Below are 57671 nucleotides of genomic sequence, written 5' to 3' on the forward strand. Positions count from 1 at the left end.
AGGTCCGCAGCCGCTGGCTGCTGCACAGTCCGGGCGCGGTGACCCCGGTCCTGCACCCCTGGCTGCGGCGGCTGTTGCTGTGGCGGCTGGCCGGGCGTCCGGACGACTGGGACGCGGTGCACGAGCTGCTGGCCGAGCACTTCAGGTCCGAGGGCCGTCCGGTCCAGGAGATGTACCACCGGCTGGCGGCGGAGCGGATCGACGAGGTGACCGGGTATCTGGTGGAGCGCTTCCCGGCGGTGCCCGCGGCGCAGTGGATCAGCGAGTTCAACACCATCACGGCCGCCCCCAACCGGCTGGGCCAGGCCGGCGGACCGCTGGAGCTGCTGGCCGACCTCGCCCCGGACGAGCCCCCGGAGGCGGTCACCACGGCCTCGGTGATCCGGGAGCTGATCACGGTGCGCTGGGTGTGGAGCGATCCGCTCGCCGACCCCGGGATGCGGCTGAACGACATGATCGCCGACGGCTTCAACCAGCTCTCACGACTGCGGAGGAACGACATCGTGGCCCTGTTCAACGAGGCGGAGCGGTACCGCCACTGGCGCCATCCGCTGACGTCCATGAGCGAGGGGTGAGACCAGTGCCGAGACTGGAATGGCCGCTGCACATCGTGCGCCGGGTGGTGATCGGCGTGATCGTTCTGGCCGTGCTCGCGGTGGCGATCCCGCTCACCGTGAACTGGATCGAGGAGAGGCGGGCCCGGTGCGGTGACGGCGTCGTCAAGATGGGCGACGACCACGAGTGCGTGGGCGTCACCGACGGCTCATACACCTTCGCCGACCATCTGGAGCGCGTGGAGGAGAAGATCAAGGCCGAGAACGACCAGGTGGAGAAGAACGCCGGCAAGGAGGAGTACGTCAGCGTCGCCTATATGACCTCCTTCACGCTGACCCACGACGACAGCAACTCCGAGGAGTCGGTCCGGCACGAGTTGGAGGGGGCGTATCTGGCACAGATCCGGCACAACCGCGGAGACCTCTCCTCCTCCCCCAAGATCAAGCTGCTGATCGCCAATATGGGCAGCAACGCGGCCCACTGGGAACACACCGTCGACGAGCTGATCGACCGGAAGACCTCCGGCGACAAGCTGGTCGCGGTCACCGGGCTCGGCCCCAGCGACACTCAGAATCTGGACGCGCTGAGGAAGCTGTCCAAGAAGGGTCTGGCCCTGGTCGCCAGCACCATGACGGCCACCAACTTCCAGGGCATCAAGGGATTCGTCCGGGTCTCCCCGACCAATGTGGACGAGGCGTACGCCGCAGCCGCCTATCTGAGGAAGGAAAAGGTCAGGACGGCGGTGGTGGTCCAGGACGACGCGGCGGACAACGACTACGCCAAGACGCTGGGTGACGCCTTCACCAAGGTCTTCCAGGACATGAAGGGCCACCGGCTGGTCGCGGACCGGATGCCCTATGACTCCTCGGTGCCCGGCACCTGGAAGAACGAGCTGGCCCTCATGCCGGGGCAGCTGTGCGACCAGAAGCCGCAGGCGGTCTTCTTCGCGGGCCGCGGCAAGCACCTCACCCGGTTCCTGGACGCGATCGCCAACCGGCCCTGCCAGGAGCGGCAGTTCATGGTGATCACCGGTGATGACACCTCCAACCTCACCGCCGAGGACCTCGCCCACGCGGCCGAGAACAAGGTGCGGGTGCTCTACACGGGCCTGGCGCACCCCGATATGTGGAAAGAGGACTCCCACTCCGTCTCCGGTCCCTCGTCCCGCCACTTCCAGCCGGGCGGGTCGCTGGATAAGTGGTTCCCCGACGATCAGCGCCAGGACGGCCAGGCCATCATGGCGCATGACGCGGTGCTCACCGCCGCCCAGGGCATCCAGATGGCGGCGCTGGGCAAGGTGACCGGGGAATCGGTGGCGCGGATGTTCCACCATATGAACGCCCGTCAGCAGGTGCCGGGCGCGAGCGGGTTCATCTCGTTCGAGAACGACGGCAATCCGCGCAACAAGGCCATTCCCATCCTGCGCCTGACCGCCAAGGGGCAGGCGGAACTCGTGGAGGTCTCGGCGCCGCGGGGCGAGCCGGCCAGGAAGCAGTGACCGTCGGGCCGCTCCGGAAGGCGGTGACGGTCAGCCGGCGCCGCCCTTGGGCTCGTCCCCGGTCTTCTCGTCGTCGACGATCTCCGCGTCCACGACGTCCTCCTCGGGCGCGTGGGCCTGGCCCTCTCCGCCGCCGGACGGGCCACTCGATCCGCCGCCGCCGTGGGACGGGCCGGACTGCTGGGCCTGGGCGTAGATCGCGGTGCCGATCTTCTGCCCGATGGTGGCGGTCCGCTCGGTGGCCTCGCGGATCGCGTTGGTGTCCTCGCCCTCGAGCGCCCTCTTCAGATCCGCGACCGCCGCCTCGGCCTCCTGCCGGACGTCCCCGGGCACCTTGTCGGCCTGGTCCCGCAGCAGCCTCTCGGTCTGGTAGACGAGCGACTCGGCCTGGTTGCGGGTCTCGGCGGCCTCGCGGCGCCTGTGGTCCTCCTCCGCGTAACTCTCGGCCTCGCGCATCATGCGGTCGATGTCGTCCTTCGGCAGCGCGGAGCCGCCGGTGACGGTCATCCGCTGCTCCCGGCCGGTGCCGAGATCCTTGGCGGAGACATGCATGATGCCGTTGGCGTCGATGTCGAAGGCCACCTCGATCTGCGGCACCCCGCGCGGCGCGGGCGGCAGCCCGGTCAGCTCGAACATCCCGAGCTTCTTGTTGTACGCGGCCATCTCGCGCTCGCCCTGGAAGACCTGGATCTGCACCGACGGCTGGTTGTCCTCGGCCGTGGTGAAGACCTCCGAGCGCTTGGTCGGGATCGTGGTGTTGCGCTCGATCAGCTTGGTCATGATGCCGCCCTTGGTCTCGATGCCGAGGGACAGCGGGGTGACGTCCAGCAGCAGGACGTCCTTGACCTCGCCCTTGAGGACACCGGCCTGGAGGGAGGCGCCGATGGCGACGACCTCGTCCGGGTTGACGCCCTTGTGCGGCTCCTTGCCGGTCAGCTCCTTGACCAGGCCGGTCACGGCGGGCATCCGGGTGGAGCCGCCGACCAGGATCACATGGTCGATGTCGGAGGTCTTGATCCCGGCGTCCTTGATCGCCTGGTGGAAGGGGGCCTTGCAGCGCTCCAGAAGATCCTCGGTCAGCTGCTGGAACTGCGAGCGGGTGAGCTTCTCGTCCAGGTGCAGCGGGCCCTGGTCGGAGGCGGTGATGTAGGGCAGGTTGATCGTGGTCTCGCTGGCCGCGGAGAGCTCGATCTTGGCCTTCTCGGACGCCTCACGCAGCCTCTGGACCGCCATCTTGTCCCGGGCCAGATCCACGCCGTAGCCGTGTCCGAAGCGGGAGACCAGATGGTCCACGATCCGCTGGTCCCAGTCGTCGCCGCCGAGGTGGGTGTCGCCGTTGGTGGCCTTGACCTCCACCACCCCCTCGCCGATCTCCAGCAGCGAGACGTCGAAGGTGCCGCCGCCGAGGTCGAAGACCAGGATGGTCTGGTCGTTCTCCTTGTCCAGCCCGTACGCCAGAGCGGCGGCCGTCGGCTCGTTGATGATCCGCAGCACCTTCAGCCCGGCGATCTCGCCCGCCTCCTTGGTGGCGGTGCGCTGGGAGTCGTTGAAGTACGCGGGGACGGTGATCACGGCGTCCGTCACATCCTCGCCGAGGTACGCCTCACCGTCGCGCTTGAGCTTCTGGAGCACCCGTGCGGAGATCTCCTGCGCGGTGTAGCGCTTGCCGTCCACGTCGCCGGTGGCCGGGAACCGCCACCGGTCCTCGCCCATGTGGCGCTTGACCGATCGCGCGGTGCGCTCCACGTTCGTCACCGCCTGGCGCTTGGCGACCTCCCCCACCAGCACCTCGCCGTTCTTGGCGAAGGCCACCACCGAGGGGGTGGTCCGGGCGCCCTCGGTGTTGGTGATGACGGTCGGCTCGCCGCCCTCCAGGACCGATACGACCGAGTTCGTGGTACCCAGGTCAATTCCGACTGCGCGAGTCATCTCAGCCCTCCTCCCGGTCTGTCTCCCAGTATCCCAAAAGGGATATTAAGGAGCGGGGCGCGGAGGAGGGCCGGGGCCACGTCAGTCCCGCAGGTGATCGACCTCGCGCATCTTGTTGGTGGCGTCGAGCGCGGCGACCTTGTAGGACTCGGCGAAGGTCGGATAGTTGAACACCGCGTCCACCAGATAGTCGACGGTGCCGCCGCAGCCCATCACGGCCTGGCCGATGTGGATCAGCTCGGTGGCGCCGGTGCCGAAGCAGTGCACCCCGAGCAGCCGCCGGTCCTCCGGGGAGACCAGCAGCTTCAGCATGCCGTGGCCGTCGCCGACGATCTGGCCCCGGGCCAGCTCGCGATAGCGGGCGACCCCGACCTCGAAGGGCACCTTCTCGTCCGTGAGCTGGTCCTCGGTGCGGCCGATGAAGCTGATCTCGGGGATGCTGTAGATCCCGATCGGCTGGAGGTGGTGGATCGGGTTCACCGGCTCCTCACAGGCGTGGTACGCCGCGCTCCGCCCCTGCTCCATGGAGGTCGCGGCCAGGGCCGGGAAGCCGATGACATCGCCGACGGCGTAGATGTGCGGCACGGCGGTGCGGTAGTGCTCGTCCACCGCGATCCGGCCCCGTCGGTCGGCGGTGAGCCCCGCCTTGGCGAGGTCCAGCGCGTCGGTGAGCCCCTGGCGCCCCGCGGAGTACATCACCGCGTCGGCGGGGATCTTCTTACCGCTCTCCAGGATGGCGAGGGCGCCCCGCGGATGGCTCTCGACGGCCGCCACGGTCTCGCCGAAGCGGAAGGTGACGGCCAGGTCGCGCAGCCGGTACTTCAGCGCCTCGACGATCTCGACGTCACAGAAGTCCAGCATCCCCTCGCGCTGCTCGACCACGGTGACCTTGCTGCCCAGGGCGGCGAACATCGAGGCGTACTCGATGCCGATCACCCCGGCGCCCACGATGACCATGGAGCGCGGCACCCGCTCCATGTTGAGGACGCTGTCGGAGTCCATGATCGTCCGCTCGTCGAACTCCACGCTCGCCGGGCGGGCCGGGCGGGTGCCGGTGGCGATCACGATGTGCTGGGCGGTGAGCAGCTGCTCCTGGCCGGTGGCGTCCGTGACGGCCACGGTGTGGTCGTCCACGAACCGCCCGGTGCCGGAGAACATCGCGACCCGGTTGCGGGACAGCTGGTTGCGGACGACGTCCACCTCACGGCCGACCACATGCTGGGTGCGGGCCGTCAGGTCGGCGACGGTGATCTCCTCCTTGAGCCGGTAGCTCTGGCCGTAGAGATCGCGCTGGGTCAGTCCGGTGAGATAGAGCACCGCCTCACGCAGGGTCTTGGACGGAACGGTTCCGGTATGCAGGGAGACCCCGCCCACCATCTCCTTACGGTCGACGACGGCTACCCGGCGACCGAGCTTCGCGGCTGCGATGGCAGCCTTCTGGCCACCAGGCCCGGACCCGATCACAAGCATGTCAAAGTCGGTCACGGGCCGAGTCTGACATCGGATGACGCCCCGCTGGAAGAGTGAATCACCCCTCAACCCGCCCCGGAGCGGGCGGGCTTGGGGCGGACTACTCGGCGTGGGGCCAGAGATGGCCCTGGGCGTCCCGGGCCAGGGAGGTCAGGGACGCCAGCAGAACGAGGCCGACCAGCCCGGTCGGCAGGGCGGGCGCGGCCCGCGCGGCGTTGGCCACCAGCAGCCCGCCGGCCGCGGCGCCCACCACCAGGCCCGCCAGCAGCGCGATGCCGAGCCGGCGCACCGTTCCGCTGCGCACCGCGTCGACCAGCACCCCGGTCAGGGTGCCGGTGAGATACGTGGTGGAGAAGCCGGGCGGCCCGACGGCCCGCACCAGACCACTCTGGCCTCCCATGGCGAGCGCGGCCACCGCCAGCAGCCCGAGCTGCCGGCCACCGGCGGGGTGGCCGTCGGCGGACGCCCACACCGCCCAGAGCCCACCGAGCGCGAGCAGTTCCACCGTGAGCGCGCACCGGGCCCGCAGGGCCGGGCGGGAGCCGCGGACGATCCGGCCGCTGACCAGCGCGCCCACGATGTACCCGCCCATGGCGACCGCGGAGTCCCGGGCGAGCGTCGCGTCCAGGGACGCGGTGGACATGCCGAGCAGGGAGAGATTGGCCGTCATGACGCTGGTGAAGACGCCGCCCAGGGCCAGAAAGCTCATCGCGTCCATCGCCCCGGTCGCCACGGTCAGCGCGACGGCGGCCGCCGCTCCCCCGGAAGCGCACGCCCGGCCGGGGCGTCGTGCTCTCGGTGCGGGGTCGGTGTCGCTCTCTTCGGACATCGGCAACCCTCCGGCCACCTCGGGTGCCCCGGGCGGCCCACCGGAAACAGCGGCCATGGGAGCGCCGGGGCTTCACGACCTGGCCGGGACGCCGGGGCTTCAGGCCGAAGCGGCGGACGCCTGTCGCCGCCGGTGTTTCGCGGCCTTGGCGCTGTTGCCGCACAGCCGCATGGAGCACCACCGGCGCCTTCTGCCCGGTGTGGGGTCGAGGTAGATCATGGTGCACAGCGAGGAGTCGCACGCCCGCAGCGCCGCGCGCCGCTCCGGGTCTCCGAGCACCGCTATGAGGTCGCGGACGACGGCCGACTGGAGCTCCCGCCCGGACAGCGGACGATCGGCGCCGTCCACCTCGACCCCGGTGTCGGTGGCCCTCAGCAGCGGCTGCGGTGGGGCGGGGCGCGCCCGGTCGTTGAGCAGCGCGACGGACGCGGCGGCCGGGGCCCGGCCGTGGACGGCCGCCGCCACCACGTCGTACGCCGCCTCGCGCAGCGTCCGCAACTCGGTGAGGAACTCCTCGGTGACGGCCTCGTCGTGCAGCCGCAGCCCGACGCCGTCGCACCACTCCCGCAGCCGGTCGAGGGTGCCGAGGCGCTCGATCGGGGTGCTGCCGCGCCGCCCGAGGGAGGCGACGAGGTTCAGGGCGAGGCTGCCGGCGTCGAAGCGCAGTGCCCGCAGCCGAGCGGTGACCCGCGGCCGCGGGACCTGCTCCGTCGAGGAATCCATGCGAATATAGTAACCGCCTGAAGGGTTACTAAGAGGCTGAGGACGAGGGGACATCATGCGGATCGCGATCATCGGCGCGGGTGGCGTCGGCGGATACTTCGGCGCGCGGCTCGCCGCCGCGGGGGACGAGGTCACCTTCGTGGCCCGGGGCCGCCATCTCGCGGCGATCCGGGAGAAGGGGCTGACGGTGCGCAGCCCGCTGGGGGACCTGCGGGTGCCGTCCGAGGCGTTCGTGCCGACGGTTTCCGACCTCGAGGCCCCGGATCTGGTCATGGTGGCGGTGAAGCTGTGGGACACCGAGGACGTCGCCCGGCAGCTGGCGCCCCTCGCCGAGAGCGGCGCCGCGGTCGTGTCATTCCAGAACGGAGTCCAGAAGGACACGGAGCTGCGGCGCCATCTGCCCGCGGGGTCGGTTCTCGGCGGGGTCGGCTATATCTCGGCGTTCATCGAGGAGCCGGGGGTGGTGGTGCACAACGGCACTTTGCAGCGGCTGGTGTTCGGGGAGTACGACCGCAAGGAGTCCCCGCGCGCCCGCCACTTCCTCGACCGCTGTCTCGCGGCCGGTGTCGACGCGGAGATCAGCGGGGACATCGAGCGCACCATCTGGGAGAAGTTCGTCTTCCTGGTGGGCCTTTCCGGGACGACGTCGGCGGTGCGGCAGCCGATCGGCGTGGTCCGCGGGAATCCCGGGTCACGGGATCTGCTGCGCGATGTGATGCACGAGGTGGTCGCGGTGGGACGGGCCAAGGGGGTGGACCTGGACCCCGGTTTCGCCGACGACCGGCTCGCCTTCTGTGACACCCTGCCGGCCACGATGACGTCCTCGATGCACAACGACCTCCTGCGCGGCAATCGCCTCGAACTGAGCTGGCTCAGCGGGGCCGTGGCCGATCTCGGCGCCGAACTGGGGGTCGCCACCCCGCGCAACCGGGCCATCGCCGACATCCTCGCCCCCTACGCGCTGGGCGATCCGGCCGCGATGGGTGGCGCGGAGGTCAGCGCAGCAGGGGGAGCTTCCCGATGAGCCTGCTCACCTTGTTCCGCGGGCCGACGATACTCACCGCGAGATAGTCGAGATCCTCGGTCTTGGTACCGGCCAGGCTGTCGAGGTACTCGTCGTAGACCCGTGAGGTCTGGGCCTGTCCGGGCATGTCGACGAGGAACAGATCATCCTTCTCGGCGGCCTTGGCCCGCAGCTCGCGCAGCGCCGCCGGGCCGGCCGCCAGGATCGAGCAGCCCGCCCACGGCAGCCCCGGGTGGACGGCGCCGGAGCCGTCCGTGCCGTCCGGCCCCAGCAGCTCCGGCATCGCCCGGCCCACGGCGGCGGCCATGCAGGCGGCCGCGTTCACCGCCCGGCCCGCGGGCAGCTCCTCGTTCACGACGATCACCCACTTCAGCTTCGCCTGCCGGGTGGACTGATCGGTGCGTACATCCTCGTCGGACAGCTGGGGAACGGACACGAGCGGTACTCCTTGTCGATGGCTAATGTGGTGGACGGTACCCATCCATCCGAGCCGGAGCACGGCTCGCCGAATTTCCTCAGGCAGGGGAGCGCTTTCGTGGAACTTGATGCACTCGACCGTGCTCTTCTGCGGGAGCTGCAGAACGATGCACGGCAGACCAATCGCGAGCTGGCCCTGCGGACGGGGGTCTCGCCGTCGACCTCCCTGGAGCGGGTCCGGGCGCTGCGGGAGCGCGGCATCATCAGCGGCTATCACGCCGCCGTCGATCTGGAGGCGGTCGGCCGTCCCGTGCAGGCGCTGATCTCGGTGCGGATCCGCCCGCCGTCCCGGCCGGTCATCGAGGGGTTCCGGGAATGGGCCGCCCAGCTGCCGGAGACCATCGGGCTGTTCGTCACCTCCGGCGCCCATGACTTCCTCATCCATGTGGCGGTGCCGGACACCAATGGGCTGTACGCGTTCGTCATCGACCGCCTCACCGAGCGCCGTGAGGTGGCGGATGTGCAGAGCACGATGGTGTACGAACACGCCCAGTCGCGCTGTATCGACCCCGCCCCCGCCGAGCGCCCCGCGCCCTCGCGCCGGAGGCGATAGCGGGAAAGGCCGGCGGGAAAGGCTCAGGCCGCGCCGAAGGCCGGGCGGCATCGCCGTTCGCGACACCGCCCGCTCCGGGTTCGTTGACGCTGTGTCAGGAGCCCGCCACCGCCGCCGTCTTCTCCTGCCGGGCCTCGGCCGTGCCGGGGGTGTCCCGCGTCCACAGCGGCCGCAGCCGGTAGGTCAGCAGATAGAGCACCGCCGAGGCGCCCGCCGCGACGAACATGCTCAGATCGCCCGCGTGCGGATACGCCGAGGCGAACGCCCCGGTGTAGAGGTCGGACTGCCAGAACGGCACCGAGGCCAGCACCCCGCCGGTCCAGGCGACGAAGCCCCAGGAGAGCACCCGTCCGCGGTCGTACAGCTCGGCGATCCGGTTGGGGTCGGAGCGGCCGCCCAGGTGGTAGTCGAGCAGCAGCACGGTGGCGAACGGTGCGATGAAGTACGCGGTGAGATTGAGGAACACCGAGAACTTGTCCTCGGTCCCGGAGTGTCCCCACAGGCTGATCACATACGCCAGCGCGCAGATGAGGGTGACGGCCTGGGTCCTGGTGACCGGCACCTTCAGCGTCTGGACGGAGATCGCGCCGCCGTAGACATTGAGGAAGTTCTGCGCGAGCGCGGAGAGCCCGATGGCGATCAGCGCGGGGATGGCGAACGGCCCGGTCAGCTGGTGCAGGGCGGTGATGGAGTCGGTGCTGGTGGCGTTGGAGCCGAGGAGCACACCGAGGATGCCGAGCCAGCAGATGGTGACGAAGTTGCCGAGCCCGGTGTACCAGGCGGTGCGCTTCACCACGCCCGTCGAGTCGGGCAGATAGCGCGAGTAGTCCGAGGCGAACGGCGCCCAGGCGACGAGGAAGGAGAGGAACCAGCCGCCGAAGGTGATCCAGCCACCGGTGGAGCCGACGTAGTCCGCCGCCTTCGGATCGGCGTCGAAGGTGCCGGCGCCCCGCACCAGGGCCACCACCGTGATCATCACGAACAGCGGGGTGAGGACGTAGGTCAGTACCCGCTGCAGGAAATTGATCATGTTGTAGCCGTAGATGGACACCACCAGCTCGACCAGGGTGAGCGCCAGTCCGCAGAGCCAGAAGGGCAGATGGGTCAGCTCGGCGATGGCCTTGCCACCGAGGATCACGGTCACGGCGGCCCAGCCGACCCCGGCGAACACATTGATGTACGCCACCGGCAGGAAGTTGCCGAAGAAACCGAGCGGGCCCCGCGCCTGGATCTGCTGGGGCACCCCCAGCCGTACGCCCATCCGGGACATCACGGCCATCAGCAGCGAGCCGAGACCGGCGCCGACCACGATGGCGGCGACGGCGGCGCCGAAGCTGAGGCCGAGCCCGACCGCGCTGAACCCGAGCAGGATGATGGGGAAGTTGAGACCGGCGGCGAACCAGACGAAGAACTGCGAACTGGGCTTGCCGTGCCGCTCGTTGTCGGGGATGTGGTCGACCCCGAAGGGCTCCACCTTGGTGACCGCGCTGCCGTACACCGGCGCCGTGTCATCGTGGGTCATGGGCGTGCTCCTGGGACGGGAGGAGTGGGCGTCAGGGGGTGGCGGGGGGCCGGTGGCGCCGCGGACCGGGGTGGCGGTCTCTCACCACGGCAGCGGCGCGGTCTGGGAGATGTCGAAGAAGCCACCGCCGCTGTAGACCAGTGGGGCCAGCTCCTCATGGCGGGCGGACACCACCCGGCCGGTGAAGACGGTGTGGCTGCCGGCCTCCAGCCGCTCGCCGATCTCCACCTCGAGCTGGGCGCAGGACCGGTCGATCAGCGGGACGCCGAACTCGCCGGGGGTCCAGGACAGCCCGGCGAACTTGTCGTCAGCCTTGGAGGCGAAGGTCTTGGCCACGTCGAGCTGGCCGGCGGCGAGGATGTTGATCCCCAGATGACTCGCCCGGTGCAGCGCGGGATGGGTCGTGGAGGTGCGCTGCACGCAGACCAGCACCATCGGTGGATCCAGTGAGATGCTGGCGAACGCGTTCACCGCGAGCCCCCGGGGCTTACCGTCGTCGTCGCAGGTCACCACAGTGACACCGGTGATGAACTTGCGGTGCACACCCCGGACCACATCGGCGTCCACGGCCGCCTGCTGGGTGGTGGTGATGATCCCGAGCGCCTCCAGCAGCTGGCGCGGGTCCCAGGTCACCCACTCCTCACTGACCACGCCGTGGTCGAAGCGGGTGAAGGTGGCGCCGGAGACCTCGACCGGCCTGCCGGTGGCAGGGACCCCGAGGAAGTCGCCGGTGTGGCTGCCGGTGCTGCGCCAGCGGATCGCCAGTGATTCGCCGTCCTCGACGATCTCCTCGATCTCGGTGCGTAGATCGGGAAACGCCCGGCGGATGGCGCGGATGGACTCCTTGAACTGCTCTCGATCCTGGGGGGCCGCGGCGGGTCCGCGGCGGCGTACATAGGCGGGGCCGAGCAGCTGGTCGAGCGCGTCGACCTCGCCCCGGTCCCAGACCGCCTGCCAGGTGGAGCGGATGCGGGCGGTGCGGTCAAGAGTGTGCGTCATGACGTCTTCCCTCAGTCAGCTCTTGTATGGCAGAGGACCGTAGAAAGGCCGTCGACGGCTGTCAACACCTTGGGACAGATGGGCCGAGAAAGTTCCGAGCGCTCATTAAAGCCACAGGTCAAGGTTGTTTTCCTGACGTCGGGCCTTGACGGGCCCGATACGGACTCCTAGCCTCCCTGCCATGGCACAGCGTGAGCCGGAAGAACAGGACGGACGCTGCATGCGCTTTTCGATATTCCACAACCTCGGTGCCCCGGGCCGTCTCGGTGAGTACGCCGAAGTCATGAACGAAGCCCGGGAGTTCGCGGTCACCGCGGACCGGGCGGGCTTCTGGTCCACCTGGTACACCGAACACCACTTCGGGCACGAGGCGATCGAGATCACCCCGAACCCGGTGCTGATGGGGGCGGACATCGCCGCCCGTACCGAACGCATCCGGATCGGCCAGGCGGCCTCGATCGCCACCTTCTGGCATCCGCTGCGGCTCGCCGAGGACATCGCGATGCTCGACCAGCTCTCGGGGGGCCGGGTCGAGGTCGGCCTCGGCCGGGGGCTGTACGGCCGCGAGGCGCTCAACCTCAACGCCCTGGCCGATCCGCGCGACCAGGAGCAGAACCGCGCCCTGTACGACGAGACCGTTGAGGTCCTGCGCAAGGCGTGGAGCGGTGAGTTCTTCTCGCACCAGGGCCGGTTCTACGAGTTCCCCTCCCCCGGAGTGAAGTGGAACCACCCCCTCTCCCCCGCCACCCCGGAGTACACCGACGCCGGTGTCATTACGAAGATGCAGGTCACGCCGTTTCCACTGCAACGGCCGCACCCTCCACTGTGGCAGGTGATCGACAGCCCACGCTCGATCAAGTCCGCCGCGGCCGACGGTGTCCAGGGGCTCTTCTGGCTCCCGCCGGTCTCGGCGCTCAAGGAGCGGTTCGAGCTCTACCGGGACACCGCGAGCCAGGCGTCCGGGCGTGAGTACGCGCTGGGCGAGGGCATCGGCCTGGTGCGCGATGTGTATGTCGCCGACACCATGGAGCAGGCGCGCGCCGAGTTCGAAGAGGCGCTGATGACCACCTACCGGTGGATCATGCACTGGCGGGGGCTGTCCAACCTCATGGAGGCGGGCGAGGAGCTCACCGACGCCCATGAGCTGTCCTTCGACTTCCTGCGCGAGCGCAATCTGCTGGTCGGCACGCCGGAGTACGTCTCCGAGAAGATCGCCGAACTGCGCGACGAGGTGGGCCTGGAACACCTGCTGCTGTGGACCACCCACCCGGGTCTGCCGCACCGCAACGCCATGCGCAGTCTGGAGCTGTTCGCCGAGAAGGTCATGCCGCGGTTCACCACCGGTGGCGGTCATGGCTGAGGCACGGCTGCGCAAGGTCGTCACCGTCGCCGATGAGCTGCTGCTGGAGCTCGGCCGCCCGGTGGCGGCGCCGGTGCGCCGGGTCGCGGCGGCCGCGGTGATCAGCAACCCCTGGGCCGGCCGCGGCTTTGTCGCCGACCTGGGACCGGAGGTCGAGCGGATCGCACCGGGGCTGGCCCGGCTGCTCACCGACCGGATCAGCGAGGCGCTGGGCGGGGTCGACCGGATCGAGTCCTTCGGCAAGGCCGCGATCGTCGGTCTGGACGGGGAGATCGAACACGGCGGCGCGCTGATCCACACTCCGTTCTTCGGCAATGTCTTCCGCGAGCTGACCGAGGGCACCTCGATCATCGTCTTCAGCGACGACCGGCTTCCGGCCGGTGAACCGCTGACCGTGCCGCTGTGGCACAAGACCGCGGCCGCGACCCGCTCGCACTACCAGACCTGCCAGATCCGTATCCCCGACGCGCCCCGCCCGGACGAGATCGTCGTCATCGCGGCCGGGGCGTCCGGCCCCCGCCCGAACGCCCGAATCGGGGACCGGGCCACCGACCCCCTCATCCGCCTCGCCGATCTGGACGACCTGGAGACCGTGACGTGAACATCCGCAAGATCATCACCTTCACCGAGGACATCCACAGCGAGGGCGGCCGCCCGGTGGACCCGCCCGCCCGTACGGCCGTGGTGCTCGCCGTCATCGAGAACCCCTGGGCCGGTCAGGGCTTCGTGGCGGATCTGCTGCCGGGGATCGACGAGGTGGCGCCGAAGCTGGGCGAGCTGCTGGCACCCCGCGTGGTCGAGGCCCTGGGCGCGCCGGTGGAGGCGTACGGGAAGGCCGCGATCGTGGGTCTCGACGGGGAGGTCGAGCACGGCTCCGCGCTGATCCACACCCTCAAGTTCGGCGACCACTTCCGCCGCGCGGCGAACGCCACCACCCTGCTCCCGGCCGTGGAGAAGCGGGCCGCCGCGGGCACGGTCTTCGACATCCCGCTCAAGCACATCACCGACGCCACCATCCGCTCGCACCACCAGAGCATCGAGGTGCGGGTGGCGGACGGGCCGCGCGCCGACGAGATCGTCGTCGGACTCGCGGCGGCCGCGCAGGGCCGCCCCCAGGCCCGGCTGGCGCCGCTGTCGACGGAACGGTGAGCAGGCGGTGAGTGACATGGGCAGGTCCGAGGCGGGTGCCCGGGCGCGCGTCCCGGCCTCCCGGGCCGGTGCCCCCGTGGCGCTGAGCCACGAAGCGCACGGCGACGGCCCGGAGCTGGTGCTGCTGCACGGCGTCGGCCTCGACCGCCGTATGTGGGACCGGTGCCTGCTGGCCCTCGCGGCCCGGCACCGGGTGACGCTGGTCGATCTGCGCGGCCACGGCGCCTCCCCGGCCGCGGCGGCCGGGGTGTCGCTCGCCGAGCTGGCCGCCGATGTCGCGGCGCTGCTGACCGGCCCCACGCATATCGTCGGCTTCTCGCTCGGCGCCCTGGTCGCCCAGCGGCTGGGGCTGGACCGGCCGGAGCTCACCGCCTCGCTCACCCTGGTCAGCTCGGTCGCGGGCCGGTCGGAGGAGGAGCGCGCGGCGGTGGCCCGCCGCCAGGAGCTGGCCGCCCAGGACTTCGGGGCGTCCGCGTGGGCGGCGGTCGACCGCTGGTTCTCGCCCGCCTGGCGGGCCCAGGACCCCGAGCTGGCGCGGCAGGTGCTCGATACGCTGCTGGCCAACGACCGGGCTTCCTACCTGGCCTGTTACCGGGTCTTCGCGACCGCCGACACCGCGCTGTGGCGGTGGCTGCCCCGGATCGCCGCGCCCACCGTGGCGGTGACCGGCGAGCGGGACCCCGGCTCGACCCCGGCCATGTCGCACCGGCTGGCCGAGCGGATCCCGGGCGCCCGAGCGGTGATCGTGCCCGGCGCCCGCCATCTGCTGCCGCTGGAATGCCCGCAGGAAATCGCCGACGTGATCCTCACCCGGACCGGAGGCCACGCCGGAAACCAGACCGGAAGCCACGCCGGAGGGCACATCGGAACCGCCGGAAACCAGACCGGAACCCACGGAAGCCCCACCGGAACCCACCCCGGAACCCCCACCGGACAGGAGTCCCACCGCTCATGAACCCCCTGCCGCGCCATGACCACTACATCGCGGGCGAGTGGACCGCCCCCGCCGAAGGCGGCTACTTCGCGAGCGTCAACCCGGCCACCGCCGAGCCCTGGTACGAGGCGGCGCGCGGCACCGCCGCCGATGTGGACCGTGCGGTGGGCGCCGCCCGCACCGCCTTCGAGGATCCGCGCTGGCGCGATCTGAGCCAGACCCGGCGCGGTCGGCTGCTGCGGAACCTGGGCGATCTGATCGGTGAGCACGCGGAGCGGCTGGCCCGTACCGAGACCCTCGACAACGGCAAGCTGCTGCGCGAGATGCGGGCCCAACTGGCCGGGCTGCCCGAGTACTTCCACTACTACGCGGGACTCGCCGACAAGATCCAGGGCGAGGTGATCCCCGGGGCGAGCCGCGAGCTGCTCAACTACACCCTGCGCGAACCGGTGGGCGTGGTCGGCGCCATCACCCCCTGGAACTCCCCGCTGCTGCTCACCACCACCAAGCTGGCCCCGGCCCTGGCCGCGGGGAACACGGTGGTGGTCAAGCCCTCCGAGCACACCTCGGCCTCGCTGCTGGCGCTCGCACCGCTCTTCGAGGAGGCGGGGTTCCCGCCGGGGGTGGTCAATGTGGTCACCGGGTACGGCCCGGAGGCGGGCGGGCCGCTGACCGAACACCACGGCGTGTCCAAGGTGACCTTCACCGGCTCCAGCGGGACCGGCCGCCGGATCGCCCGCACCTGCGCCGACCGCCTGATCGGCTGCACCCTGGAGCTGGGCGGGAAGTCGCCCAACATCATCTTCCCGGACGCCGACCTGGGCTCGGCCGCCATGGGCGTGATCGCGGGCGTCTTCGCGGCCGCGGGCCAGACCTGTGTGGCGGGCAGCCGGGTGCTGGTGCACCGGGAGGTGTACGACGAGATCCTGGAGCGGGTGACGGCGCGGGCGGCCACGATCCGCATCGGCGATCCGCTTTCGGAGACCACCGAGCTCGGCCCGCTCGCCGTCGCCGAGCAGCTGGAGAAGGTCGAGTCGTATGTCGAGCTGGGGCAGGCCGAGGGCGGGAAGGTGGTCTGCGGCGGCAGGCGTCCTGAGACCGGTCTCGACGGGTACTTCTACTCCCCCACCGTCTTCACCGGCACCGACAACGGGATGCGGATCTGCCAGGAGGAGATCTTCGGCCCGGTCGCGACCGTCATGCCCTTCGGCTCCGAGGAGGAGGCCCTGGCGATCGCCAACGACTCCGCGTACGGCCTGGCGGCGGGCGTGTGGACCCGGGATGTGAACCGGGTGCACCGGATGGCCGCGCGGCTGGAGGCCGGAACGGTGTGGGCCAATACCTATCGCTCGATGTCGCCGATGTCGCCCCGGGCCGGGTTCAAGACCAGCGGGATGGGAACCGAGCACGGCACGGAGGTGATCCGGGAGTACACCCGGCTGAAGAGCGTCTGGATCAACACCAGCGAGGAGCCCGCCGGGGATCCCTTCGTCCTGAGGTCCTGAGCCCCTGAGGTCCTGAGCTCCTGAGCCCCCGAGGTCCCGGCCTCTGGACCGAGGAAGGGTTGTTGTATGGCACAACACACCAGCGTTCCCACAGTTGACGGGAAGCAATGGCCACACCTAGGGTCTCGTGCCATGCAACGACCCACAGGGAAGCGGCTTCAGCAGACCAGCATGCAGGCGAGGGTCGCCGAAGAGCTGCGGCAGATGATCATCAGTGGTGAGCTGCCGCCCCGCTCCAGCCTCTCCGAGATGGCGCTGTCCGAGACCTTCGGCGTCAGCCGGACGCCCATCCGCGAGGCCCTCAAACAGCTTCAGATCGAGGGCCTGGTCGAGGTGCGGCCACGGGTCGGCACGTTCGTCGCCGTACCGTCCCGGCGCGAGCTCACCGAGCTGTTCCAGATGAAGGAGCTGCTGGAGGGCGCCGCCGCCCGGCTGCTCGCCTTCCGCGGGAACGTACCGGAAGTGGAGCGACTCGAGGCCAATATGAAGGCGGCCGACGCGGCCGTCCGCGACGGCGACGCCGAGCAGTACGCGGCGCTGGTCCACGAGTTCCACGATCTGATCGTGGTGGGCGCGGACAACAGCAAGCTGGAGGCGCACTACCGCACCCTGATGAACCAGCTGGCCTACGCCCGGCTGGTACGCACCTCGCTGTCCCGGCCCGGCCGGCTGGACGAGTCCGACGATGAGCACCATCGCGTCCTCAATCTGATCCGGGCCAAGGACGGCGACGGCGCGGAGCGGGTGATGCGGGAGCATGTGCGGATGAGCCACCAGGCCCTGATGGCGGGCATGGACGAGCGCCGGGCCTGACAGTTCACCCCTGGTCCGCCACGGAGCGCGGAGCGCAGCCGTCCGGACACGGTGAGCACACGCGGGTGGCTTCGGCCGGGGCGGTCCTGGGCGCCACGGGTCGCGGCGCCGGACCTACCGGGGGCCCGGAGGCCGATCCTGTCGTACGTTGGCAGAAGACCCAGGTGGCGGCCACATCCCGCGCGGGGTCGTGACCGGCATGGTCTTGAGGAAACCGGGCTCGGGGAGAACCGATCGCCGAAGACCAGGACGAAGACCATGAACGATGTGCGCAGACGTACGGTGCTCGCCGCCGCCGGGGGGACGGCCATCGCGGGCAAGGCCGCGGCCGCCCATGCCCAGGCCCCGCCCGCCCCCTCCACCGGCCAGACCCGGCCGGGGCGGGAGCCCGGTCCGTACGAGACCAGGATCCAGGCCCTGATGGCGCGGATGTCCATCGACGAGAAGTTCGGCCAGCTCCAGCAGCTCGCCTGGACCGGCGCCACCGGGCCCGGTGGCGGGCAGACCGCCGCCGCGGAGAAGGCGGCCCGCAGGGGCAGGCTCGGCTCGGTGCTCAACATCTACGGGGCCCGCACCACCAACACCCTGCAGCGGATGGCCGTCGAGGAGTCCCGGCTGGGCATTCCGCTGATCTTCGGGCTCGATGTCATCCATGGCATGTGGACCACCTTCCCCATCCCCCTCGGCCAGGCCGCCGCCTTCGATCCCGCGGTGGCCGAGTGGGACGCGGAGGTGTCGGCGCGGGAGGCCCGCTCCAACGGGGTGCACTGGACGTTCTCGCCGATGATGGACGTCACCCATGAACCGCGCTGGGGGCGGATCGCCGAGGGCGATGGCGAGGACCCGTATCTGGCGGCGCGGCTCGCGGCCGCCAAGACCCGCGCCTACCAGGGCGACGACCTGCGCTCCCGGCGCCACCTCGCGGCCTGCGCCAAGCACATGATCGCCTACGGGGGCGTCGAGGGCGGCCGTGACTACAACACGGTGGACGTCTCCGAAGCCCGGCTGCGCAACTTCTACCTCCCCCCGTTCCGGGCGGCCCTGGACGCCGGGGTGGCCACCGTCATGGCGAGCTTCAACACCGTCAGCGGGGTCCCCGCCCACGGCTACCGGCATGCGCTGACCGAGATCCTCAAGGAGGAGTGGGACTTCGGCGGCTTCGTCGTCAGCGACTACAACGGCGTTCAGGAAATGATCGTCCACGGCTATGCCGCCGACCGCTCCGACGCCGCCCGGCTCGCCTTCAACGCCGGGATCGACATGGAGATGGCCAGCACCACCATCAACGAGTACGGCAAGCGGCTGCTGCGCAGGGGTGAGATCACCGCCGAGCGGCTGGACGACGCGGTGTCCCGCATCCTGCGACTGAAGTTCCGGCTCGGGCTCTTCGAACACCCCTACGCGGACGAGGGCGCGGCGATCGCCGGGCCCACGAAGGCGTCCCGGGCGGCGGCGAGGGAGGCGGCCGGGCGCACCATGGTGCTGCTCAAGAACGAGAAGTCCACGCTCCCGCTGGACAGATCGGGCTCCATCGCCGTCGTCGGGCCCTTCGCCGACTCCACCGATCTGCGCGGCTCCTGGGCCGGGTCCTGGGCCGAGAAGTTCCGCCCGGTCACCGTGCTGGACGCGGTCAAGGACGCGGCGCCGAAGGCCCGGATCAGCCATGTCGAGGGCGTGGACGCGTCCGGCCGGAACACCCGTGGCATCGCACGGGCGGCCTCGGCGGCGAGGGCGACCGATGTGACCGTGGTGGTGGTCGGGGAGGCGGCGACGCTCAGCGGGGAGGCGTCCGTACGCAGCGACCTCGGGCTGCCCGGCCGTCAGGAGCGGCTGATCTCCGCGATCGCGGACACCGGCGCGCCGTTCGTGGTGGTGCTGCTCAGCGGGCGTCCGCTGACGATGGAGGGCTGGCTGGACCGCACACCCGCCGTGCTGCAGGCGTGGCATCCGGGGATCGAGGGCGGCAACGCCATCGCGGATGTGCTCTTCGGCACCGTGAACCCCGGTGGCAAGCTGCCCGTGACCTTCCCGCGCAGGGTCGGCCAGATCCCCATCTACTACAACCACGAGAACACCGGACGCCCCTACGACCGGGCCAATCACTACACCTCCAAGTACCTCGACCTGGCCTACGGACCGCGGTTCCCCTTCGGTCACGGCCTCAGCTACACCACCTTCGACATCGGCGAACCCCGGCTCAGCGTCAGCCGTATCCGGGCCGAGGCGCTGCGTAAGGGCGACACCGTCGAGGTCGCGGTGGCGGTGCGCAACACCGGGCGCCGCAAGGGCGATGAGGTGGTGCAGCTGTATATCCGCGATCCGGTGGCGAGCATCGTGCAACCGGTGCGCAGGCTCAGTGGCTTCCGCCGGGTCAGCCTCGGCCCCGGGAAGGCCACCACGGTCCGCTTCCGGCTGAGCGCCGAGGAGCTGGGCTTCTGGACCCAGGATCCGCACGGCCGGTTCCTGCTGCAGCAGGGCGAGATCCGGGTCTTCGCGGGCAACAGCTCCCTGGCCGAGGGGGGCCGCACCCTCACCATCACCTGAGCCCGGCGACCCCTGTTCATCAGCGGCGTCACAGCGCGGCGGCCGAATTACTTGTAGGGTGCATGCTGACCCTACGCACCCGGAAGACGCCCTTGATGACCGCCGCGCCCTGGCCCTCGACCACCACGACGAGCGGACGAGACCCCGCGGCACCCCGCGCGGGCGGCACCGGTCACGGTGGGGTGGAGGCCCAGTGGGCGGTGTGATCACCGGCTTCGGTGTCATCGCGACCATCATCGTCACCGGCTATGTCATCGGGCGCCGCCGTTCCTTGGGCGCCCACGGCCGCGAGGTGCTCACCAAGCTCTCCTTCGATGTGGCCTCCCCCGCGCTGCTGTTCACCACGCTCTCCAAGGCCGACCTCTCCGTCGTCGTCTCCACACCGCTGCTGGTGACGGCGCTGAGCACCTTCGTGGTCGCGGGAACGTTCGTGGCCGTCGGCGCCCTACGGCGGTGGAGCGTCGGCCGGACGACGATCGGCGCGCTGTGCGCGAGCTATGTGAACGCGGGCAACCTCGGCATCCCCATCGCGATGTACGTCCTGGGCGACGCGAGCCTGATCGCCCCGGTGCTGCTCTTCCAGCAGCTCGTCATGACCCCGATCGCCCTGACGGTCATCGACCTCTCCCGCCCCGATACGCGCCCCTCGCTGATCCGCAGGCTGACCAGCCCGTTCCGGAACCCCATCGTGATCGGCTCGCTGTCCGGTGTCCTGGTGTCCGCCACGGGCTGGCGGGTCCCCGGGCCCGTCGTGGAACCGCTCTCGCTGCTCGGCGGCATGGCCGTGCCCGCCGTACTGCTGGCCTTCGGGATCTCGCTGCCGGGCAGTCAGCTCCCCGGGCGCGGCGAGGAGCGCGGGCCGGTGCTGCTGTCGGTGGCGCTGAAGTCCTTCGCCCAGCCGGTGGTGGCGTGGGCCATCGCGGCGGGTGTGTTCGAACTGAGCGGCCCGGCGCTGTTCGCCGCCGTCGTCACCTCAGCGCTACCGGCGGCTCAGAACCTGTTCACCTACGCCTCCCGGTATCAGACCGCCACCGTCCTGGCCCGTGAGTCGATCCTGCTGTCCACGCTGCTCGCGCCGCCGGTGCTGATGACGGTGGCCGCGCTGCTGGGCTGAGGCCTGCCCCTGCGGCGGACACTCGGACCGGGTGCGGGCCGCCCACCGCGAGCTGTCCCACGGGGTGGACGACCGGCCGCCGCGGGCCCAGGAGATCGCCGAGCGCACCGGGCTGACCGAGAAGGAGGTGCGCGCCAGTATGGAGGCCATGGGCAGCTTCACCCCGCTCTCCCTGGACGTGCCCGCGCGCACAGGCGCTCGCGGAGGCCAACTGAGCCGGTCGCCACGTTGCGCCGCTGGAACGATGTGCATCGCCTTAGCGGGTGACCGTGGCGCCGTGGGGGGCTACGGCTCCCCCGGCGGGCTGCGAGGGTCGGGGCGGCGGGTGACGGACCAACGAAGGAGACCGAGCCAGTGAACAGCAATACCGATCGTCCTCCTCCGGTGCATGTCCCGGAACTCCTCAAGGGGCAGAAGGCGCTGGTCACCGGGGCGAACTCGGGGATCGGAAAGGCCACCGCGATCGCGCTGGGACGCTCCGGCGCCGATGTGGTCGTCAACTACGCCAGCGACCGGCCGGCCGCCGAGGCCGTCGTCGCCGAGATCCAGGGCCACGGTGTGCGGGCCTACGCCCATCAGGCCGATGTGTCCCAGGAGGACCAGGTCACCGACCTGGTGTCCACCATGGTCGACCGCCTGGGCACCATCGACATCCTCGTCGCCAACGCGGGGCTCCAGCGGGACGCGCCCACCACCGAGATGACGCTCGAGCAGTGGCAGAAGGTCATCTCCGTCAACCTCACCGGCCAGTTCCTGTGCGCCCGGGAGGCCATCAAGGAGTTCCTGCGGCGCGGTGTGGTCCCGGAGGTGTCACGGTCGGCCGGGAAAGTCATCTGCATGAGCTCGGTGCACCAGACCATCCCCTGGGCCGGCCATGTGAACTACGCGTCGTCCAAGGGCGGCGTGGCGATGCTGACGCAGACCCTGGCCCAGGAGTTCGCACCCCACAAGATCCGCGTGAACGCGATCGCGCCGGGCGCCATCAAGACCCCGATCAACCGCAGTGCCTGGCAGACCCCCGAGGCGCGCGACTCCCTCCTGCGGCTCATCCCGTACGGTCGCGTGGGCGACACCCTGGACATCGCCAACGCCGCCGTCGTCCTGGCCTCCGACCTGTGCGACTACGTGGTGGGCACCACCCTCTACGTCGACGGCGGCATGACCCTCTTCCCGGGCTTCGCCACGGGTGGCTGAGCGTAGGCCGGGGCGCGGCGGACGGAGTTCGGGAAGACTGGCGCGCATGCCCGAGACCCCGGTTTCCCTCATCCACCCCGTGCCCTACTACGCCCAGTGGGAGTCGCCCGGCCTGGTGCCCGACATCATCGCGGGCACCCTGTCGGCGGCCGACGATCCGCTGTGGCAGAAGTCCGGGGCCGCGAGCCCGGAGGAGTACGCGTTCTGGTCGTGGCGGCTGTGCGGGATGGCGTGTCTGCGCATGGCGCTGGACCACTGGCGCGGCATTGCGCCACCCGCGGTGACACTCGCCGATGAGTGTGTCGAGGCGGGGGCGTATGTGCGCCACCCGGACCGGGTGGACGGGCTCGTCTACGCCCCGTTCGCCGCCTACGCGCGACGGCGCTGGGAGCTGTTCGCCGAGTCCCGGCCGCGGCTTCCGGCCGGGGAACTGCCCGGACACCTCGCGGCCGGGCGGCTCGCGATGCTGTCCGTCCACCCCTCCCTCCGCACCCTGGACCCGCGGCCGCCGCACCGGGGCGGCCATCTGGTGCTTGCCGTCGGCGCCACCCCGGACCATCTCCTCGTGCACAATCCATCGGGCTTCCCGGACGGCTCCCAGCGCTTCGCCGAGGTCCCCTGGGGTGACCTCGGGCGGTTCTACGCGGGGCGCGGTGTCCTGCTCGGTCCGGGCGAGTCCCGGTCGTAGGCCTCGCGCCGCCCGGTCCGGCCGCCACCCGGCCGTGTCACCCGTGCGCACCGTTGTGGTTTCCGCGCGGCCGGGTACCCATGTGGTTCCCGTAGACCATCCACACACCGTCCCAGGGAGCCGCAGTGAAGTTCGGCGTATCCACGTTCGTCACCGACCAGGGCATCCGGCCCGCTCCCTTGGGGCGGGCCCTGGAGGAGCGCGGTTTCGACGCGCTCTTCATCGCGGAGCACAGCCATATCCCGGTGGACCGCCGTACCCCCTATCCGGGCGGCGGGGACCTGCCGGAGGTCTACTACCGCACCCTCGACCCGTTCGTGACTCTGGCCGCGATCGCCACGGTCACCCGGCGTCTGCTGCTGGGGACCGGTATCGCCCTGTTGGTGCAGCGGGATCCGATCACCACGGCCAACGAAGTGGCCTCCCTCGACCTGATCTCGGACGGACGGGCCGTCTTCGGGGTCGGCGCGGGCTGGAACCGCGAGGAGATGGCGAACCACGGGACGGATCCGTCCACCCGGGGCCGGCTGATGGACGAGCGGCTGCGGGCCATCCGTGAACTGTGGACGAAGGAGAAGGCCGAGTTCCACGGGGAGTTCGTGAACTTCGACCCCGTCTTCCAGTGGCCCAAGCCGGTCCAGCGGCCGCATCCGCCGATCTATGTGGGCGGTGGCGGGGACGCCGCGTTCCGGCGGATCGCCGCCGTCGGCGACGCCTGGCTGGCCAACAGCGGATCCCCCGAGGAGCTGCGCCCGCAGATCGAGCGGATGCGCGAGGTGGCCGGCCGCGATGTGCCGGTGACGCTGTACGCGATGCCCGAGGACGCCGAGGTGGCCGAGGGGTATCAGCGCATCGGTGTGGAGCGGGCGCTGTTCTATCTGCCGACGCTGCCGGAGCCCGAGACGATCGCACGGCTGGACTCGATGGCCCGGATCGCCGCCCGGTTCCAGTGAGGTGCCGGGGATCGCGATGCCGCAGCTGACGAGCGCGCAGGCGCGGGAGCGCTTCGCACGGGCCAGGCTGGCCCGGCTGGCCACGGTCGGCGCCGAGGACCGTCCGCATCTGGTGCCGGTGGTCTTCGCGCTGACCGGCGACACGGTGGTGACGGCCGTCGACCACAAGCCGAAGCGGACGACCCGGCTGAAGCGCCTGGACAACATCCGCGCCCACCCCGCCGTATGCCTCCTGGTGGACGACTACGACGAGAACTGGGACCACCTGTGGTGGGCGCGCGCCGACGGCACTGCCCGCGTCCTGCCACCGGCCGACGAGTCGCCGGTGTCCGCGGACCACGTCCGGCTGCTCGTGGACACCTACCCGGCCCAGTACCGGGACCGGCCGCCGCGCGGGCCGGTCGTGGAGATCACCGTCGGGCGGTGGAGCGGCTGGCGGGCCGGATGAGCCCGCTCGCCCCTGCGCGGGTCAGCGCGCGGAATCCGCCATCCTCGCGAACTCGCTGCCCAGCTGGGACATGGCGTGGCCGTACTCCTCGGCGGAGACGGCCTCCCGGAGTGTGGCGAGGACCGCCCGGACACCCCGGTCGGCCTCCGGTTCGGACAGCCCGGTGCGCATGTGCACCCTGCGGACCGACTCCTCGGGGTCGAAGATCTCCATCTCCCCCGGTCCGCGCCGAAGGGACTCCCGGAGGTGTCCTGGCAGCTCCTGGGCGAGCTCGCGGGCCTCGCCCGCGCTCAGGCGGGCCGCCAGGGTCTCGAGCGTGGCGCGCGTGACATCCGCCGCCTCCTGCCGTGACAGCTGGGTGCGGTCCGCCACCGTCTGGAAGAACTCCCGGTCGTCCATGCGGGCCTCCCTATGACGCGCACCAGCACATGGCCTCACCACCACCTTGCCATGCGGTTCCACCGCCCGCGAGGCGCTGGAACCGGCACGGAGGGACGATGGATCTGTGGGCTACGGCCATCGTGTCCCCCCGAGGAGGTGGACGATCATGACTTACTCCTCCGACAGTCCGCATGGCGCCGGGCAGCCGAGCGAGGAACCCTACGGCCGGCCGGGAGAACGGCCCTCCGAAGAGGGCAGCCCGTACGCCACGATGCAGAACATGCTGTCCAACACCACCTGGCAGGTGCTGGTGACCGCGGGTCTGGTGGCGATCGCGCTCGGGATCATGGTGCTGGCGTGGCCGGGTCCCTCCCTGGTGGTGATCGGCGCCCTGTTCGGCGCGTATCTGCTGATCAGCGGGATCTTCCAGCTGGCCGGGGCCTTCGGTTCGCATATTCCGAGGCATCTGCGGGTGCTGAGTTTCGTCACCGGCGCGCTGAGCGTGCTGCTGGGACTGCTCTGCTTCCGGGGACCGGCCCAGTCGATTCTGCTGCTCGCGCTGTGGATCGGCTTCGCCTGGCTGATCCGGGGCGTGATGCAGACCGCCATGGCGATCTCCGGTGAGGGCCTGCCCGCCCGGGGCTGGCAGGTGTTCCTCGGTCTGCTCACCATCCTGGGCGGGATCATCCTGATCGTGGCGCCCTTCGGCTCGATCACGGCGCTCACCGTGGTGGCCGGTATCTGGCTGCTCGCGCTGGGCATCATCGAGATCATGCACGGCATCCAGCTGCGCACCAGTCTCGGCGGACCCGGTGCCCCGCGCGCCGAGCACCGGGGAATGCACTTCCCCCGCTTCCGCTCGCAGCCGCATCCTCAGGCGTAGCCCGGCCGCCGCGACGGCCGTGAGTGGCCGTCGCGGCGGACGCGGACGATCAGATCAGGGGCTCCGGCTCGGGAATGGATGGCGGCGTGGGGTGTGTCAGCGGGTCTGCACCCACCACGCCATCAGGCCGATGGCCGCGGTGCCGCACGCATACGAGGCACCCCGGACGAAGTTGGCGGCGGCGAGTCGGCCGTATCGACGCCATCTGCTGCTGGAACGGCTGGGTACCGGCGGGCGAACCTCCATGGTGTGCATATGGAGCCCCTTTCGCGAGCGTACGGACAGTGACTGTCCGACACGAGGGAACGACGCGCTGGAGAAAGCATACAAAAGTGTGAACTTGCTCCATGCATCGGACTCGCCGAAAAAATTCCTTTCGACACGATTTCAGGATGTCGGCGCTCAGTGGGTTTTGGCGGTCGCGGGGACGGTGCGGGTGGCGGTGTTCCAGCCCGAGATCCGTACCGAGGGGGCCGAACCACCCAGGTCCGCCGTGCGATAGGTGGCGGTGAGCGTCACCGACTCGCCCGGCCACAGGCTCACCTCGTTGTCCGACCAGCGAATGGGCAGGACCGGCTTGCCCGAGCCGTTCACCAGATGGGCGTCCACGAGCAGTGCCGGTGTGCGCCCACTCCCGGTGTTGCGCAGGGTGACGGTCGTGGTGGTGGTGGTGGAGTCCGGTCCGCCGGTCGTGGTGGCGGTGGCGGACACCGGCGCCTCGGCCATGTCGTCGAGCCCGGTCAGATCCGCGTACGAGGTGGTGGGGGTGTAGTACCAGTCGGTGTTGTCCCAGTCGAGCACGTCCTTCTCGGTGGAGAGCCAGTACACATTGCGGCTGACCTCCTTGCCCGCTCCATCGGTGAGCTGGAGCTTGACCAGATAGGCGCCGGACAGCCCGCTCACATCGGCCGGGACGGTGAGCGCGGTGGCCTTGCCACCGTCGCCCGGCACCCGGAGGCCGGTGGCGCTCTTGTCGAACTTCCGGGTGCCGTCGGGGGTGTAGAGGCTGACCCGGGCGGTGAGACCGGTGGCGGCGGCGTGTTCGCTGTTGACCACGACCACCGAGCGGGAGTCGTAGGAGTACTGGATATGCAGCGGCTCATTGGCCTTCTTGGCGCCGTAGTAGGCCCCGCCCTGGTCCGAGAAGCGGTCGAAGAGCTGCCAGTGGAGCGAGGTCCAGCCGCTGTTGAGCATCCAGTGGACGACACCGGTGGCGGGCCGGGAGGTGTCGGAGAAGTTGCGCGCGTACGCCTCGAACTGGGCGCGCACCGCCTCGTACCGCGCCAGCCCGGCCTTGCGCACGTAGTCCGTCAGCCCGGTCGGCTTTCCGTAGCGGCCGATCAGCGCGTTGTCGAACAGCTTGAGGTCGCCGAAGGTGGCGGACGGGGAACGGTGGTACTGCTTGGCCGACGGATCCCGCCAGAGGGTTTCCAGTTCGCTCGGGGACATCATGCGGCGGAGCGTGTCCAGGGTGGGGATGTCGGGTCCGGCGCTGGTCTCGGAGTTGAAGCCGGTGGCGCCGCCCTCGCGCTTGGCGTACCAGTAGTCCGGCGGGACCCAGTCATAGGGACCGGTCATCTTCATGCCGGACTTCCCCAGCCGCGGGGAGGACTTGGCGGAGGCGGCGGGGATCACCGGGTTCGGCCAGTCGGCGGCTTCGAGGGCGTCCAGGTAGTTCTTCTCGATGGTGGCGTCGGGGGCGAAGTCGCTGCCGATGAGGAAGGAGATGACGCTGGGGTGGTCGCGCAGCCGCGCGGCCTCGGCGGTCATCGAGTCCTTGGCGACCGGGTAGTCGGCGGGGGTCCACTTCTCCCCCGTCTCATCGCCGTTGACCTGGCCCTCCCACTTGTCGCAGCACTCCCAGCCGGGGAGGGTGAGGATGCCGTAGCGGTCGGCGAGGTCGAAGAACTCGTCCGGTTCGATATGGCCTTCGAGGCGGACGGTGTTCAACCCCAGGTCGAGGGTGTACTTCAGCCGGTCCTCCACCGAGCGGGCGTCCCAGCGCAGAAACACATCGGGGGACCAGCCGCCCGCCTTGATCAGCAGCGGGCGTCCGTTGATGCGGTACTGGCGGGCACCGTCGGCGTTCAGTGGCGCCTTGACGTCGCGGATGCCGAAGCTGTGATGGGCGGTGTCGGAGGGGGTGCCCGAGACGGTGGCGGTGAGGTCGAGGTCGTACAGCGGCTGGTCGCCCATCCCGGCGGGCCACCACACCTTGGGCCGGTCCAGGCGCAGTTGGGGGAAGTCGGCGGGGGTGAAGGTGACGGCCTCGGTCTCGTGCGGGGCGAGCGAAACCGTGCGGCTGATGGCCGCGGGGCCGGCCGTGCCGGAGACCGTGGCGGTGACCGACGAGGCGGAGTCGTTCCGGAGCCGCGCCTTGACGGTGAGCTCGGCGGAGGCGAGCGATTCGGTGTCCAGCCGGGTCGTCACATGCGCGTCGCGCAGGGCCACCGGGCCGCCACGGCGCACCAGCACATCGCGGACGATGCCCATGTTCTCGTCGGGCGGGGGCTGCAGCCAGTCGATCCAGCCCATCGTGAGGTTCCTGCGCGGATCGTTGGGCTGGACGCGGAACGCCACCGTATTGGTCCCCGCCCTGGCCAGGTCGGTGACGTCCAGCTCATGTTGGGTGTACGCACCGGCGATCCGGTCCTTGGTGGCCACCTGGACGCCGTTGACATACACATCGGCGGCGGACACCACACCGCTGACGTCCAGATAGGTGCGGCGGGAGGGGTCGGCCACGGTGAAATCGCCGCGGTACCACCAGGGGACGGTGAAGTCGGCCGCGGGGATCTTCTCGAGGTTGGTCGAGTAGAACGGATCCGGGTACGCACCGGCCGCGAGCAGCCCGGCGAGCACCGTCGACCGGGGCCCCACCGAGTGCCAGCCGGACGCGGGGTAGCCGGGGGTGGAGATGGCCGCGGGGGTGTCGGACACCTTGGCCGAGGACTGCGTGGCGAAGCCCGCGAGCGGGGTCGCGGTGCCGGGGGCCGCACCCACCCGGGTCACCGGGGTCGGGCCGCCCGCCGCCGGTCCGCCGCGCGGGGGCGCGGCGCCCGTGGTGAGGGAGACGGTGAGGAGCAGGCCGCCGACCGCGAGCGAGGCGGTCAGCGCGCGTCGGACGCGGGCTCGCGCCCGCCGCCGGAATGGTGCCGGACGGAGGACCACGGATGTCTCCCTGAGGGCAGGCAGAGCATTGGTTAAGTAGGTTTCCTAACAACCAACGGACCGTAGAGAGCTGAGCGCGCCATGTCAACCAGCCCCGCGGGGAAATAGCCCTTCCGGGCGCACAGTGCGCATGCGGAAGGGCCGGGCCCGGAGCGCTGGCGCTCCGCGCCCGGCCCCCGCGCCCGGCCCCGCGCCTCGTTCAGGCGTGCCAGCGCAGCACCGCGCCCAGGCCCCCGGCCGGCCCCTGGAGCCCCTCGGGCACCACCAGCACCTCGGTGTCGGCCACCGTCGCGGACCGCATCAGCGCGTCGTCCGCGCGGGCTGGTTCGGGTGTTCTGACGCCCATGGCGCGCGCCTGGGAGCGCTGCACGGCCACCTGATCGGCGTCCGGCCCGATCCACACCTCATGGCGCATATCGCCCCCCGCGTGCCCCAGCAGCAGCGTGGCCGCCTGGTGGCGGCGCATGGCCTCCACCACCGCCGGTACGCCCTCCGCCGCACCGCTGCTCGGCGGCCCGGTGCCGTCGTGTCCGCCCAGGGCCGGTCCGCCGGGGCGGCCCCGCCCGGCGCGGAAGAGATCGAGGACCGTCTCCAGATGGGCGCGGGCGTACTCCGCCCGGGCGTGGTCGATCTCCGCGTTCAGCCGCTCGGAGCAGCCGGCGGCCCTGCTGCCGTGGCGGGTCTCCTCCGTCCTGGCCCGCAGCGGCTCGGGCAGCCGGTCGCGTACGGCCCGGCGCTCGCGCGGATCACCGGCCAGGATCAGCAGGTCGGCATCGGTGTCCGTCCACTGCCGCATCAGCTCGTCGGCCACGCGGTCGGCGGTCTGCTCCCAGGTGTTCCCGACCCGGTTGCGGTAGTGCCACTCGTAGCGGTCGGCGGGCACCGACCGATGGCCCCGGCCATGTGCTCTGCGGCCCCCGGCGCGCCCCGCCGGGCGGGCACCGGTGTCGTCCCGCAACTCCAGATCGGCCCCCGCCTGGTCGACGAAGGCCACCAGACAGGCCGGCCACTCACCACGGAACGCGGCCAGCGGCGCCACTCGCGGCAGCATCGACCAGGACGTCACCACGTCGATCGGGGACGTGGCCAGCGGCAGGTCGAGCACCACCTCGCCGTCCGTGGCGAACAGCGCCCGCCCCGCGGACGCCCTGGCCCATTGCTCACCGGCCAGCCGCTCGATCACCGCGTCACAGGTGGCGCGGTCGGCGCCCTGGCCGGTCAGCTGATCCGCCACGAACCGCTCCCGCAGCCTGCGCCGCCTGGGCGCGTCCTCCGTACTGCGGGAAGTGTCCATGTACACGCCCGCCCATGGACCAGGGCGGTCGAACAACGGCTTCAGGAATCCAACGTCCATGACCTCCCCCAAACCCGGGGAAACATACGGAAGAAACCGGTCGACCCGACTCGCGCGGATCGCCGTTTCGCTCCTGACACCAGGATCCCTCCACCTCACCGGGATCGCCAGGGCCGACTAAAATCGCTGTTATGGCTCGCTCCAACGAGGAGGTCGAAGCCCTCCTGCGCGAATACGCCGATCTGCTCCTGATCACGGGCGGGGACGCGTACCGGGCGCGTGCGTACGAGAAGGCCGCCCGGGCGATCGGCGGCCACGCGGCCGACATCTCGCAGTTCGACGCGAAGGCGCTGCGGGACATCCCCAATGTGGGCCGGTCGATCGCCGACAAGGTGGTCGAGTACCTGCACACCGGGACCATGCCCGCCGTCGAGGAGGCGCGCGCCGCGATCCCGGCCGGGGTGCGGGAGCTGACCGCCATCCCGGCGCTCGGGCCGAAGAAGGCCATGATCCTCTACGAGGAACTGGAGATCTCCTCGATCGACCAGCTGGCCCAGGCCATCGAGGACCACCAGCTGCGCGACCTCAAGGGCTTCGGGCCGAAGTCCGAGGAGAACATCCTGCACGGCATCGGGCTGATGCGTGCGGCGGGCAGCCGCATCCCGCTCGACGAGGCCATGGACGTGGCCGATGACATCGTCTCCGCCCTGTCCAAGGTGCCCGGCTGCCGGCGGTGCGCGTACGCCGGGTCGCTGCGCCGGATGAGGGAGACCGTGGGCGATGTGGACATCCTGGTGGCGGCGGAGGAGTCCGGCCCGTTCATGGAGGCGTTCACCCGGCTGCCGCTGGCCTCCGAGGTGATCGCCCACGGCCAGAAGAAGACCTCGATCCGCACCTCGAAGGGGCTCCAGGTGGATCTGCGGGTCCTGCCGCTGGACTCCTGGGGCGCGGGACTGCTCTACTTCACCGGCTCCAAGGCGCACAACATCCGCATCCGCGCGATCGCGGTGCGCCATGGCCTCAAACTCTCCGAGTACGGCCTCTTCGAGACCAAGAGCGGCAAGACCATCGCCTCACGGAGCGAGGAGGACGTCTACGCCCGGCTCGGCATGGACTGGATCCCGCCGGCGCTGCGGGAGGACCGCGGCGAGGTCAAGGCGGCCCTCGAAGGGCAACTCCCCCGGCTGGTCGAGGAGTCCGACCTCCGGGGCGATCTGCACACCCACACCAACCTCACCGACGGGCTGGAACCGCTGGAGGACATGATCGCCAAGGCGGAGCGGCGCGGCTACGCGTACTACGCCATCACCGATCACGCGCCCAAGCTGTATATGCAGCAGATGACCGAGGAGAAGATGCTGGCCCAGCGGGAGCGGGTGCGCGCACTCGACCGGGGGCGCGGCCGCGGGGACACCAGGCTGCTGCACGGTGTGGAGCTGAACATCGACGCCGACGGGGACGTGGACTGGCCGCCCGAGTTCCTCGAGGACTTCGACCTGTGCGTGGCCTCCGTGCACACCCAGTTCGCCCTGGACCGCAAGGCCATGACCCGGCGGCTGGTGAGGGCCTGCGAGAACCCCCACGTGCATGTCATCGGCCATCCGACCACCCGGCTGATCGGCAAACGGCCCGGTATCGACGCCGACTTGGACGAGGTGTTCGCCGCCTGCGCCCGCTCCGGCACCGCGCTGGAGATCAACGCACATCCGGACCGGCTCGATCTGTCGGACGAGAACATCCTGCGGGCCAAGTCGCACGGGGTGGTGTTCGCCCTGGACAGCGACGCCCACTCGACCCGGGATCTGGACAACATGCGGTACGGGGTGGGCATGGCCCAGCGGGGCTGGCTGACCCCGGACGATGTCATCAACACCTGGCCGCTCACCCGGCTGCGGCGTTTTCTGCGCAAGAACTCGGGGCACCAGCCCCCAACATGACCACTTCCGAACCGGACCGCTCCTACCCCGCCCGTCAGGCTCCCGGCGCCGAAACCCTCGCCGAGCTGGACGCACGGGTCATCGACTGCCGTGCCTGCCCCCGGCTGGTCCAGTGGCGGGAGGAGGCCGCCCGCACCAAGCGCCGGGCCTACGCCGACTGGGAGTACTGGGGGCGGCCGGTGCCCGGGTTCGGGCCACCGGACGCCGGGGTGGCGATCGTGGGGCTCGCACCGGCCGCCCACGGTGGAAACCGCACGGGCCGGATGTTCACCGGCGACCGCGCCGGTGACTTCCTGTACGCCGCGCTGTACGACCTGGGGCTGGCCAGCCAGCCGACCGCCACCCACCGCGGCGACGGTCTGGAGCTGTACGGGGTCAGGATCACCTCCCCGGTGCACTGCGCCCCGCCCGCCAACCGCCCCACCCCCGAGGAGCGGGACACCTGCCGCTCGTGGCTGGCCCGGGAGCTGCGGCTGCTACGGCCGACGCTGCGGACCGCGGTGGTGCTCGGCGCGTTCGGCTGGCAGGCCGTGATGCCCGCCCTGGAGGCGGCCGGATGGGCCGTGCCCCGGCCCCGGCCGGTGTTCGGCCACGGCGCGCGGGTCACCCTGCGGGCGGCCGACGACGGGCCGCCGCTCACGCTCTTCGGCTGCTACCACGTGAGCCAGCAGAACACCTTCACCGGACGGCTCACTCCGGCCATGCTGCGCGAGGTACTCGGCGCGGCGGCGGAGGCGGCGGGGGTGCCGGTCTCCGGCTAGCCGGGAGGGTGGTCGTGGGAAGGGGAGGCCCCGGGCACTGGGGCAGGAGGGCGCCCGGGACCTCGTTCATGGGGTGGGCCGGATCAGTTGAGACCCTGGCCCGCGACGCTGCCGGTGTCACCGGCCCCGGCAGCGGCACCGGCGTCACCGGCGCCCGCGTCACCGGCGCCCGCGGCGTCTCCGGCGCCACCGGCCGCGTCACCGGCACCACCGGCCGCGTCGCCAGCACCACCGGTTGCGTCACCGGCACCGCCCGCCGCGTCGTCACCGGCACCACCGGCCGCGTCACCGCCACCGGCGCCGCCGCCGTCCGCGCCGATGACCGCGCCGGTGGCCTCCAGGGCGGCGGTCACCGGCTGGAAGAACGTCTCGCCGCCCTGGGTGCAGTCGCCGCTGCCGCCGGACGTCAGCCCGACCGCCGCGTCCTCGGCGAACATCGCGCCACCGCTGTCGCCGGGCTCGGCGCACACATCGGTCTGGATGAGGCCGTTGACGATGTCGCCGTTGCCGTAGTTCACCGTGGCGTTGAGGCCGGTGACCGTGCCGTCGGTGACTCCGGTCGTGGAGCCGGAGCGCTGCACCTTCAGGCCCACGCTCGCCTCGACGGCGCGCCCGATCTCCTGGGTGTTGCCGTTCTGGAGGTCGACCGTGCTGGACGGCTGGGTGGTGGCGTCGTCGTACATCACCAGCGCGAAGTCGTTCTCGGGGAACTTGGAGTCCTGCACCGTGCCCACCTGCTCGGCCCCCGCCTCGTCCGAGGTCCAGGTCTGGGATTCGTTGCCGCAGTGGCCCGCGGTCAGGAAGCCCGGCGCGCCGTCGACGCTGACGTTGAAGCCCAGGGAACAGCGGGCGCCACCACCGAAGATGGCATCGCCGCCGTCGAGCCCACCGGCCGCGGCGTCCCCGGCGTCACCCGCACCGCCCGCGGCATCACCGGCGCCACCCGCACCGGCGTCACCCGCACCGCCCGCCGCACCGGCGGCGTCCCCGGCGCCCGCGTCATCCGCGTCGCCCGCCGCGTCCCCGGCGCTCGCGCCGCCGTTGTCGCCGGGCTGGGCCGCCTCCTCGCCGTCGAACTTCTTGAACTCGCCCTCACTGCGCTTGACACTGACCGTGCCCGCCATCTGGCCCGTGGCCTTGGTCAGCGTGTCCCACTTCGTGCCGGTCACCGTCCGGTCGGCGGTCACCTGGACCTTGTTGGTGACCGGGTCGATCGACCAGGCGGTGCCGGGCACCGACGCGTCGCTGCTCAGCGTCTGGGTGGCGGCCTTCAGATCGGCCATGCTGTTCTGGACGACCTTCGCCACGGCGCCCTTGGCCCGGACGGACTCGGCGGAGTCCTCGTCCACCACGTTCATGACCAGCTGGCGGTTGCCGTTGTCGTAGTACCAGCCCGCGCCGTTGTCACCGAGGTCCGAGGCGAGACTCCTCGCGAGCTTCACCGCGGCCGGAGACGAGAAGGTCTTGGCGCCCGACGTCTCGTCCGGGTTCGCGTTCGCGTTGGGCAGCAGAATGGCGGCTGCCCCGAGCGCGGTGATGGCGGCTCCGGAAATGGCGAGGGTCCGCTTGTTCACACGTCGGTGGCTCAACTCACTGACCTCCAGTCGGGGATGCGCGGCAGGCGTGTGCGGAGCGCTTGCCGCGTCCCGCCACGCCCCCGCGCGGGGCCACCACGTCGTACGTGGACGCGTTCGCCCCGCTCTCACCCGTACTCAAGGTCTGATGAAAGGCTGCGCCGAACGATCCGGACCGGTAGGCTCCGCCGGTTCGGCCGACCGTCTTGACACCTGCGGCGGGCTGCTCCCCTCCCCGCCCCTTCCCACAACTGGGGCTCCGCCCCAGACCCCGGGGGGTACAGGGGCGGAGCCCCACCATGCGGCGGACGCCCCGTAGCCAGGGACACCCCCTAGCCGACCCCTAGCCGCGCTCGGCGGCCTCGGCCTGGGCGCGCAGCTCCCACACCTCGCCGAGCGCCATCCGCTCTGCCTCGGCGGGGGAACCGCCGGTGTCCTCGAAGTGGTCGACGTACGCGCCGATGAACTCCTGCCAGCGGTGGTTGGCCGGGTCCTCGTCCAGCGCCGCCATCGCGGCCGCGAAGTTCTCGCAGTCCACGAGGTGGAAGAGATGGCGTCCGCTGCGCCAGATCCGCCAGTTGGTGATCCCGGCCCGGCGCAGCGCCGCCAGCAGGTCCTCCGGGACCGTGGCGTGCACCTGCTCATAACCGGACTCCTGGCCCTCCTTGAGAACCGAGTGCAACGCCACCCGCATCGGCGCTCCTCCTTCTTCCGCTGCTTCCGTCGCCAGGCGGCCACGGCGGCCGCCCGTCAACGATCCATGATGCAGCCCCGGCGCGGTGCCGTCGTTCTCGCTGCCGGACGCGGCGACGGCGCCGTGGTTCGCGGCGTACGCGGCCGCCGCCCGGTCGGTGTCCCACGTCGCCTGGGCGGCGGTTGCGGTGGAGTGCGAGGCGGGTGTGGCGAGGGCCCGGCCCGTGGTCAGCACCGCCACCGTGGCCAGGGTGGCGAGGGCGCTCAGCAGAATGCGGGGGTACGGGATGGCATGCGGCTCTCCTCGATGAGGTCGTGGGGGTGCACGTGTGGTGCCGATGGGTGTTCGTGCCGAAATGCTGATGTGCCGTAGTGCCGATGTGCTTTGCGTAGTGGCTGTGTGCCGCGGGCGGAATTTTCCCCTCCCCGCCCCTTCCCGCTACCAGGGGCTCCGCCCCTGGACCCCGGGGTCTGGAGCGGAGCCCCGCCACGCGGCGGAGCCGCATATCGATGCTGCGGGAAGGCGCGTAAAGGCGAACAGCCCGCCAACCGCGCCCGCCACAGGGGCGTCGCCCCGGGTCCGAGACCCGGTTCTGAACCCCCGGCCCAGGACCCGAGGCAGACCCCCGGCCGAGGCCCGGAGCAAAACCCCCGGCCCGGGACCCCGGGGCAGAACCCCCCTGCCCGAGGCCCGAGCAAATCCCCGGCCCGGGACCCGGGACAGAACCCCCGCCCGAGGTTCGGAGCAACCCCCGGTCCGGACCTGGGGCAGAACCCCCGGCCCGAAGCCCGAGGCAGACCCCGGCCGAGGCCCGGAGCAAAACCCCCGGCCCGAGGCCCGGGACAGAACCCCCGCCCGAGGTTCGGAGCAACCCCCGGTCCGGACCTGGGGCAGAACCCCCGGCCCGAAGCCCGAGGCAGACCCCGGCCGAGGCCCGGGACAGAACCCCCGCCCGAGGTTCGGAGCAACCCCCGGTCCGGACCTCGGGCAGAACCCCCTGCCCGAGGCCCGAGCAAAACCCCGACCCGGGACCCGGGACCGAGCCCCCGGCCCGGGTCTGGCGCGAATGCACCCGGACCGGGCCATGGAGCGAATGCCCCCGGACCGGGCCATGGAGCGAATGCCCCCGAACCGGGGCCTGGAGCGAATGCCCCCGAACCGGGGCCTGGAGCGGAGGCCCCCGAACCGGGGTCTGGGGCGGAGGCCCCCGATGCGGGGTCTGGGGCGGAGGCCCCCGATGCGGGGTCTGGGGCGGAGGCCCCCGATGCGGGGTCTGGGGGCGGAGGCCCCAGTTTCGGGGAGGGGCGGGGAGGGGAACAAGCTCGCCGCAGGCGTCAAGGCCCCTCGGGCACCGCCTAGGCGGCGCGGCGAGCCCGGCCCCGGTGGTCGCGGATGATCTGCGCGTAGCGGTGGCCGGTCCCCTTGATGGTGCGGACCTGGGTGCGGTAGTCGACGTGGACGAGGCCGAAGCGCTTGTCGTAGCCGTAGGCCCACTCGAAGTTGTCCAGTAGCGACCAGGCGAAGTACCCGGCCAGCGGCGCACCCTTGCGGACCGCCGAGGCGCAGGCCGCGAGGTGCTGGACGAGGTAGTCCTGGCGCTCGGGGTCGTCCACGGTCCCGTCCGGCCGTACGACATCGGGGTAGGCGGAGCCGTTCTCGGTGACGTACAGCTTGCGGGCGCCGTATTCGCCGGTCAGGCGCAGCAGCAGGGTTTCGATGCCACCGGCGTCGACCTCCCAGTCCATGCCCGTGCGGGGGACGTCCGGGCGCCGGACGGCGCGTGCGTGGGGGGCCGGGCCGGTGGGGTCGTCGGTGGCGGTGGCCGGGAAGTAGTAGTTCAGGCCCAGCCAGTCCAGGGGGGCGGCGATGGTGTCCAGGTCGCCGGGGCGCTCCGGCAGTTCGACCCCGTACACCTCACGCATGTCGGCGGGGAAGCCACGGCCGTGCACCGGGTCCAGCCACCAGCGGTTGGTGTGGCCGTCCATGCGCCGCGCGGCGGCCTGGTCCTCCGGCCGTTCGGTGGCCGCCTCCACGGTGTTGAGGTTGTTGACGATGCCGACCTCGGCTCGTGGCGCGGCGGCCCGGATCGCCTGGGCGGCGAGGCCGTGGCCGAGCAGCAGGTGGTACGAGGCGCGGACCGCCGCGGTCAGATCGGTGAGCCCGGGCGCCATCATGCCCTCGAGGTGGCCGATCCAGGCCGAGCACAGCGGCTCGTTGAGGGTGGTCCAGTGGCGCACCCGGTCGCCGAGGCGGTCGGCCACCACCGAGGCGTACGCGGCGAAGTGCTCCGCGGTGTCGCGCTCGGGCCAGCCGCCCCGGTCCTGGAGCACCTGGGGCAGGTCCGAGTGGTACAGGGTGGCGGACGGGGTGATGCCCGCCTCCAGCAGGCCGTCGATCAGCTCGTCGTAGAAGGCCAGGCCCTTGGCGTTGACCGGGCCGTCGCCGCCCGGCACCACGCGTGGCCAGGCGATGGACAGCCGGTAGGCGTTGGTGCCCAGCCGCTTCATCAGCCCGATGTCCTGACGCCAGCGGTGGTAGTGGTCGCAGGCCACATCGCCGTGGTCGTCGCCCGCCACCTTGCCGGGGGTGTGCGAGAACGTGTCCCAGATCGAGGGCGACCGTCCGTCCTCGGCGACGGCTCCCTCTACCTGGTAGGCGGAGGTGGCCGTGCCCCACAGGAAGTCATGCGGGAAGGCTGTGAGGTCCAGGAGTTCGGACACGTACGTCCTTTCAGAGGTGGGGAGGCCAGAGGTGGGAACGTCAGAGGTGGGAACGTCAGAGGTGGGAAGGCCGGTCACTTCACGGCTCCGGCGGTGAGCCCGGCCACGAGATAGCGCTGCAGCAGCAGGAAGCCCGCGACCACGGGGACACTGACGACGAGCGAGGCGGCCATGACCTGGTTCCAGTACACCTCGGTCTGGGTCGCGTAGCCCTGGAGGCCCACGGCGAGGGTGCGGGTGGTGTCGTTGGTCATCACCGACGCGAAGAGCACCTCACCCCAGGCGGTCATGAACGCGTAGACGGCGACGGCGACGATGCCGGGGATCGCGGCCGGGACGACGACCCGGAACAGCGCGCCCAGCGGTCCGCAGCCGTCCACCAGCGCCGCCTCGTCCAGATCGCGTGGCACCGAGTCGAAGTACCCGATGAGCATCCAGATCGAGAACGGCAGCGAGAAGGTGAGGTAGGTGAGGATGAGGCCGCCCCGGGAGCCGAAGAGGGCGATGCCGGTGGCGTTGCCGATGTTCACGTAGATGAGGAACAGCGGCAGCAGGAAGAGGATCCCGGGGAACATCTGGGTGGACAGGACGGTGACCGTGAACACCCGCTTGCCCCGGAACCGGTACCGGCTGACCGCGTACGCCGCGAACACGGCGATCACCACGGAGCAGACGGTCGCCGCGCCCGCCACGATGGCCGAGTTCATGAAGTACTTGGCGAGCGGCACCGTCGACCAGATGTCGATGTAGGGGCGGATGGTCAGCCCGCTCGGCAGCCAGCGGAACGTCCCCGAGACGTCCTCCAGTGGCTTCAGGGAGCTGGAGACCATGACGTACACCGGCAGCAGCACGAATCCGGTGAGCAGGGTGAGGAAGATCCGGCGGGCCCAGAGGAAGGACCGGGGGGCGGCCATGGGTGAGCGGGGCCGCGCCGGGGAGGTGCTAGACATCGGCCGTCTTCCTTCGTCGGGAGGTCAGCAGGAGGTACAGGCCCGTCACCACGAGCAGGAAGAGCAGCAGCAGGACGGACATGGCGGACCCGGTGCCGAAGTTCCAGGTGGCGAACGTCGTCTGGTAGACGTGGATCGAGATGAGGTCCGCGGCCTCCGGCGCTGCCTTGCCGAACAGCACATACGGGGTGTTGAAGTCGTTGAACGTCCACAGGAACAGCACCAGCGCCAGCACCTGGTTGACCGGGCGCAGCGAGGGCAGGGTGATGCGGCGGATCTGCTGCCACATCCCGGCGCCGTCGAGGGCGGCCGCCTCGTAGAGCTCCTTGGGGATGTTCTGGAGTCCGGCCATGACGACGAGGAACGCGAACGGCCAGCCCTTCCACACCGACACGGTGAGCAGGGCGATGAAGCTGTTGTCGCCGATGAGCCAGAACGAGGGCTTGTCGGTGAGGCCCAACTGGTCGTGGAGGACGTGGTTCACCAGCCCGTTGTCATGCTGGAACATGAACGCCCAGGTGATGACGGCCGTGTAGACGGGCAGGGCGTACGGGACCAGGAACAGGGTGCGCAGCACGCCCCGGCCGCGGAAGGTGTCCTGGAGGAAGATGGCCGTGGCGGTGCCCAGCAGCCAGCACAGCCCGACGGACAGCACGGTGAAGCCGCAGGTGACCCGGAACGAGTGGAGCAGCGCCTCACCGGCCGGCGCGTTGATGTCGACCGAGATGTTGTAGTTGTCGAAGCCGGACCAGGGGGCGGCGCTCCAGTCCCGGATGGAGAACCGGGTGAGCGCCTTGAAGCTCATCAGGATGCCCATCACCATCGGCACCAGATGGACCAGGAGCTCGAGGACCAGGGCGGGCAGGAGCAGCAGATACGGCAGTCCGATGCGGCGAATCCGCCCGGGGCGGCGCGGGCCTCGCGCCGCCCCGGGGGTACTCCCCGACACGGTCCGCCGGTCTGCCTCGGCGGTGGCGGTCGTGGTGGTCATGAGGTGTCCGCGCTCACTTCGCCGGCATCTGCTGCTGGGCCTTCTCCAGCTTGGCCTTCACCGATGCGGTGGTCACCGGGCGTCCGGCGGCGGCGTCCGCGAACAGTTCCTTGACGGCCGTGCCCACGGACGTCTCGAACTGCGACTCGTCGGCCACCTGCGGCAGCGCCTCGGCGCTCTTGGCGAGGGTGTCCCGCAGGGCGGCCGTCGCCCGGGTGTTGAACGCGGCGTCGGACTGGGCGGCCTTGACCGGCGGGATGGAGCCGTACGCCTTGTTGAGGATCTTCTGCTCCGCGTCGCTGGTCATGAACTTCACGAACTTCAGGGCGCCGTCGTGGTTGTCGGTGTTCTTGAAGACGGCCAGGTTGATGCCGGCGACCATCGAGTTGACGGCGGTGCCGGTGCCGGGGGTGCCGGAGCGTACGGGCGCCGGGGCCACGCCCCACTCGTCGTTCTTCATGCCCAGGGAGGCGAAGGTGGCGGAGGCGGTCTGCCACAGGACCATGGCCGTCTTGCCCTTGGCGAAGTCGCTGAGGGACTGGTTCTGCGCGTACTCGGCGTTGCCCGGGGCGATGATCTTGCCTTTCGCCATCAGGTCGACATACTGCTTGATCGCGGAGACCGCGCCGTCCGAAGTGAAGTCGGGCTTGCCGTCGGCGGTGAAGAAGTCCGCGCCGTGCTGCTTGGCGAGGACGAAGACCTGGTGGATGTTCTCCGAGAGGTTCGCGCCCTCGGCGCCGAGGCCCCACTTGCCGTCCTTGGAGAGCTTCCTGCCGTCGGCGACGACCTCGTCCCAGGTGGCGGGCGGCTTGGAGATGCCCGCGTCGGCGAACATCTTCTTGTTGTAGTAGAGCGCGTACGCCATCGAGTACAGCGGCACCGCGGCCGGGTCCTCGCCCTTCACCCCGGTCGAGCCGAGGGCGGAGTCCACGAAGCGGTCCTTGCCGCCGATGCCACCGAAGTTCTTGTCGTCCCAGGACATCAGCGCCCCGGACGCCTGGAGCGAGGCGCTCCAGGTGTTGCCGATGTTCAGCACATCGGGGCCCTGGCCTGAGGTGGTCGCGGTGAGGATCCGGTTCAGCAGCTCGGACCAGGGGATGACCTCGAGTTTCACTCTGATCCCGGTCTGTTTCTCGAACTTGTCGAGCTCGGGCTTCAGGACCTTCTTGTCCACCGCGATGCTTGCGCCCTGGTTGGAGGCCCAGTACGTGAGCGTCTTGGGCGAGTCATTGGATCCGCCGCCGCCGGCCGTCGAGGAACCGCCTCCGCAGGCCGAGACGGCGAGGGCGAGTGACAAGGTGACGGCGCCTATGGCTGCGACTCGGATGCTGCGCATGGCTCCTGGTGTCCCTTCCGGGAGTGGTGAATGCCAAGAAGGGCCCGGGTACGCGACCGCGTTCAACTCCCGAAGCCTCTCACGGCTTAATTTAGGACGTGAGTTAAACCTCAAGAGAAGATCGCGTCTAGAGATCAGGCGGAGGTATCTTGCGGCGCGGAGTCCGGAGTTGAGGAGGCCAGGTGACGGCGAACAACGGCCGTACGGTTCGTGACCTGCGGCGGGAAAACCGCGCCGCCGTGCTGCGCCGGTTGTACTTCGACGGGCCGATGAGCCGCTATTCGCTGGCCCCCGCGACCGGACTGAGTTCAGGTTCCATCAGCAACGTGGTCGCCGAACTGCTCGCCGAGGAGCTGGTGGAGGAGGCGGGCAGCGTCGACTCCGACGGCGGCCGCCCCCGCACCCTGCTGCGGATCGCCCCGCACAGCGGCCACATGATCGGGGTGGATGTCGGCGAGACCCGGGTCCGCGTCGAGCTGTTCGACCTCGAACTGGCCGAACGGGCCCATGCGGACCGGCCCTTGCCCACGCGCGGCGCCGGGCACCGGGACCGCTACGACAGCGAGCTGATCGCGCGCCATATCCGCGACGGCATCGCCGAGGTCCTGGCGGCGGCCGGGCTCGCCCCCGATCGGCTCCTCGGCGTCGGCATCGGCGTCCCCGGCATCGTCGAACACTCCGAGGAGGGCGGTGCGGTGGTGCACTGCCAGCCGATCGGCTGGGAGGCGGTCCCGCTGGAGCGGATGCTGCGCGGCGGGCCGGGCCATCTTCCCCAGGAGGTCCCGTACTTCATCGAGAACGGCGCCAAGACGCTGGGGCAGGCCGAGATGTGGTTCGGCGCCGGGCGCGGTGCGCGCAACGCGGTGGTCGTGCTCTTCGGATCGGGCGTCGGCGCCTGCGTCGTCGCCGAGGACGTCGAGCACGGCCGGGCGGTGGAGTGGGGCCATCTCACGGTCCGGGTGCGGGGCCGCCGGTGCCGCTGCGGGGCGCTGGGCTGCCTGGAGGCGTACGCGGGCGCGGAGGCGCTGCTGGAGCGCTGGCAGGAGGCGGGCGGGCAGCCGCCGTCCGACACCGACGAGGAGACCGCCCTGACGGCGATGCTGGCCGCCGCCTACCCCGAGGACGGTGGCGACCCGGACCCGGTGGCGGCCGCCGTCCTCGCCGAGACGGCGGAGTACCTGGGCGCGGGGCTGTCCGACCTGATCAACCTCTTCCAGCCCGAGCGCATCCTGGTCGGCGGCTGGGCCGGGCTCCAGCTCGGCGCGCGCTTCCTGGACTCGGTGCGCCGCCACGCGCTGTCGTACGCCCTGCCGTACCCGTCCGGACGCGTCGGCATCGACCTGGGGGCGCTGGGGCCGGACGCGGTGACGGTGGGCGCCGCGATCCTGCCGCTCGCCGACTTCTTCGCCCGCGGTGGGCGCCGCCCGCCCGCCGGGCCCCCGCCGGAGCCGTCCCCCGCCTGGCGCACCACCCTGGGCACGCGGCTGGCGTAGGGGCGGGGCGGGCGCTACGCACATGGCGCGGGAATCGCGCACACGCTACGCCCACGTCCGGCGCGGGCGCTACGCACGCCTCCGGCGCAGAAGGCAACGCACCCGTCCGGCGCGGGCGCTACGCACGCCTCCGGCGCAGGAGGCAACGCACCCGTCCGGCGCGGGGCCACGCCGACTCCCGTGCCGCTACGCCGACTCCCGTACCACGAGCTCCGGTTCGAAGAGGACCGCGACCGGATCGGTGCGCAGGCCCCGGACGTGCTCGTCGAGCAGCCGGGCCATCGCCGCCGCCATGTCCTCCACCGGCTGGCGCACCGAGGTCAGCGGCGGGCGACAGGTGGCGGCCACGCTGGAGTCGTCGAAGCCGACGACGGCCACATCGTCGGGCACCCGCCGGCCGCGCTCCCTCAGCACCTGGCAGACCCCTTGGGCCATCAAGTCGTTGGCCGCGAACACCCCTTCCACATCGGGGTGTTCGGCGAGCAGCGCGGTCATCGCGGCCACCCCGCTGTCCTGCGTGAAGCCGCCCTCGGCCACCGGCACGTACGGGTGGCCACCGCGGGCCATGGTGTCGCGGAACCCGGCGAGCCGCTCCTGGCCGGCCGCCACGGCCCACGGTCCCGACACGGTGGCCACCTTCCGGCACCCCCGGGCCAGCAGGCGCTCGGCGGCGATGCGGCCACCGTCCCAGTGCGCCAGGTCGACATGGCTGAGCGCCACCGGCCGCACGGGCCGGGCGAACAGCACGGCGGGCAGTCCGGCCTCGGCGAGCAGCGCGGGCAGTGGATCGTCGGGGTGGGTGGACACCACGAGGGCCCCGTCCGCGTTCCCCTGCCGCAGATACCTCACCACCTCCTGCCGGGCATCGGGGGACTCGGCGAACATCAGCACCGGGTGCGTCGAGCGCGGCCGCAGGAATCCCACCACGCCACCGACCACCCGGCCGAAGAACGGGTCCGAGAACACCCGGGCGGCGAAGGCGTTCCGCTCCTCCTCCGAGGTGTCCCCGGCCCCGGAGACGACGAGCGCCACGGTGCCGGTGCGCCGGGTCACCAGCGATCTGGCCGCCCGGTTGGGCGCGTAGCCGGTCCTCTCGACCGCCAGCCGGACCAGGTCCTGGATAGCCGGATCCACATTGCGGACGCCATTGACGACCCGGGACACGGTCGCCCGGGAGACACCGGCCTCCCGGGCGACATCCTCCAAGGTCGGGGCCTGTCGGTTCATGTCCGCACCCTAGTGGCAGCGTATCCGGGGGCATAGAGCGCTCTCCAGCGGGCACGGCTTTGGCCGGGGCGCGGGGGCAGTCGCCGCCACCGGTCTGGTACGAGGAGGCGGTGGCGGGCCTGCCGAGGGCCGCGTTGGTGCCGTGCACGGCGGGCGGGACGGCCCGTACGGAACGGACCTCGATGCCGACGTCGCCCTTGCGACGCCGTGGGTGCGAGCCGGGCCGCCCGTATGACGGGCCGTCACCGGCCCGCGACAATATGGGAGAGCGCTCTCCGAGATGGGAGTGTCCGGGCGGGAGCGCAAAGGTGTCGAGGAGTCGAGCGGAAAGGATCAGACGTCGATCCCCCTTTCCCTCTTGAACACAACGGCCAGAGCCGCAGCCGACCACAAATCTCCCCAAGTTCGCCCGAACCAGCGGACTCGTCAGGGCAGTTGACGTTCAAAAAGCAACAACATGTAAGGACTGCGGTCACAACTCTTGACGAGTCGTTCACATGGATGAAGCATGCGACGGCGAGAGAGCGCTCCCTCACCCCCCATTCCGTTCATTTACTGAACCAGGAGAGACGCCCCCATGACGCCTTCCCCCACGTCTTCCTCCTCCGGCCGCTCCGCGGTCGGCCGCCGGGCGGTGCTCGGCGCCGCGGCCGCCATCGCATCGGCCCCCACCCTCGGCGGCCTGGCCACCCCCGCGGCCGCCGCCCCCTCGGGCCGGGGCAGACGCCCCAAGGCCCTGCCCGGCGGCGGCGACCTCGGCCCGAACGTCATCGTCTTCGACCCGTCCACGCCCGGCATCCAGGCCAAGCTGGACGAGGTGTTCAAGAAGCAGGAGTCGGCGCAGTTCGGCACCGGGCGCTACGCCCTGCTGTTCAAGCCCGGCAGCTACAGCGGGCTCAACGCGCAGATCGGCTTCTACACCTCCATCGCCGGGCTGGGGCTGTCGCCGGACGACACGACCATCAACGGCGACATCACGGTGGACGCCGGGTGGTTCAACGGCAATGCCACCCAGAACTTCTGGCGTTCGGCGGAGAACCTCGCGGTCGTACCGGTCAACGGCACCAACCGCTGGGCCGTGGCACAGGCGGCCCCCTTCCGGCGGATGCACGTCCGCGGCGGGCTCAACCTCGCCCCCGACGGCTACGGCTGGGCGAGCGGCGGCTACATCGCGGACAGCCGCATCGACGGCCAGGTCGGACCGTACTCCCAGCAGCAGTGGTACACCCGCGACAGCGCGATCGGCGGCTGGCTCAACGGCGTGTGGAACATGGTGTTCTCCGGTGTGGAGGGCGCGCCCGGGCAGAGCTTCCCCAACCCGCCGTACACCACGCTCAACACCACCCCCGTCTCCCGGGAGAAGCCCTTCCTGTACCTCAGCGGCAGCGAGTACCGGGTCTTCCTGCCCGAGAAGCGCACCGACGCCCGCGGCGTCACCTGGGGCAACGGCACCCCCAGAGGCACCTCGCTGCCGCTGTCGCAGTTCTACGTGGCCAAGCCCGGTGTCACCGCGGCCACCCTCAACGAGGCGCTCGACCAGGGGCTGCATCTGCTGCTCACCCCGGGGATCTACCACCTCGACCGGCCGGTCCAGGTGAACCGCGCGAACACCGTCGTCCTGGGGCTCGGCTACGCCACACTCATCCCCGACAACGGAGTCACCGCGCTGAAGGTCGCCGATGTCGACGGGGTGCGGCTGGCCGGCTTCCTCATCGACGCCGGACCGGTCAACTCCGCCACGCTGCTGGAAGTCGGCCCGCAAGGGGCCTCCGCCGACCACTCGGCCAACCCCACCACCGTCCAGGACGTGTTCATCCGCATCGGCGGCGCGGGCCCCGGCAAGGCCACCACCAGCATGGTGATCAACAGTCGGCACACCATCGTCGACCACACCTGGGTCTGGCGCGCCGACCACGGCGACGGGGTCGGCTGGGAGACCAACCGCGCCGACTACGGCGTCCGGGTCAACGGCGACGACGTGCTGGCCACGGGGCTGTTCGTGGAGCACTTCAACAAGTACGACGTGCAGTGGTTCGGGCAGCGGGGCCGGACCATCTTCTTCCAGAACGAGAAGGCGTACGACGCCCCCAACCAGGCGGCCATCCAGAACGGCTCCATCAAGGGCTACGCCGCCTACAAGGTGGCCGATTCGGTGACCACACACGAGGGATGGGGGCTCGGCAGCTACTGCTACTACAACGTCGACCCGAGCATCGTGCAGCACCACGGCTTCGCCGCGCCGAACGCGTCGGGGGTGAGGTTCCACAATCTGCTGGTCGTCTCGCTCGGCGGCCAAGGCCAGTACGAGCGCGTCATCAATGACACCGGATCTCCCACCTCGGGCACCTCCACCGTGCCGTCCACCGTGGTGTCATATCCCTGATCTACGATGCCTCGCGGGTCGGTGCCCCCGGTGAACCGCCCCTCGAAGTGCCGACCGCCCAGGAAGGACCACACGCCATGGCCATCACCCCCGTGCGCGACCGCTCCACGATCATGGTGCTCAACGGACCGAACCTGAACCTCCTGGGCCGCCGGCAACCCGAGATCTACGGCACCGACACGCTGGCCGACATCGAGAAGCTGGTGGCCGAGACGGCCGCGCCGCACGGTCTGACGACCGACTGCCGGCAGAGCAACCACGAGGGCCAGCTGATCGACTGGATCCATGAGGCCCGGGAGCGCCACGCGGCGGTCATCATCAACCCCGCGGGGTACTCCCACACCTCCGTCGCCCTGCGCGACGCCCTGGCCACCTGCGACGGTCTGCCGATCATGGAGGTACACATCTCCAATATCCACCAGCGGGAGGCCTTCCGGCACCACTCCTATGTCTCCGCGCTGGCCAGCGGGGTGATCGCCGGTTGCGGTGTCCAGGGCTACGCGTTCGCCGTCGAGCGGGTGGCGGCCCTGCTGGCCGCCACCAGGCCGTAGGCGCAGGCGCAGGCGTGCGACACCTCGGGCCCTGACCAGAGCTCAGGCCCTGATCACGCGGACACCGGCCTCGGCGTACGGGGCGACCAGTTCCTCATCGGCGCCGGTGTCCGTGATCAGCACATCGATCTCGTCCAGTGCGCAGATCCGTGCGAACGCCCGGCGGCCCAGCTTGGAGCTGTCGGCCACGACCACCACGCGCGTGGCCCGGCCGGCCATGAGGTGGTTGATGCTGGCCTCGCTCTCATGGTGGGCGGTCGCGCCCTGGACCGTGTCCAGCGCGTCCACACCGAGGATCGCCAGATCCAGCGACACCTGGTCCAGTACCCCGGTGGCCAGCGGCCCCATCAGCTCGAAGGACTGCGGACGGGCCACCCCACCGGTGAGCACGATCTTCACCTGGGGGCGCACCGCCAGCTCATTGGCGATGTTCAGGGCGTTGGTGACGACCGTGACGGCCGGGCCGCCGCCCGATGTGGAAAGGTCACCGCGCATGGAGATGGCGCGGGCGACCTCGGTGGTGGTCGTCCCGCCGTTGAGCCCCACGATCGAGCCGGGTTCGGCCATCCGGGCCGCGGCCGCGGCGATGCGCTGCTTCTCCGAGGCGCGCCGGGCGGTCTTGTAGCGCAGCGGCAGGTCGTACGAGAGGTTGTGGGCGACCGCGCCGCCACGGGTGCGCGTCAGCATCTGCTGCTGAGCGAGTTCATCCAGGTCGCGCCGGATGGTCGCGGCGGACACCGCCAGCTCGGCGGCCGCCTCCTCGACATCGATTCTGCCGTCCCTTGCCAGCAGATCCAGCAGGGCGTTCCAGCGCTCGGGCCGTTTCACGCCGATCACCCTACCCCGCTCCCCGCATGCATCGGCTCTGGACTTCCGTGCGTGATTCTGCGCATTATCAGCCCGTACGAAACAACTCCGCGCATCCATACTGCTCGGGTCATCCGTGCGACGAGGGGAGTCCCATGAGCCACACCGAGGCCGAGATCGCGAGCCAGCCCGACTGCTGGCGACGTGCCATCGCCCTGGCCCGGGATCCGGAGGGGCCCGTACGGGCGGCGCTGCCCCGGGCGGGTGAGCGGGTCGCCGTCGTCGGCTGCGGCACCTCGTGGTTCATCGCCCAGTCGTACGCGGCGCTGCGCGAGGCGGCGGGCCAGGGCGAGACGGACGCGTTCGCGGCGTCGGAGATGCCGCTCGGCCGCGCCTACGACCGGGTGGTCGCGCTGTCGAGGTCCGGCACCACGACCGAGGTGCTGGAGCTGCTCGGCGCGGTGCGCGGCCGGGTGCCCACCACCGTCGTCACGGCGGTCCCCGACTCACCCGTCGTGGGCGCCGCGGACGCCGCGGTGGTACTCGACTTCGCCGATGAGCGGTCGGTGGTCCAGACCCGCTGGGCCACCACCGAACTCGCCCTGCTCCGTGCCCACTTGGGCGCGCCCCTGGACCATCTTCAGGCCGACGGGGAGGCGGCGCTCGCCGAGCCGCTGCCCGGGCCGCTGGTGGACGCCGGGCAGTTCACCTTCCTCGGGCGGGGCTGGACCTACGGGGTCGCCCAGGAGGCCGCGCTCAAGATGCGCGAGGCGGCGGGGGCGTGGACCGAGGCGTATCCGGCCAAGGAGTACCGGCACGGCCCGATCAGCGTGACCGGCCCGCGGAGCGTGGTGTGGTGGCTGGGCGATGGGGCGTCGGATGTGGCGGACGAGGAGATCACCCGCACCGGTGGCCGGGTCGCCGGCTACGGCCGCGACCCGCTGGCCGAACTGGTGGTGGTGCAGCGGCTCGCGGTCGCGATCGCGGCGGCGCGCGGGCTCGACCCCGACGAGCCGCGCCATCTCACCCGCTCGGTGATCCTCGGCTGAGCAGAGCAGAGCCGGGCGGGGACAGGCGGGCCGCGCCGGTATGGGCGGATCGCGGGATGCGGGACAGGACCGGAACACGGGAACGGACGGAAGGAGCCGGCAGATGCCGCTGGTGGCGACCGGAGAGATCGTCGGGGCGGCCGCGCGGGCCGGGCTCGGCGCGGGTGCGTTCAATGTCATCCAGATCGAGCACGCCCAGGCCATCGTGGCCGGGGCGGAGGCGGCGGGGGCGCCGGTGATCCTCCAGATCAGCGAGAACGCGGTGCGGTACCACGGCGCTCTGGCCGCCATCGGGCGGGCGACCGTGGAGGTGGCCCGCGCGGCGGGGGTGCCGGTGGCGGTGCATCTGGACCACGCCACCGGGCCGGAGCTGGTGCGGGAGGCGGTGGACCTCGGCTTCGGCTCGGTGATGTTCGACGCCTCGGCCCTGGACTACGACGGCAATGTGGCGGCGACCGCAGAGGTGGCGGCCGACTGCCATGCCCACGGGGTATGGGTGGAGGCCGAGTTGGGCGAGGTGGGCGGCAAGGACGGCGTCCACGCGCCGGGTGCAAGGACCGACCCGGCCGAGGCCGCCGCCTATGTGTCGGCCACGGGCGTGGACGCGCTCGCGGTCGCGGTGGGCACCTCGCACGCGATGGTCGTCAAGGCCGCGGTGGTGGATCTGCCGCTGGTGGCGGCGCTGCGCGCGGCCGTGCCGGTACCGCTGGTGCTGCACGGCTCCTCCGGGGTGCCCGAGTCGGATCTGACCCGGGCGGTGGAGGCGGGGCTGACGAAGGTGAACATCGCCACCCATCTGAACGTGGCCTACACCCGCGCGATCCGCGACCATTTGGCCGCTCACCCCGAGGTGGTAGACCCGCGCAGGTATGTCGCGGCCGCGCGGGACGCGGTAGCGCGCGAGGTGACGCGGCTGCTGAAGCTGGTACGGGCGACGCCCTGAGGGTCACGTGGGGGAACCACGAGCCGGGCATTCCGCGCCCGAGAATCACACACTGAGAGCGTCTGCGGGAAGTTGCCGAGAAGGCCGCCAATTCGCGCGGCAATACGCATCGCCTTCCACGGTGCAACGTATTGACATGAGCTTATCAACTCACCCAAGATGCCCCAGTCGAGGTTAGGAAAGGTTCCTAACAAAGGGGTGTCCTATGCGCAAGCGTTTCGCTTTCGTGATCGCCACGGCCGGTCTGCTGGCCGGCTCCGTCACCGCCGGCGCCCACGCCAACACCCGGGGCCCCGCACCGGCCCCCGCGTCCACCAAGGAGGGCACGGTCACCGCGGCGCAGCTGCTCGCCAAGGTGCAGAGCTGTTCCCAGATATCCAGTGGCAAGTACCGCACCGACGAGGAGACATCGGCCACCGTCCCGGTCTGCGGCGCCAATGGGGCGGTCTTCTGGAAGGCCGACATGGATGTCGACTGCGATGGCCAGGTGACCTCCCGGTGCAACGAGGACACCGACCCGTGGTTCCAGGACGACACCGCCTTCCACCAGTCGGACGGCAAGCCCCTCATCGCCGACAAGCTGCCGTATGTCGTGGTGCCGAGCCCGAGCTCCACCTGGGACTACCGGCAGGCCGGCATCAAGGGCGGCGGTGTGGTCGCGGTCATCTACAACAACAAGGTCGAGTACGCGGTGGTGGGCGACACCGGGCCGACCAAGATCATTGGTGAGGCGTCCTACGCCACGGCCAACGCGCTCGGCATCGACCCCGACCCGGAGACCGGCGGCGCCGAGTCGGGGGTGACGTACATCCTCTTCAAGAACTCCTCCGTCTCCCCCATCGAGAACCACGACAAGGCAGTGTCGGTCGGCGACGGCCTGGCGAAGCAGTTCGTCCAGAACAACTGACCCGCCATCATCGGGGAACGTGCGGCACGGCCGCGCGCTCCCCGATGATTTTTCCCGGGCCGGGCGGTCTGCACCGGTGAACGACGCGACAGGAGGTGGACGTTGACCGGTCCCGAGCCCGAGAACCCGCCCATGCCGTCCCCAGCCGTGCTGGTGCTGGCCCAGCCGGTGACCCGCGCCGAGGTGGCGCGGCTGTGCGAACGGCTGACCGCGCTGGCGCGGCGGGCCGGTCCGGGGCCGGTCACCGTGGACGTGGGCGGCGTGGGGCGGCCGGACCTGGCCGTGGTCGAGGCCCTGGCCCGGCTTCGGCTGACCGCCGGCCGGCTGGGGCGCGGGATCCAGCTCCGCAACGCCCGCGGCGAGCTGCGGCGGCTGCTCGCCTGGACGGGGCTGGACGAGGCCCTCACGGCCCCCGCGACGTCAGGCCACGCCCTGGGGCCCGAGCCAGGCGGGGAGGCCGAACAGCGGGAAGAGGCGCTCGGTGTCCAGGAAGGAGTTGAGCCCGGTGATCCGGCCCCCTGATATCTCCAGGACCTGAAGCGCCCAGGGCTCATGGCGGCCGTCGGCGCCACCCGGGCGGTACTGGCCGAAGGCGGGCATGCCGTTGGCCACGGTCGGCACCAGACGGGAGCCGCGGCAGCCAATGCCATGGCCCAGCAGCCACTGGCGGATGTCCTCGTGGCCGCGCAGCCACAGCTCGTACGGCGGCATGGAGAGCGTGGCGTCCTCGTGCAGCAGGGCGGTGAGGGAGTCCAGGTCATAGCGCTCGAAGGCGTCCACATAGCGGGCCAGCAGCGCGCGCTGCTCCTCGTCCAGCGGCTTGACCGGGTCGGAGTCGCTGACCTGGCTCGCGGCGAGGGTGGCCCGGGCGCGCTGCAGCGCGCTGTTGACCGACGCGACGGTGGTGCCCAGCAGCTCGGCGACCTCGCTCGCCTTCCAGGCCAGCACCTCGCGCAGGATCAGCACCGCCCGCTGGCGGGGCGCCAGATGCTGGAGCGCGGCGATGAACGCGAGCCGCACCGCGTCCCGCTGGGCCGCGACCTCGGCGGGGTCTCCCCCGTCCGGCAGCACCTGGCCGTCCGGGACCGGCCCGATCCAGGTGGCCTCCGGCTGCTCGGCGAGCGTGGCCGGGAACGGGGTGGCGGCGGAGGTCAGATCCATGGGCCGGGCCCGCCGCTTGCTCCCGCTGAGCATGTCCAGGCACACATTGGTGGCGATGCGGTAGAGCCACGACCGCAGCGCGGACCGGCCCTCGAAGCGGTCCAGCCCCCGCCAGGCGCGCACCATCGTCTCCTGGACGGCGTCCTCGGCCTCGAAGGCCGAGCCCAGCATCCGATAGCAGTAACCGGTCAGCTGCGTGCGGTACGGCTCCAACTGGAGCTCGACACCGGCCGCGCCGTCCACCGCCGCCACATCACTCATCGCCGCACCTCGATCGTTTCGATCGCTCTTCGGGGTCCCATCGGCGCCAAACCTAGCGGGTCCCACTGACAACGGCGCCGACCTGCGCAAACGACAGACGGCCCGGGGCGCCGGACGGGTGACTCAGGACACCGGGCGGGCACTGACCGCGGCGGTGTGCGCCTGATGACCGCCGCTGGCGATCATTCGTACCTCCGCGCGGTCGCTGATCTCCGCCCGCACGATGCCGGTGTCGTCCACGTACACGGGGTGGCCGCCCGGACCGCTGCTCTCCGTGCGGTGCACCACCACGACGTCCTCGGCCCCCGGGTCCGGGGCGGTCGCATCCGGGAAGACCAGCTCATACCTCTCTCGGCTCCGCATCACGCCCTCCTCCGCACCGACCCGCCCCGCCATCCCAAACCGGGACATTCAACACTATCGCTCGGACCGGGCGGCGCAAGAGGTCCGGTGCTCACCGCGGTGCGGCGGCCGCCGGCCCGTCCGCGGCGTCCGTGCGCTCCTCCGCCGCCTCCTCCCCGGGCGGCGTCGTGTCGAGGTGCAGCATCGGCGCGAGGAGGGGGCCGAACAGGGTGGCCACGGTGATGGAGCCCAGGGTGATGGCCCAGGCGAACGGGCCGAGCGGGGTGCAGCCGAAGAACTGGCTGACGCCCGGGGTCTGGATGATGGCGGCGAGCACCGCGGCCGAGCCCAGGCCGGCGATCAGGACGTGCCGGTCCAGGCCGCCCGTCGTCAGCGTCTGCGCCAGCTGGGTGCCGACCAGGGCGGCGAGCGCCACCGTACTGGCCCGGCGGCCCCGGCCGGTGACCCGGGCGCCGGTCCACGCCAGTCCGGCTCCGGCGGCCGTGATGACGCCCCGCAGCAGCATCTCCTTGGTGAGCGCCACGCCCAGCGAGCGGCTGGGGCCTTCCTTGAGCAGCCGTTCGCCGGTGTGCCCGGTGGGCTCGCGCACCGCGATGGCGAGCGCGGGCGCGAGGTCGGTCAGCAGGTTGACCAGCATGATCTGACGCGCGCTCAGGGGCGTGGTGCCGGTCAGGGCGGAGGCCGCCACGCTGAAGGTCACCTCGCCGAAGTTGCCGCCGATGAGGATGGCGAGAGCGGCCCGGACCGAGGCCCACATGGCGCGCCCCTCCATCAGGGCCGAGACGATGGTCTCCAGGCGGTCGTCGGTGACGACGAGGTCCGCCGCGGCGGTCGCGGCGGGGGTGCCGCGCCGGCCGAGGGCGATCCCGACGTCCGCGAGCCGGATCGCGGGGGCGTCATTGGCGCCGTCGCCGGTCATGGCCACCACCCGGCCGAGGCGCTGATACGCCTGGACGATGCGGACCTTGTGGTGTGGGCTGCACCGGGCGATCACGTCCACCGTGGGCAACAGCTCGTCCAGCCGCTCGTCGTCCATCTCGTCCAGCTCCGGACCGGTGCTCACCTTGGGCTCGGCGACGTCCATGACGGTGGCCGCGATGGCGTCCGCGGTGGCGGGGTGGTCGCCGGTGAGCATCACCGTCTGCACGCCCGCCTCGCGCAGCCGCTCGGTGGCCGGGCCGGCGCTGGTGCGAACGGGGTCGGCGAGCGCGATGAAGCCGAGGAAGTCCAGGTCCCGCACGGTGTCGTCGGTAAGGTCCTCGCTCTCCCGCATCGGGCGCTCGGCCACCGCCAGGACCCGCCGCCCCGCTCCGGCCAGCTCCTTGGCGGCGTCGGCCAGCTTCTTGATGTCCTCCGCGTCCAGGGGGGTGGCCCGTCCGGTGCCCGGTGTGCGCCGTCGGGCGACCCGCTCCAGGACGCCCTCGGGCGCCCCCTTGACGCTGAGCAGGGCACCGTGCGAGGTGCGCCCGGCGGTGGCGTGGTAGGCGCGGGAGGGTTCGAAGGGCAGCGAGTCGGTACGGCGCCAGCGGGGCGCTCCGCGCCGCACCCCGACCCCGGCCCGGCGCGCCCCGACGCTCACCGCGCGGTCGGTCTGGTGCGCCATGGGCTCGGCCTGGCGGGCCGGCGGGGTCGCGCGCAGGGCGGCGGCGAGCACGGCCTTACGGGGCGCGTCGAGCCGGTCGGCCGGGAGCGGGCCGTCGCCGTCGCTGACGGCCGCGAGCTGGAGGGTGCCCTCGGTGAGGGTTCCGGTCTTGTCGAAGCACAGCACGTCGGCGCGGCCGAGGGCCTCGATGGTGCGCGGGTTGCGGACCAGGGCGCCGAGGTCGGCCAGCCGCCGGGCGGCGGCCAGCTGGGCGGCGTTGACCAGGAACGGAAGCCCCTCGGGGACGGACGCCACGGCGAGGTTGACGGCGGAGGCGAGGTTCTCGGTGGGCGGCAGGCCGTGCAGCAGTCCGGCGCCGGCGACCGCGGCGGCGGACCCGACCGCGATGGGCACGCTGGATCGGGTGAGCGCGGTCAGCCGGGCCTCGACACCGGTGACGGGGGCGGCCTGGCGGGCGGTGGCCAGGCTGCGGCCGACCTCGGTGGCCGGTCCGGTGGCCACGACGACGGCCTGCGCCCGCCCCGCGGAGACCGTGGTGCCCTCGTAGAGCATCGACCGGCGCTGGGTGATGTGGGCGCCGACGACCGGCGCCGGGGACTTCCGCACGGGGAGGGACTCGCCGGTCAGCGAGGACTCGTCGACCTCGAGCCCCTCGGCCTCCAGCAGCCGGCAGTCGGCGGGCACCACGTCCTCCGGGCCCAGCACGACGATGTCGCCGGGGACCAGGTCCCCGGCGGTCACCAGGCGTTCCGTACCGCCCCTGCGGACCCGGGCGCCGATCGCCGACCGGGCGAACAGCTCGGACAGCGCCCGCTCGGTCCTGACCCGCTGGAATCCGCCGACGAGCGCGGAGATGCCGGTGATGGTGGCCACCAGCGCGGCGTCGGTGCGTGAGCCCACGGCGGCGGCCAGGGCGGCCCCGGCGGCCAGGACCGGGGTCAGCGGGTTGGCGAGCTCCTCGATGAACGCGGCGGGCAGGCTGGTGCGGGTGGGCTCGCCCCGGCGCGGCCCCTCCGCGGTGCGGGATGCCGCCTCCTCCGGGGTCAGCCCGTCGGGCCCGGTGCGCAGCCGCTCCAGCACCCGGGGGACGGGCATCAGATACCAGGGGGTGGTGGTCACCGGCGGGTCCATGGGGCGGGCGAGGAGTTGGCGCGCCCGCCAGTTGCCCAGGGCGAAGGCCAGGGTCCCCGCGGTGGTGCCCGACGCCGCGCCGCGCGCGGTGGCCTGGCCCGGGGGCGCCTGGAGGGCGGCCACCGCGCCGATGGCGCTGCCGCCGGCGGACAGCAGGGCGCTCTCCCGGTCGACCCGCGCGGCCACGCCGATGGCGTCCACGATGAGCCCGGCCGACTCCAGGTCGGCGCCGACGAGCAGATGGGCGCCCCAGGCGGGGGGCTCACCCTCGCGGTGCACCCCGATGCCGCAGTCGGCGGCCCCCAGGGCGCGGCGGTTGCCGGAGAGCAGCAGCACCACGGCGCCGTCGGCCTGAAGGGAGCGTACGGAGGCCACCAGGCGGCCGCCGGAGGGCGCGATCGCGTCGGCGAAGGTGATGTCCGTGGGGTGCTGCCGGTCGGTGGCCAGGACGATGCGGGCGCCCGCCCGCCGGGCGGCGGCCGCCACGGCCTCGGCGCCGGGCACGGTCTGCGCGGCGAGGCCGACCACCGCTTGGAGCTTGCTCCCCCGGGCCAGGCCGAGTATCCGCTCGCTGCCCCTGCGGCGGAGCCTCGCCGCGGCCTGCTGCCCGGTGCGGCCCGTCAGCTCCAGCGTGTCCAGGGCGCCGAGCACCCATCCGCCTGCGCGGCGGGTTTTCAGGGGCTCATCGGAGTCGAAGAGGTCGAAGAGCCGCCCGGCGGTCCGCTCGGGGTCGGCGCCGCCGAGGAGTTCCAGGTCGTTGGGCTCGTAGCGGTCGCCGCGCAGCGCCGCCTCGTCCAGCACCACGGTGTCGACCTGGCCCAGCCGCCGCAGCGAGCTGCGATCCATGGCCAGGACGCCGCGCAGCGCCAGGAACCGGCCGAGGCTGGTCGCGAACCCCTCCCGGCCCGCCCCCGGTCCCTTGGGCACGGAGGAGAACCCGACGGCGAACCCGCGGCGCGGGCCGGCGAAGAGCGCGGTGAGGACGCCGCCCACGGCCCCCGCGGCCATGGAGCGCTCCGCGAAGCGCTCCACGGCGTCCTTGGGGGACGGCCCGGGTCGCTCGACCACGATGGGCTCGGCCACCACGTCCTGGGGGCCGTGCACCAGGTGCGGCTCCATGGCGGCCCAGGCCCGGCCCTCCGCCTCCGCCTCCCGCCACAGGGCCATCCGCTGGATGAGGTCGAGCGCGAGCCCCCCGCCCCGGGTGGCCACGCCCTGGGTCAGCGCGCTCAGCACCGGCAGCGTCGCCTCGGTCGACCGGCCTCGGGTGATGGCCAGGGCGAGGCGCCGCAGGCGGGGATGGTTCTGGATGACGGACACGGTCGCGGCCACCTCGGTGGGCAGCTTGAGCCAGGGGGCCAGGCGCAGGGCGGTGGCCACGCTCAGCCCCACGACGTCCGCGGCCACGACGGCCAGCGACTGGGCCTCCCTGCCACCGCCGGAGGGGTGGCGCGGCTCGGGGGCCCATTCGTCGAACTCCTCGGTGGGCCCGACGGGCTCCTCGACCTCCGCGCGCTCGATCCGGGCGATCAGGTCCAGTTCGGACGGGGGCGGCTTGCCCACGGCCACCACGACCCGCTCGGAGGGCGCGTTCACCCGGGCCCACCGCACCCGCGGATGCTCCTCGAGCGCCCGCTCCACCCGGCGGGCCACCTGCTCGCCGCCGATGCCGTGCACCCCGCGGACCTCGATGTAGTACCGCCCCGGGTAGGACCAGATCCCGCGCGCGGAGGGCCGGACCAGCCGTCCGACGGCTCCGGCGGCATCCCGCACGCCCGCGGCCACACCGCTTTTGATGGGCGCGAGCAGCAGCGAAGGCGGCAGGGGCAGGCGCAGTGCTGACAGCGACGGCAGCGGTGACATCAAGGGACCTCCGCTCTCCGGGCGGCCTGCCCGGTTCATCCCGATTACCCTGAAAAGGGAAGAAGATTCCAATCACCGTGTGGACGTGAGACCAGTGACCACTCCCGCTACTTCACGCAAGCGCAGTTCCTCGACCGCCGCGAAGAAGACGGCATCGCCGGCGCGCGGCGGCAAGTCGACGACGAAGTCCCAGACCACGTCGGCCACCTCGAAGCCCTCGCAGGCCAAGAGGACGACGAAGTCCACCAGGCCGTCGAAGACCACACAGCGGCAGCGGACGGCGAAGGCCGCGAAGGGCCCCATGGAGACATCGCGCAGCGACGGCAGGCGCCGCGTGACCGTCACGGTGCCCACGCTCGACGCCATGGGCCACGCCACGAAGGAGGGGTTCGACACCGTCGGCCACGCCACCAGGGAAACCCTCGACACCGTGGGCCACGCCACGAGGGAGACCTTCGGGACGGTCGGCCACGCCACCACCCGTGCCACCGGCGGTGCGGCCAAGGTGGCGATGAAGCCGATCGAGATGGCCCGCCGGGTGCTGCCCGCCAAGGGCGGACTCCCGCTGTACGTGGGGCTCGGGGCGCTGGGTGCCGTGGAGGTCATCGAATGGCCGGTGGCCGTCGGCATCGGGGTCGGTTACGCGGTGCTGCGCAAGGGCGGCGTCATGGCCGAGCCGTCCGAGCAGCGCGGCACGGCCCGCGGCGAGGGTCGCACGGCGGGTCGCCCGAGTTCGAAGAGCGCCCGTTCCGGGAGCCGTTCGCAAACGCGCAGGTCCGCCAAGGCCGCGGCGTAACGCTTCGACCAGCGGCTTCGCGCCGCATCGACTCCGTCCGCAAAGCGGTCAAAAAACGGGCAGAACTCTGTTGGAAACGGGCACTCCACAGTCACCGTAGCGTTGGTATACACCAGGAAGCGGGCCTAACACCCGTCACTGAATTCCCCCTGGGGTCCGG

The 57671-nt window shown here is 71.5% G+C and carries 51 protein-coding genes (1 of these 51 cut by a window edge); 28 read left to right on the forward strand and 23 right to left on the reverse strand.

The window, feature by feature from the left end:
- Both ACMTAK_RS07355 and ACMTAK_RS07360 read left to right on the forward strand, forming a co-directional pair.
- A protein-coding gene (locus ACMTAK_RS07355) for a hypothetical protein (RefSeq protein WP_413805425.1) crosses the window boundary here: on the forward strand, positions 1-575 show its final stretch. It extends 1408 nt beyond the left edge of the window; 575 of the gene's 1983 nt are visible here — the last part of the coding sequence; the start codon falls outside the window, past its left edge; the stop codon is at positions 573-575.
- A 5-nt stretch (positions 576-580) separates the two neighbouring features.
- A complete protein-coding gene (locus ACMTAK_RS07360) occupies positions 581-2053 on the forward strand; it encodes a type 1 periplasmic-binding domain-containing protein (RefSeq protein WP_413805426.1) in 1473 nt (490 codons plus the stop codon).
- Positions 2054-2083: 30 nt separating this feature from the next.
- Here the strand turns inward: ACMTAK_RS07360 and dnaK are convergent, their stop codons facing one another.
- The 4 genes from dnaK to ACMTAK_RS07380 form a co-directional block, all read right to left on the reverse strand.
- Complete coding sequence (gene dnaK / locus ACMTAK_RS07365; protein ID WP_413805427.1) at positions 2084-3982, reverse strand: molecular chaperone DnaK; 1899 nt, start codon at positions 3980-3982, stop codon at positions 2084-2086.
- 81 nt (positions 3983-4063) lie between these two features.
- Entirely contained in the window at positions 4064-5467 is a 1404-nt protein-coding gene (sthA, locus tag ACMTAK_RS07370; RefSeq protein WP_413805428.1) for a Si-specific NAD(P)(+) transhydrogenase, read from the reverse strand.
- Positions 5468-5552: 85 nt separating this feature from the next.
- Positions 5553-6281: a YoaK family protein gene (locus ACMTAK_RS07375; RefSeq protein ID WP_413805429.1), complete on the reverse strand. Its 729-nt coding sequence runs from the start codon at positions 6279-6281 to the stop codon at positions 5553-5555.
- Positions 6282-6380: 99 nt separating this feature from the next.
- Entirely contained in the window at positions 6381-7004 is a 624-nt protein-coding gene (locus ACMTAK_RS07380; RefSeq protein ID WP_413805430.1) for a CGNR zinc finger domain-containing protein, read from the reverse strand.
- Between the two features lie 55 nt (positions 7005-7059).
- Here ACMTAK_RS07380 and ACMTAK_RS07385 point away from each other — a divergent pair, with 55 nt between their 5' ends.
- Positions 7060-8028 carry a ketopantoate reductase family protein gene (locus ACMTAK_RS07385; RefSeq protein ID WP_413805431.1) on the forward strand — a complete coding sequence of 323 codons (969 nt, stop codon included), beginning with the start codon at positions 7060-7062 and terminating at the stop codon, positions 8026-8028.
- Here ACMTAK_RS07385 and ACMTAK_RS07390 read toward each other — a convergent pair.
- A complete protein-coding gene (locus tag ACMTAK_RS07390) occupies positions 8000-8464 on the reverse strand; it encodes a DUF2000 domain-containing protein (RefSeq protein WP_413805432.1) in 465 nt (154 codons plus the stop codon). The genes ACMTAK_RS07385 and ACMTAK_RS07390 overlap by 29 nt on opposite strands.
- Positions 8465-8563: 99 nt before the next feature.
- Here ACMTAK_RS07390 and ACMTAK_RS07395 point away from each other — a divergent pair, with 99 nt between their 5' ends.
- Entirely contained in the window at positions 8564-9058 is a 495-nt protein-coding gene (locus ACMTAK_RS07395; protein ID WP_059144620.1) for an Lrp/AsnC family transcriptional regulator, read from the forward strand.
- 94 nt (positions 9059-9152) lie between these two features.
- Here ACMTAK_RS07395 and ACMTAK_RS07400 read toward each other — a convergent pair whose 3' ends face one another.
- Both ACMTAK_RS07400 and ACMTAK_RS07405 read right to left on the reverse strand, forming a co-directional pair.
- The gene (locus ACMTAK_RS07400) at positions 9153-10580 is read right to left on the reverse strand and encodes a purine-cytosine permease family protein (RefSeq protein WP_413805433.1); all 1428 of its coding nucleotides are present in this window, start codon (positions 10578-10580) and stop codon (positions 9153-9155) included.
- 81 nt (positions 10581-10661) lie between these two features.
- On the reverse strand, positions 10662-11579 hold the full coding sequence (locus ACMTAK_RS07405; protein WP_413104665.1) for a flavin reductase: 918 nt from the start codon (positions 11577-11579) through the stop codon (positions 10662-10664).
- 220 nt (positions 11580-11799) lie between these two features.
- Between ACMTAK_RS07405 and ACMTAK_RS07410 the strand changes: the two genes are divergently transcribed.
- The 13 genes from ACMTAK_RS07410 to ACMTAK_RS07470 all read left to right on the forward strand — a co-directional run bounded on the left by ACMTAK_RS07410 (position 11800) and on the right by ACMTAK_RS07470 (position 24281).
- Positions 11800-12939, forward strand: a complete 1140-nt coding sequence (locus ACMTAK_RS07410; RefSeq protein ID WP_413805434.1) for an LLM class flavin-dependent oxidoreductase — start codon at positions 11800-11802, stop codon at positions 12937-12939.
- A complete protein-coding gene (locus ACMTAK_RS07415) occupies positions 12932-13540 on the forward strand; it encodes an amino acid synthesis family protein (protein ID WP_413805435.1) in 609 nt (202 codons plus the stop codon). Before ACMTAK_RS07410 ends, ACMTAK_RS07415 begins: the two co-directional genes overlap by 8 nt.
- Entirely contained in the window at positions 13537-14088 is a 552-nt protein-coding gene (locus ACMTAK_RS07420) for an amino acid synthesis family protein (protein WP_020866230.1), read from the forward strand. The genes ACMTAK_RS07415 and ACMTAK_RS07420 overlap by 4 nt, the downstream gene beginning before the upstream one ends.
- A gap of 16 nt (positions 14089-14104) precedes the next feature.
- The gene (locus ACMTAK_RS07425) at positions 14105-15043 is read left to right on the forward strand and encodes an alpha/beta fold hydrolase (protein ID WP_413805436.1); all 939 of its coding nucleotides are present in this window, start codon (positions 14105-14107) and stop codon (positions 15041-15043) included.
- On the forward strand, positions 15040-16527 hold the full coding sequence (locus tag ACMTAK_RS07430; RefSeq protein ID WP_413805437.1) for an aldehyde dehydrogenase: 1488 nt from the start codon (positions 15040-15042) through the stop codon (positions 16525-16527). Before ACMTAK_RS07425 ends, ACMTAK_RS07430 begins: the two co-directional genes overlap by 4 nt.
- Positions 16528-16659: 132 nt before the next feature.
- Complete coding sequence (locus ACMTAK_RS07435) at positions 16660-17340, forward strand: GntR family transcriptional regulator (protein WP_044567843.1); 681 nt, start codon at positions 16660-16662, stop codon at positions 17338-17340.
- 258 nt (positions 17341-17598) lie between these two features.
- Positions 17599-19884: a glycoside hydrolase family 3 N-terminal domain-containing protein gene (locus ACMTAK_RS07440; RefSeq protein WP_413805438.1), complete on the forward strand. Its 2286-nt coding sequence runs from the start codon at positions 17599-17601 to the stop codon at positions 19882-19884.
- Positions 19885-20077: 193 nt separating this feature from the next.
- A complete protein-coding gene (locus ACMTAK_RS07445; protein WP_413805439.1) occupies positions 20078-20998 on the forward strand; it encodes an AEC family transporter in 921 nt (306 codons plus the stop codon).
- A 31-nt stretch (positions 20999-21029) separates the two neighbouring features.
- Positions 21030-21356, forward strand: a complete 327-nt coding sequence (locus ACMTAK_RS07450; RefSeq protein WP_413805440.1) for a sigma-70 domain-containing protein — start codon at positions 21030-21032, stop codon at positions 21354-21356.
- Positions 21353-22192, forward strand: coding sequence for an SDR family oxidoreductase (locus tag ACMTAK_RS07455; protein ID WP_413805441.1), 840 nt, complete (start codon positions 21353-21355; stop codon positions 22190-22192). The genes ACMTAK_RS07450 and ACMTAK_RS07455 overlap by 4 nt, the downstream gene beginning before the upstream one ends.
- 46 nt (positions 22193-22238) lie before the next feature.
- The gene (locus tag ACMTAK_RS07460; RefSeq protein ID WP_413805442.1) at positions 22239-22880 is read left to right on the forward strand and encodes a C39 family peptidase; all 642 of its coding nucleotides are present in this window, start codon (positions 22239-22241) and stop codon (positions 22878-22880) included.
- Positions 22881-23005: 125 nt separating this feature from the next.
- Entirely contained in the window at positions 23006-23833 is an 828-nt protein-coding gene (locus tag ACMTAK_RS07465; protein WP_413805443.1) for an LLM class F420-dependent oxidoreductase, read from the forward strand.
- Positions 23834-23849: 16 nt separating this feature from the next.
- Positions 23850-24281: a TIGR03668 family PPOX class F420-dependent oxidoreductase gene (locus tag ACMTAK_RS07470; RefSeq protein ID WP_413805444.1), complete on the forward strand. Its 432-nt coding sequence runs from the start codon at positions 23850-23852 to the stop codon at positions 24279-24281.
- Between the two features lie 21 nt (positions 24282-24302).
- Here ACMTAK_RS07470 and ACMTAK_RS07475 read toward each other — a convergent pair whose 3' ends face one another.
- Positions 24303-24680 (reverse strand): DUF2267 domain-containing protein, encoded by a 378-nt coding sequence (locus ACMTAK_RS07475; RefSeq protein ID WP_413805445.1) that lies wholly within the window; start codon positions 24678-24680, stop codon positions 24303-24305.
- 148 nt (positions 24681-24828) lie between these two features.
- Here ACMTAK_RS07475 and ACMTAK_RS07480 point away from each other — a divergent pair, with 148 nt between their 5' ends.
- Positions 24829-25545 carry an HdeD family acid-resistance protein gene (locus tag ACMTAK_RS07480; protein ID WP_413805446.1) on the forward strand — a complete coding sequence of 239 codons (717 nt, stop codon included), beginning with the start codon at positions 24829-24831 and terminating at the stop codon, positions 25543-25545.
- Positions 25546-25641: 96 nt separating this feature from the next.
- Here ACMTAK_RS07480 and ACMTAK_RS07485 read toward each other — a convergent pair whose 3' ends face one another.
- From ACMTAK_RS07485 to ACMTAK_RS07495, 3 genes are all read right to left on the reverse strand, one after another.
- A complete protein-coding gene (locus ACMTAK_RS07485) occupies positions 25642-25800 on the reverse strand; it encodes a hypothetical protein (protein ID WP_164502469.1) in 159 nt (52 codons plus the stop codon).
- Positions 25801-25947: 147 nt separating this feature from the next.
- Entirely contained in the window at positions 25948-28716 is a 2769-nt protein-coding gene (locus ACMTAK_RS07490; protein WP_413805447.1) for a glycoside hydrolase family 2 protein, read from the reverse strand.
- A gap of 199 nt (positions 28717-28915) precedes the next feature.
- Positions 28916-30070, reverse strand: a complete 1155-nt coding sequence (locus ACMTAK_RS07495) for a baeRF2 domain-containing protein (protein ID WP_413805448.1) — start codon at positions 30068-30070, stop codon at positions 28916-28918.
- Positions 30071-30201: 131 nt separating this feature from the next.
- Between ACMTAK_RS07495 and polX the strand changes: the two genes are divergently transcribed.
- A complete protein-coding gene (gene polX / locus ACMTAK_RS07500; RefSeq protein WP_413805449.1) occupies positions 30202-31947 on the forward strand; it encodes a DNA polymerase/3'-5' exonuclease PolX in 1746 nt (581 codons plus the stop codon).
- A complete protein-coding gene (locus ACMTAK_RS07505) occupies positions 31944-32708 on the forward strand; it encodes a uracil-DNA glycosylase (RefSeq protein ID WP_413805450.1) in 765 nt (254 codons plus the stop codon). Before polX ends, ACMTAK_RS07505 begins: the two co-directional genes overlap by 4 nt.
- An 83-nt stretch (positions 32709-32791) precedes the next feature.
- Here the strand turns inward: ACMTAK_RS07505 and ACMTAK_RS07510 are convergent, their stop codons facing one another.
- The 6 genes from ACMTAK_RS07510 to ACMTAK_RS07535 all read right to left on the reverse strand — a co-directional run bounded on the left by ACMTAK_RS07510 (position 32792) and on the right by ACMTAK_RS07535 (position 40973).
- The gene (locus ACMTAK_RS07510) at positions 32792-34282 is read right to left on the reverse strand and encodes a S1 family peptidase (RefSeq protein ID WP_413805451.1); all 1491 of its coding nucleotides are present in this window, start codon (positions 34280-34282) and stop codon (positions 32792-32794) included.
- Positions 34283-34625: 343 nt separating this feature from the next.
- Complete coding sequence (locus ACMTAK_RS07515; protein ID WP_413805452.1) at positions 34626-35216, reverse strand: L-rhamnose mutarotase; 591 nt, start codon at positions 35214-35216, stop codon at positions 34626-34628.
- Between the two features lie 1115 nt (positions 35217-36331).
- Complete coding sequence (locus tag ACMTAK_RS07520; RefSeq protein ID WP_413805453.1) at positions 36332-37696, reverse strand: GH1 family beta-glucosidase; 1365 nt, start codon at positions 37694-37696, stop codon at positions 36332-36334.
- A gap of 74 nt (positions 37697-37770) precedes the next feature.
- Positions 37771-38646 (reverse strand): carbohydrate ABC transporter permease, encoded by an 876-nt coding sequence (locus ACMTAK_RS07525; protein WP_078559107.1) that lies wholly within the window; start codon positions 38644-38646, stop codon positions 37771-37773.
- Positions 38639-39637 carry a carbohydrate ABC transporter permease gene (locus ACMTAK_RS07530; RefSeq protein ID WP_413805454.1) on the reverse strand — a complete coding sequence of 333 codons (999 nt, stop codon included), beginning with the start codon at positions 39635-39637 and terminating at the stop codon, positions 38639-38641. The genes ACMTAK_RS07525 and ACMTAK_RS07530 overlap by 8 nt, the downstream gene beginning before the upstream one ends.
- A gap of 13 nt (positions 39638-39650) precedes the next feature.
- Positions 39651-40973: an ABC transporter substrate-binding protein gene (locus ACMTAK_RS07535; RefSeq protein WP_413805455.1), complete on the reverse strand. Its 1323-nt coding sequence runs from the start codon at positions 40971-40973 to the stop codon at positions 39651-39653.
- Between the two features lie 182 nt (positions 40974-41155).
- Here ACMTAK_RS07535 and ACMTAK_RS07540 point away from each other — a divergent pair, with 182 nt between their 5' ends.
- Positions 41156-42466, forward strand: coding sequence for an ROK family protein (locus ACMTAK_RS07540; RefSeq protein WP_413805456.1), 1311 nt, complete (start codon positions 41156-41158; stop codon positions 42464-42466).
- Between the two features lie 186 nt (positions 42467-42652).
- Here ACMTAK_RS07540 and ACMTAK_RS07545 read toward each other — a convergent pair whose 3' ends face one another.
- Positions 42653-43693 carry a LacI family DNA-binding transcriptional regulator gene (locus ACMTAK_RS07545; RefSeq protein WP_413805457.1) on the reverse strand — a complete coding sequence of 347 codons (1041 nt, stop codon included), beginning with the start codon at positions 43691-43693 and terminating at the stop codon, positions 42653-42655.
- Between the two features lie 577 nt (positions 43694-44270).
- On the opposite strand from ACMTAK_RS07545, the gene ACMTAK_RS07550 reads away from it, so the two are divergent.
- Together ACMTAK_RS07550 and aroQ are read left to right on the forward strand one after the other, a co-directional pair.
- Entirely contained in the window at positions 44271-46076 is a 1806-nt protein-coding gene (locus ACMTAK_RS07550) for a coagulation factor 5/8 type domain-containing protein (RefSeq protein WP_413805458.1), read from the forward strand.
- A gap of 77 nt (positions 46077-46153) precedes the next feature.
- Positions 46154-46627: a type II 3-dehydroquinate dehydratase gene (aroQ, locus tag ACMTAK_RS07555; RefSeq protein WP_413805459.1), complete on the forward strand. Its 474-nt coding sequence runs from the start codon at positions 46154-46156 to the stop codon at positions 46625-46627.
- Positions 46628-46669: 42 nt separating this feature from the next.
- Here the strand turns inward: aroQ and ACMTAK_RS07560 are convergent, their stop codons facing one another.
- A complete protein-coding gene (locus ACMTAK_RS07560) occupies positions 46670-47455 on the reverse strand; it encodes a DeoR/GlpR family DNA-binding transcription regulator (RefSeq protein WP_413805460.1) in 786 nt (261 codons plus the stop codon).
- Between the two features lie 134 nt (positions 47456-47589).
- On the opposite strand from ACMTAK_RS07560, the gene ACMTAK_RS07565 reads away from it, so the two are divergent.
- From ACMTAK_RS07565 to ACMTAK_RS07580, 4 genes are all read left to right on the forward strand, one after another.
- Positions 47590-48483 (forward strand): SIS domain-containing protein, encoded by an 894-nt coding sequence (locus tag ACMTAK_RS07565; protein WP_413805461.1) that lies wholly within the window; start codon positions 47590-47592, stop codon positions 48481-48483.
- Positions 48484-48586: 103 nt separating this feature from the next.
- Positions 48587-49426, forward strand: coding sequence for a class II fructose-bisphosphate aldolase (locus ACMTAK_RS07570; RefSeq protein WP_413805462.1), 840 nt, complete (start codon positions 48587-48589; stop codon positions 49424-49426).
- A 205-nt stretch (positions 49427-49631) separates the two neighbouring features.
- Positions 49632-50333 carry a glycoside hydrolase family 75 protein gene (locus ACMTAK_RS07575; RefSeq protein WP_413805463.1) on the forward strand — a complete coding sequence of 234 codons (702 nt, stop codon included), beginning with the start codon at positions 49632-49634 and terminating at the stop codon, positions 50331-50333.
- 102 nt (positions 50334-50435) lie between these two features.
- Entirely contained in the window at positions 50436-50855 is a 420-nt protein-coding gene (locus tag ACMTAK_RS07580) for an STAS domain-containing protein (protein ID WP_413805464.1), read from the forward strand.
- Here the strand turns inward: ACMTAK_RS07580 and ACMTAK_RS07585 are convergent.
- From ACMTAK_RS07585 to ACMTAK_RS07600, 4 genes are all read right to left on the reverse strand, one after another.
- Positions 50754-51755 (reverse strand): sigma-70 family RNA polymerase sigma factor, encoded by a 1002-nt coding sequence (locus tag ACMTAK_RS07585; RefSeq protein ID WP_413805465.1) that lies wholly within the window; start codon positions 51753-51755, stop codon positions 50754-50756. The genes ACMTAK_RS07580 and ACMTAK_RS07585 overlap by 102 nt on opposite strands.
- Before the next feature lie 123 nt (positions 51756-51878).
- Positions 51879-52118 (reverse strand): DUF6296 family protein, encoded by a 240-nt coding sequence (locus ACMTAK_RS07590; RefSeq protein ID WP_413805466.1) that lies wholly within the window; start codon positions 52116-52118, stop codon positions 51879-51881.
- A 91-nt stretch (positions 52119-52209) separates the two neighbouring features.
- Positions 52210-56715 carry an HAD-IC family P-type ATPase gene (locus ACMTAK_RS07595; protein ID WP_413805467.1) on the reverse strand — a complete coding sequence of 1502 codons (4506 nt, stop codon included), beginning with the start codon at positions 56713-56715 and terminating at the stop codon, positions 52210-52212.
- Positions 56716-56787: 72 nt separating this feature from the next.
- Positions 56788-57060, reverse strand: coding sequence for a hypothetical protein (locus ACMTAK_RS07600; RefSeq protein WP_413805468.1), 273 nt, complete (start codon positions 57058-57060; stop codon positions 56788-56790).
- Here ACMTAK_RS07600 and ACMTAK_RS07605 point away from each other — a divergent pair.
- Entirely contained in the window at positions 57050-57511 is a 462-nt protein-coding gene (locus tag ACMTAK_RS07605; protein ID WP_413805469.1) for a hypothetical protein, read from the forward strand. The two genes, ACMTAK_RS07600 and ACMTAK_RS07605, sit on opposite strands and share 11 nt — an antisense overlap.
- Positions 57512-57671: the final 160 nt, after the last annotated feature.

Source organism: Streptomyces lacaronensis, from assembly GCF_047337785.1.
In the GTDB taxonomy this organism is placed as follows: Bacteria; Actinomycetota; Actinomycetes; order Streptomycetales; family Streptomycetaceae; genus Streptomyces; species Streptomyces lycopersici.

Coding starts and splice junctions, on each gene's coding strand:
- dnaK (WP_413805427.1), bottom strand. CDS start 3,982: ATGACTCGCGCAGTCGGAATTGACCTGGGTACCACGAACTCGGTCGTA.
- ACMTAK_RS07375 (WP_413805429.1), bottom strand. CDS start 6,281: ATGTCCGAAGAGAGCGACACCGACCCCGCACCGAGAGCACGACGCCCC.
- ACMTAK_RS07380 (WP_413805430.1), bottom strand. CDS start 7,004: ATGGATTCCTCGACGGAGCAGGTCCCGCGGCCGCGGGTCACCGCTCGG.
- ACMTAK_RS07385 (WP_413805431.1), top strand. CDS start 7,060: ATGCGGATCGCGATCATCGGCGCGGGTGGCGTCGGCGGATACTTCGGC.
- ACMTAK_RS07400 (WP_413805433.1), bottom strand. CDS start 10,580: ATGACCCACGATGACACGGCGCCGGTGTACGGCAGCGCGGTCACCAAG.
- ACMTAK_RS07405 (WP_413104665.1), bottom strand. CDS start 11,579: ATGACGCACACTCTTGACCGCACCGCCCGCATCCGCTCCACCTGGCAG.
- ACMTAK_RS07410 (WP_413805434.1), top strand. CDS start 11,800: ATGCGCTTTTCGATATTCCACAACCTCGGTGCCCCGGGCCGTCTCGGT.
- ACMTAK_RS07415 (WP_413805435.1), top strand. CDS start 12,932: ATGGCTGAGGCACGGCTGCGCAAGGTCGTCACCGTCGCCGATGAGCTG.
- ACMTAK_RS07425 (WP_413805436.1), top strand. CDS start 14,105: ATGGGCAGGTCCGAGGCGGGTGCCCGGGCGCGCGTCCCGGCCTCCCGG.
- ACMTAK_RS07430 (WP_413805437.1), top strand. CDS start 15,040: ATGAACCCCCTGCCGCGCCATGACCACTACATCGCGGGCGAGTGGACC.
- ACMTAK_RS07435 (WP_044567843.1), top strand. CDS start 16,660: ATGCAACGACCCACAGGGAAGCGGCTTCAGCAGACCAGCATGCAGGCG.
- ACMTAK_RS07440 (WP_413805438.1), top strand. CDS start 17,599: ATGAACGATGTGCGCAGACGTACGGTGCTCGCCGCCGCCGGGGGGACG.
- ACMTAK_RS07460 (WP_413805442.1), top strand. CDS start 22,239: ATGCCCGAGACCCCGGTTTCCCTCATCCACCCCGTGCCCTACTACGCC.
- ACMTAK_RS07470 (WP_413805444.1), top strand. CDS start 23,850: ATGCCGCAGCTGACGAGCGCGCAGGCGCGGGAGCGCTTCGCACGGGCC.
- ACMTAK_RS07475 (WP_413805445.1), bottom strand. CDS start 24,680: ATGGACGACCGGGAGTTCTTCCAGACGGTGGCGGACCGCACCCAGCTG.
- ACMTAK_RS07480 (WP_413805446.1), top strand. CDS start 24,829: ATGACTTACTCCTCCGACAGTCCGCATGGCGCCGGGCAGCCGAGCGAG.
- ACMTAK_RS07485 (WP_164502469.1), bottom strand. CDS start 25,800: ATGCACACCATGGAGGTTCGCCCGCCGGTACCCAGCCGTTCCAGCAGC.
- ACMTAK_RS07495 (WP_413805448.1), bottom strand. CDS start 30,070: ATGGACGTTGGATTCCTGAAGCCGTTGTTCGACCGCCCTGGTCCATGG.
- polX (WP_413805449.1), top strand. CDS start 30,202: ATGGCTCGCTCCAACGAGGAGGTCGAAGCCCTCCTGCGCGAATACGCC.
- ACMTAK_RS07505 (WP_413805450.1), top strand. CDS start 31,944: ATGACCACTTCCGAACCGGACCGCTCCTACCCCGCCCGTCAGGCTCCC.
- ACMTAK_RS07525 (WP_078559107.1), bottom strand. CDS start 38,646: ATGTCTAGCACCTCCCCGGCGCGGCCCCGCTCACCCATGGCCGCCCCC.
- ACMTAK_RS07530 (WP_413805454.1), bottom strand. CDS start 39,637: ATGACCACCACGACCGCCACCGCCGAGGCAGACCGGCGGACCGTGTCG.
- ACMTAK_RS07535 (WP_413805455.1), bottom strand. CDS start 40,973: ATGCGCAGCATCCGAGTCGCAGCCATAGGCGCCGTCACCTTGTCACTC.
- ACMTAK_RS07545 (WP_413805457.1), bottom strand. CDS start 43,693: ATGAACCGACAGGCCCCGACCTTGGAGGATGTCGCCCGGGAGGCCGGT.
- ACMTAK_RS07550 (WP_413805458.1), top strand. CDS start 44,271: ATGACGCCTTCCCCCACGTCTTCCTCCTCCGGCCGCTCCGCGGTCGGC.
- aroQ (WP_413805459.1), top strand. CDS start 46,154: ATGGCCATCACCCCCGTGCGCGACCGCTCCACGATCATGGTGCTCAAC.
- ACMTAK_RS07565 (WP_413805461.1), top strand. CDS start 47,590: ATGAGCCACACCGAGGCCGAGATCGCGAGCCAGCCCGACTGCTGGCGA.
- ACMTAK_RS07570 (WP_413805462.1), top strand. CDS start 48,587: ATGCCGCTGGTGGCGACCGGAGAGATCGTCGGGGCGGCCGCGCGGGCC.
- ACMTAK_RS07575 (WP_413805463.1), top strand. CDS start 49,632: ATGCGCAAGCGTTTCGCTTTCGTGATCGCCACGGCCGGTCTGCTGGCC.
- ACMTAK_RS07585 (WP_413805465.1), bottom strand. CDS start 51,755: ATGAGTGATGTGGCGGCGGTGGACGGCGCGGCCGGTGTCGAGCTCCAG.
- ACMTAK_RS07590 (WP_413805466.1), bottom strand. CDS start 52,118: ATGCGGAGCCGAGAGAGGTATGAGCTGGTCTTCCCGGATGCGACCGCC.
- ACMTAK_RS07595 (WP_413805467.1), bottom strand. CDS start 56,715: ATGTCACCGCTGCCGTCGCTGTCAGCACTGCGCCTGCCCCTGCCGCCT.